Annotated in this window: 54 protein-coding genes and 1 pseudogene (2 of these 55 only partly in view); 35 read left to right on the top strand and 20 right to left on the bottom strand. The window is 64.7% G+C overall.

Features of this window, described 5'->3' with window-relative positions:
• The 5 genes from atpA to M8523_RS13020 form a co-directional block, all read left to right on the top strand.
• On the top strand, positions 1-1,380 hold the 3' portion of the coding sequence (gene atpA / locus M8523_RS13040; RefSeq protein ID WP_282585302.1) for a F0F1 ATP synthase subunit alpha. Its footprint begins 150 nt before the window's first position; the window shows 1,380 of its 1,530 coding nt (coding positions 151-1,530); the start codon falls outside the window, past its left edge; its stop codon occupies positions 1,378-1,380.
• Between the two features lie 32 nt (positions 1,381-1,412).
• A complete protein-coding gene (locus tag M8523_RS13035; RefSeq protein ID WP_282585301.1) occupies positions 1,413-2,288 on the top strand; it encodes a F0F1 ATP synthase subunit gamma in 876 nt (291 codons plus the stop codon).
• 66 nt (positions 2,289-2,354) lie between these two features.
• Positions 2,355-3,788, top strand: coding sequence for a F0F1 ATP synthase subunit beta (gene atpD / locus M8523_RS13030; protein ID WP_282585300.1), 1,434 nt, complete (start codon positions 2,355-2,357; stop codon positions 3,786-3,788).
• A 200-nt stretch (positions 3,789-3,988) separates the two neighbouring features.
• Positions 3,989-4,396, top strand: coding sequence for a F0F1 ATP synthase subunit epsilon (locus tag M8523_RS13025; protein WP_282585299.1), 408 nt, complete (start codon positions 3,989-3,991; stop codon positions 4,394-4,396).
• A gap of 180 nt (positions 4,397-4,576) precedes the next feature.
• Entirely contained in the window at positions 4,577-4,720 is a 144-nt protein-coding gene (locus M8523_RS13020) for a hypothetical protein (RefSeq protein WP_282585298.1), read from the top strand.
• Positions 4,721-4,862: 142 nt separating this feature from the next.
• Here M8523_RS13020 and M8523_RS13015 read toward each other — a convergent pair whose 3' ends face one another.
• Positions 4,863-5,021 carry a YqaE/Pmp3 family membrane protein gene (locus M8523_RS13015; protein ID WP_282585359.1) on the bottom strand — a complete coding sequence of 53 codons (159 nt, stop codon included), beginning with the start codon at positions 5,019-5,021 and terminating at the stop codon, positions 4,863-4,865.
• Positions 5,022-5,295: 274 nt separating this feature from the next.
• Here M8523_RS13015 and M8523_RS13010 point away from each other — a divergent pair, with 274 nt between their 5' ends.
• From M8523_RS13010 to M8523_RS12980, 8 genes are all read left to right on the top strand, one after another.
• On the top strand, positions 5,296-6,000 hold the full coding sequence (locus M8523_RS13010; RefSeq protein ID WP_282585297.1) for a FadR/GntR family transcriptional regulator: 705 nt from the start codon (positions 5,296-5,298) through the stop codon (positions 5,998-6,000).
• On the top strand, positions 5,997-7,160 hold the full coding sequence (locus M8523_RS13005) for an aminotransferase class I/II-fold pyridoxal phosphate-dependent enzyme (RefSeq protein WP_282585296.1): 1,164 nt from the start codon (positions 5,997-5,999) through the stop codon (positions 7,158-7,160). The genes M8523_RS13010 and M8523_RS13005 overlap by 4 nt, the downstream gene beginning before the upstream one ends.
• A gap of 10 nt (positions 7,161-7,170) precedes the next feature.
• Positions 7,171-8,433 carry an ABC transporter substrate-binding protein gene (locus M8523_RS13000; protein ID WP_282585295.1) on the top strand — a complete coding sequence of 421 codons (1,263 nt, stop codon included), beginning with the start codon at positions 7,171-7,173 and terminating at the stop codon, positions 8,431-8,433.
• Positions 8,434-8,584: 151 nt separating this feature from the next.
• Positions 8,585-9,517 carry a carbohydrate ABC transporter permease gene (locus M8523_RS12995; protein ID WP_282585294.1) on the top strand — a complete coding sequence of 311 codons (933 nt, stop codon included), beginning with the start codon at positions 8,585-8,587 and terminating at the stop codon, positions 9,515-9,517.
• On the top strand, positions 9,517-10,344 hold the full coding sequence (locus M8523_RS12990) for a carbohydrate ABC transporter permease (protein WP_282585293.1): 828 nt from the start codon (positions 9,517-9,519) through the stop codon (positions 10,342-10,344). Before M8523_RS12995 ends, M8523_RS12990 begins: the two co-directional genes overlap by 1 nt.
• 6 nt (positions 10,345-10,350) lie before the next feature.
• Complete coding sequence (locus M8523_RS12985; RefSeq protein WP_282585292.1) at positions 10,351-11,418, top strand: ABC transporter ATP-binding protein; 1,068 nt, start codon at positions 10,351-10,353, stop codon at positions 11,416-11,418.
• Between the two features lie 45 nt (positions 11,419-11,463).
• Positions 11,464-11,658, top strand: coding sequence for a BrnT family toxin (locus M8523_RS36735; protein WP_428350443.1), 195 nt, complete (start codon positions 11,464-11,466; stop codon positions 11,656-11,658).
• A 34-nt stretch (positions 11,659-11,692) separates the two neighbouring features.
• Positions 11,693-12,001: a helix-turn-helix domain-containing protein gene (locus tag M8523_RS12980; RefSeq protein ID WP_282585291.1), complete on the top strand. Its 309-nt coding sequence runs from the start codon at positions 11,693-11,695 to the stop codon at positions 11,999-12,001.
• Between the two features lie 107 nt (positions 12,002-12,108).
• On the opposite strand, the gene M8523_RS12975 is transcribed toward M8523_RS12980, so the two are convergent.
• Positions 12,109-12,873 (bottom strand): L,D-transpeptidase family protein, encoded by a 765-nt coding sequence (locus tag M8523_RS12975; protein WP_282585290.1) that lies wholly within the window; start codon positions 12,871-12,873, stop codon positions 12,109-12,111.
• 569 nt (positions 12,874-13,442) lie between these two features.
• Complete coding sequence (locus tag M8523_RS12970) at positions 13,443-14,528, bottom strand: glycosyltransferase family 4 protein (protein ID WP_282585289.1); 1,086 nt, start codon at positions 14,526-14,528, stop codon at positions 13,443-13,445.
• A 501-nt stretch (positions 14,529-15,029) separates the two neighbouring features.
• On the opposite strand from M8523_RS12970, the gene M8523_RS12965 reads away from it, so the two are divergent.
• Complete coding sequence (locus M8523_RS12965; RefSeq protein WP_282585288.1) at positions 15,030-15,422, top strand: VOC family protein; 393 nt, start codon at positions 15,030-15,032, stop codon at positions 15,420-15,422.
• A gap of 94 nt (positions 15,423-15,516) precedes the next feature.
• On the opposite strand, the gene M8523_RS12960 is transcribed toward M8523_RS12965, so the two are convergent.
• On the bottom strand, positions 15,517-16,077 hold the full coding sequence (locus tag M8523_RS12960; protein ID WP_282585287.1) for a TetR/AcrR family transcriptional regulator: 561 nt from the start codon (positions 16,075-16,077) through the stop codon (positions 15,517-15,519).
• A gap of 176 nt (positions 16,078-16,253) precedes the next feature.
• Between M8523_RS12960 and M8523_RS12955 the strand changes: the two genes are divergently transcribed.
• From M8523_RS12955 to M8523_RS12940, 4 genes are all read left to right on the top strand, one after another.
• Positions 16,254-17,735: an HlyD family secretion protein gene (locus M8523_RS12955; protein WP_282585286.1), complete on the top strand. Its 1,482-nt coding sequence runs from the start codon at positions 16,254-16,256 to the stop codon at positions 17,733-17,735.
• Entirely contained in the window at positions 17,732-19,309 is a 1,578-nt protein-coding gene (locus M8523_RS12950) for a DHA2 family efflux MFS transporter permease subunit (RefSeq protein WP_282585285.1), read from the top strand. Before M8523_RS12955 ends, M8523_RS12950 begins: the two co-directional genes overlap by 4 nt.
• Position 19,310: 1 nt before the next feature.
• A complete protein-coding gene (locus M8523_RS12945) occupies positions 19,311-20,924 on the top strand; it encodes an efflux transporter outer membrane subunit (protein WP_282585284.1) in 1,614 nt (537 codons plus the stop codon).
• 81 nt (positions 20,925-21,005) lie between these two features.
• Positions 21,006-21,878, top strand: coding sequence for an MBL fold metallo-hydrolase (locus M8523_RS12940; RefSeq protein WP_282585283.1), 873 nt, complete (start codon positions 21,006-21,008; stop codon positions 21,876-21,878).
• Positions 21,879-22,011: 133 nt separating this feature from the next.
• Here the strand turns inward: M8523_RS12940 and M8523_RS12935 are convergent, their stop codons facing one another.
• Positions 22,012-22,401 (bottom strand): hypothetical protein, encoded by a 390-nt coding sequence (locus M8523_RS12935; protein WP_282585282.1) that lies wholly within the window; start codon positions 22,399-22,401, stop codon positions 22,012-22,014.
• A gap of 221 nt (positions 22,402-22,622) precedes the next feature.
• Between M8523_RS12935 and M8523_RS12930 the strand changes: the two genes are divergently transcribed.
• Both M8523_RS12930 and M8523_RS12925 read left to right on the top strand, forming a co-directional pair.
• Complete coding sequence (locus M8523_RS12930; protein ID WP_282585281.1) at positions 22,623-23,564, top strand: ABC transporter permease; 942 nt, start codon at positions 22,623-22,625, stop codon at positions 23,562-23,564.
• Positions 23,561-24,382 carry an ABC transporter permease gene (locus M8523_RS12925; protein ID WP_282585280.1) on the top strand — a complete coding sequence of 274 codons (822 nt, stop codon included), beginning with the start codon at positions 23,561-23,563 and terminating at the stop codon, positions 24,380-24,382. Before M8523_RS12930 ends, M8523_RS12925 begins: the two co-directional genes overlap by 4 nt.
• Positions 24,383-24,483: 101 nt before the next feature.
• Here M8523_RS12925 and clpB read toward each other — a convergent pair whose 3' ends face one another.
• On the bottom strand, positions 24,484-27,111 hold the full coding sequence (gene clpB / locus M8523_RS12920; protein WP_282585279.1) for an ATP-dependent chaperone ClpB: 2,628 nt from the start codon (positions 27,109-27,111) through the stop codon (positions 24,484-24,486).
• A 300-nt stretch (positions 27,112-27,411) separates the two neighbouring features.
• Here clpB and aroC point away from each other — a divergent pair, with 300 nt between their 5' ends.
• Together aroC and ribB are read left to right on the top strand one after the other, a co-directional pair.
• Positions 27,412-28,500, top strand: a complete 1,089-nt coding sequence (aroC, locus tag M8523_RS12915) for a chorismate synthase (protein WP_282585278.1) — start codon at positions 27,412-27,414, stop codon at positions 28,498-28,500.
• A 72-nt stretch (positions 28,501-28,572) separates the two neighbouring features.
• The gene (gene ribB, locus M8523_RS12910; protein ID WP_282585277.1) at positions 28,573-29,874 is read left to right on the top strand and encodes a 3,4-dihydroxy-2-butanone-4-phosphate synthase; all 1,302 of its coding nucleotides are present in this window, start codon (positions 28,573-28,575) and stop codon (positions 29,872-29,874) included.
• A 15-nt stretch (positions 29,875-29,889) separates the two neighbouring features.
• On the opposite strand, the gene M8523_RS12905 is transcribed toward ribB, so the two are convergent.
• A complete protein-coding gene (locus M8523_RS12905) occupies positions 29,890-30,834 on the bottom strand; it encodes a histone deacetylase family protein (RefSeq protein WP_282585276.1) in 945 nt (314 codons plus the stop codon).
• Between the two features lie 169 nt (positions 30,835-31,003).
• Here M8523_RS12905 and M8523_RS12900 point away from each other — a divergent pair, with 169 nt between their 5' ends.
• Positions 31,004-31,612: a L,D-transpeptidase gene (locus M8523_RS12900; protein ID WP_282585275.1), complete on the top strand. Its 609-nt coding sequence runs from the start codon at positions 31,004-31,006 to the stop codon at positions 31,610-31,612.
• A 7-nt stretch (positions 31,613-31,619) separates the two neighbouring features.
• Here the strand turns inward: M8523_RS12900 and M8523_RS12895 are convergent, their stop codons facing one another.
• Both M8523_RS12895 and M8523_RS12890 read right to left on the bottom strand, forming a co-directional pair.
• Positions 31,620-32,519, bottom strand: a complete 900-nt coding sequence (locus M8523_RS12895) for a metallophosphoesterase (RefSeq protein WP_282585274.1) — start codon at positions 32,517-32,519, stop codon at positions 31,620-31,622.
• A 63-nt stretch (positions 32,520-32,582) separates the two neighbouring features.
• Positions 32,583-32,780, bottom strand: a complete 198-nt coding sequence (locus M8523_RS12890) for a hypothetical protein (RefSeq protein ID WP_282585273.1) — start codon at positions 32,778-32,780, stop codon at positions 32,583-32,585.
• Positions 32,781-32,928: 148 nt separating this feature from the next.
• Between M8523_RS12890 and M8523_RS12885 the strand changes: the two genes are divergently transcribed.
• The 3 genes from M8523_RS12885 (at position 32,929) to M8523_RS12875 (ending at position 36,630) form a co-directional block, all read left to right on the top strand.
• Positions 32,929-33,645, top strand: coding sequence for an HAD family hydrolase (locus tag M8523_RS12885; RefSeq protein ID WP_282585272.1), 717 nt, complete (start codon positions 32,929-32,931; stop codon positions 33,643-33,645).
• Positions 33,646-33,650: 5 nt separating this feature from the next.
• Positions 33,651-34,391: a DUF1499 domain-containing protein gene (locus tag M8523_RS12880; RefSeq protein ID WP_282585271.1), complete on the top strand. Its 741-nt coding sequence runs from the start codon at positions 33,651-33,653 to the stop codon at positions 34,389-34,391.
• 352 nt (positions 34,392-34,743) lie between these two features.
• Entirely contained in the window at positions 34,744-36,630 is a 1,887-nt protein-coding gene (locus tag M8523_RS12875; RefSeq protein ID WP_282585270.1) for a HAMP domain-containing methyl-accepting chemotaxis protein, read from the top strand.
• 138 nt (positions 36,631-36,768) lie between these two features.
• Here the strand turns inward: M8523_RS12875 and M8523_RS12870 are convergent, their stop codons facing one another.
• The 4 genes from M8523_RS12870 to M8523_RS12855 all read right to left on the bottom strand — a co-directional run bounded on the left by M8523_RS12870 (position 36,769) and on the right by M8523_RS12855 (position 43,893).
• Entirely contained in the window at positions 36,769-37,683 is a 915-nt protein-coding gene (locus M8523_RS12870) for an MBL fold metallo-hydrolase (protein ID WP_282585269.1), read from the bottom strand.
• 61 nt (positions 37,684-37,744) lie between these two features.
• A complete protein-coding gene (locus M8523_RS12865) occupies positions 37,745-41,497 on the bottom strand; it encodes an error-prone DNA polymerase (protein WP_282585268.1) in 3,753 nt (1,250 codons plus the stop codon).
• Between the two features lie 9 nt (positions 41,498-41,506).
• Positions 41,507-43,027, bottom strand: coding sequence for a Y-family DNA polymerase (locus M8523_RS12860; protein ID WP_282585267.1), 1,521 nt, complete (start codon positions 43,025-43,027; stop codon positions 41,507-41,509).
• Positions 43,028-43,032: 5 nt separating this feature from the next.
• Positions 43,033-43,893, bottom strand: coding sequence for an ImuA family protein (locus M8523_RS12855; RefSeq protein WP_282585266.1), 861 nt, complete (start codon positions 43,891-43,893; stop codon positions 43,033-43,035).
• Positions 43,894-44,085: 192 nt separating this feature from the next.
• Here M8523_RS12855 and M8523_RS12850 point away from each other — a divergent pair, with 192 nt between their 5' ends.
• Positions 44,086-44,265, top strand: coding sequence for a hypothetical protein (locus tag M8523_RS12850; RefSeq protein WP_282585265.1), 180 nt, complete (start codon positions 44,086-44,088; stop codon positions 44,263-44,265).
• A 93-nt stretch (positions 44,266-44,358) separates the two neighbouring features.
• Entirely contained in the window at positions 44,359-45,828 is a 1,470-nt protein-coding gene (locus tag M8523_RS12845; protein WP_282585264.1) for a mannitol dehydrogenase family protein, read from the top strand.
• A 95-nt stretch (positions 45,829-45,923) separates the two neighbouring features.
• Here M8523_RS12845 and M8523_RS12840 read toward each other — a convergent pair whose 3' ends face one another.
• The 4 genes from M8523_RS12840 to M8523_RS12825 form a co-directional block, all read right to left on the bottom strand.
• Positions 45,924-46,208: a hypothetical protein gene (locus M8523_RS12840; protein WP_282585263.1), complete on the bottom strand. Its 285-nt coding sequence runs from the start codon at positions 46,206-46,208 to the stop codon at positions 45,924-45,926.
• 70 nt (positions 46,209-46,278) lie between these two features.
• Entirely contained in the window at positions 46,279-46,905 is a 627-nt protein-coding gene (locus M8523_RS12835) for a carbonic anhydrase (RefSeq protein ID WP_282585262.1), read from the bottom strand.
• Positions 46,906-47,040: 135 nt separating this feature from the next.
• Positions 47,041-47,292, bottom strand: coding sequence for a hypothetical protein (locus M8523_RS12830; protein ID WP_282585261.1), 252 nt, complete (start codon positions 47,290-47,292; stop codon positions 47,041-47,043).
• Between the two features lie 54 nt (positions 47,293-47,346).
• On the bottom strand, positions 47,347-47,565 hold the full coding sequence (locus M8523_RS12825) for a cold-shock protein (RefSeq protein ID WP_282585358.1): 219 nt from the start codon (positions 47,563-47,565) through the stop codon (positions 47,347-47,349).
• Positions 47,566-47,880: 315 nt separating this feature from the next.
• Between M8523_RS12825 and M8523_RS12820 the strand changes: the two genes are divergently transcribed.
• Positions 47,881-48,294: a hypothetical protein gene (locus M8523_RS12820; RefSeq protein ID WP_282585260.1), complete on the top strand. Its 414-nt coding sequence runs from the start codon at positions 47,881-47,883 to the stop codon at positions 48,292-48,294.
• Positions 48,295-48,826: 532 nt separating this feature from the next.
• Here the strand turns inward: M8523_RS12820 and M8523_RS12815 are convergent.
• Complete coding sequence (locus M8523_RS12815) at positions 48,827-49,519, bottom strand: class I SAM-dependent methyltransferase (protein ID WP_282585259.1); 693 nt, start codon at positions 49,517-49,519, stop codon at positions 48,827-48,829.
• A 94-nt stretch (positions 49,520-49,613) separates the two neighbouring features.
• Positions 49,614-50,015: a hypothetical protein gene (locus tag M8523_RS12810; RefSeq protein ID WP_282585258.1), complete on the bottom strand. Its 402-nt coding sequence runs from the start codon at positions 50,013-50,015 to the stop codon at positions 49,614-49,616.
• A 197-nt stretch (positions 50,016-50,212) separates the two neighbouring features.
• Here M8523_RS12810 and M8523_RS12805 point away from each other — a divergent pair, with 197 nt between their 5' ends.
• Positions 50,213-50,722 (top strand): RNA pyrophosphohydrolase, encoded by a 510-nt coding sequence (locus M8523_RS12805; RefSeq protein WP_282585257.1) that lies wholly within the window; start codon positions 50,213-50,215, stop codon positions 50,720-50,722.
• 75 nt (positions 50,723-50,797) lie between these two features.
• Positions 50,798-51,700: a penicillin-insensitive murein endopeptidase gene (gene mepA / locus M8523_RS12800; protein WP_282585357.1), complete on the top strand. Its 903-nt coding sequence runs from the start codon at positions 50,798-50,800 to the stop codon at positions 51,698-51,700.
• A 16-nt stretch (positions 51,701-51,716) separates the two neighbouring features.
• Here the strand turns inward: mepA and M8523_RS12795 are convergent, their stop codons facing one another.
• Positions 51,717-52,088 carry a thiol-disulfide oxidoreductase DCC family protein gene (locus M8523_RS12795; RefSeq protein WP_282585256.1) on the bottom strand — a complete coding sequence of 124 codons (372 nt, stop codon included), beginning with the start codon at positions 52,086-52,088 and terminating at the stop codon, positions 51,717-51,719.
• 219 nt (positions 52,089-52,307) lie between these two features.
• Here M8523_RS12795 and M8523_RS12790 point away from each other — a divergent pair, with 219 nt between their 5' ends.
• The 4 genes and pseudogenes from M8523_RS12790 to M8523_RS12775 all read left to right on the top strand — a co-directional run.
• Complete coding sequence (locus M8523_RS12790; RefSeq protein WP_282585255.1) at positions 52,308-52,433, top strand: hypothetical protein; 126 nt, start codon at positions 52,308-52,310, stop codon at positions 52,431-52,433.
• A 126-nt stretch (positions 52,434-52,559) separates the two neighbouring features.
• Positions 52,560-54,407, top strand: coding sequence for a 3D-(3,5/4)-trihydroxycyclohexane-1,2-dione acylhydrolase (decyclizing) (iolD, locus tag M8523_RS12785; RefSeq protein ID WP_282585254.1), 1,848 nt, complete (start codon positions 52,560-52,562; stop codon positions 54,405-54,407).
• Positions 54,408-54,513: 106 nt separating this feature from the next.
• A pseudogene (locus M8523_RS12780) lies at positions 54,514-55,425 on the top strand (sugar phosphate isomerase/epimerase family protein).
• Positions 55,426-55,472: 47 nt separating this feature from the next.
• Positions 55,473-56,481, top strand: the 5' portion of a protein-coding gene (locus tag M8523_RS12775; RefSeq protein WP_282585253.1) for a Gfo/Idh/MocA family protein. The gene runs 5 nt beyond the window's last position; 1,009 of the gene's 1,014 nt are visible here — the first part of the coding sequence; it begins with the start codon at positions 55,473-55,475; the stop codon falls past the right edge of the window.

Here is a 56,481-nt window from a genome sequence, read left to right as displayed (position 1 = left end):
GAGATGGTCGAGTTCGAGACGGGTGTGCGCGGCATGGCGCTCAATCTCGAAACCGACAATGTCGGTATCGTGATCTTCGGCACCGACCGCGACATCAAGGAAGGCCAGACGGTCAAGCGCACCGGCGCCATCGTGGACGTGCCGATCGGCAAGGAGTTGCTCGGCCGCGTCGTCGACGCGCTGGGCAACCCGATCGACGGCAAGGGTCCGATCAACGCCACCCGGCGCGCCCGCGTCGACGTCAAGGCGCCCGGCATCATTCCGCGCAAGTCGGTGAACGAGCCGATGTCGACCGGCCTCAAGGCCGTGGATGCGCTGATCCCGGTCGGCCGTGGCCAACGCGAGCTGATCATCGGCGACCGTCAGACAGGCAAGACCGCGATCGCCCTCGACGCGATGCTGAACCAGAAGTCGGTCAACGAAGGCACGGACGAAAGCGCCAAGCTTTATTGCGTCTATGTCGCGATCGGCCAGAAGCGCTCGACGGTTGCTCAGTTCGTGAAGGTGCTCGAAGAGAACGGTGCTCTCGACTACTCGATCATCGTGGCCGCCACGGCATCCGATCCGGCGCCGATGCAGTTCCTGGCGCCCTTCGCGGGTTGCGCCATGGGCGAGTATTTCCGTGACAACGGCATGCACGCGCTGATCACCTACGACGATCTGTCGAAGCAGGCCGTGGCCTATCGCCAGATGTCGCTCCTGCTGCGCCGCCCGCCAGGCCGCGAAGCCTATCCGGGCGACGTGTTCTACCTCCACTCGCGCCTGCTGGAGCGTTCGGCCAAGCTCAACGAAGCCAACGGCAGCGGCTCGCTGACGGCCTTGCCGATCATCGAGACCCAGGCCAATGACGTGTCGGCCTATATCCCGACCAACGTGATCTCGATCACCGACGGTCAGATCTTCCTGGAAACCGACCTGTTCTACCAGGGTATCCGGCCTGCCGTGAACGTGGGTCTTTCGGTGTCGCGCGTCGGCTCCTCGGCGCAGACCAAGGCCATGAAGAAGGTCGCGGGCAAGATCAAGGGCGAGCTCGCGCAGTACCGCGAAATGGCGGCCTTCGCGCAGTTCGGCTCGGATCTCGACGCCACCACGCAGAAGCTGCTCAACCGCGGCTCGCGCCTGACCGAACTCCTGAAGCAGCCGCAGTTCTCGCCGCTGAAGATGGAAGAGCAGGTCTGCGTGATCTATGCGGGCGTCAACGGCTATCTCGATGCCCTGCCGGTCAACCGGGTCCGTGCTTTCGAGGACGGTCTCCTTTCGATCCTGCGGAACCAGCAATCGGGCCTCCTGAACGACATTCGTACCTCCAAGGACCTGTCGGATGCCTCGGCCAGCACGCTGAAGAGCACGGTCGAGAATTACGCAAAGTCCTTCGCCTGAGACCCGGAACCAGATCAAGGACAGGTTAACCCATGCCCTCGTTGAAGGACCTCCGGAACCGGATCTCCTCGGTCAAGGCCACGCAGAAGATCACCAAGGCCATGCAGATGGTCGCGGCTGCGAAATTGCGCCGCGCCCAAATGGCGGCCGAGGCGGCACGTCCCTTCGCCGAGCGGATGGAAAAAGTGCTGGCTAACCTCGCGGCCGGCGTCGGATCCGGTGGCCCGGCTCTGCTGGCCGGCAACGGCAAGGACCAGGTGCATCTTCTGGTCGTCGCCACCGCCGAGCGAGGCCTTTGCGGGGCCTTCAACTCGTCGATCTCGCGTCTCGCCCGTGACCATGCGGTCCGGCTCATGGGGCAGGGCAAGACTGTCAAAATCCTCTGCATCGGCAAGAAGGGCGCAGACATCCTGCGGCGGCAGTTCGGTGGTCAGATCATTGATGTCGTCGACCTTCGTGCCGTGAAGCGGCTTGGCTACGAGCATGCCGATCCGATCGGCAAGCGCATCATCGCAATGTTCGAGGCGGGCGAATTCGACGTCTGTACCCTGTTCTTCTCGCGCTTCCGCTCCGTGATCGCCCAGGTGCCGACGGCGCTGCGGCTGATCCCGGCGGAACTGCCTGCGTCCGACACACCCGCCACCGGCAACGGCGTGATCTATGAATACGAGCCGGACGAAGAGACGATCCTGGCGTCGCTTTTGCCGCAGAACATTTCGATCCAAATCTTCCGGGCGCTCCTCGAAAATGCCGCTTCCGAACAGGGTGCGCGGATGAGCGCCATGGACAGTGCCACCCGCAATGCGGGCGAGATGATCAAGAAGCAGACCATGAAATACAACCGGTCGCGTCAGGCGATGATCACGAAGGAACTCATCGAGATCATCTCGGGCGCAGAGGCGCTCTGACGCCATGTTCGGTTCACTTGAAATCAGTCAGGCGCTCCGCGCCGCAGCCAGTAGGGATTGTGGTTCATGACATTCGCTGAAAGCAACCGTGCCGTCGGCCATGTCACGCAGGTGATTGGCGCCGTGGTCGACGTGAAGTTCGACAGCCACCTGCCCGAAATTTTGAACGCGCTCGAGACGACCAACAACGGCAACCGTTTGGTGCTCGAAGTTGCGCAGCATCTCGGTGAGAATTCCGTCCGCTGCATCGCCATGGACGTCTCCGAGGGCCTGACCCGCGGCCAGAAGGTCACGGACACGGGTGCCCCGATCATGGTGCCGGTGGGCGAGGGCACGCTCGGCCGCATCATCAACGTGATCGGAGAACCGGTGGACGAGGCTGGCCCGGTCCATGCGACCGGCACGCGATCCATCCATCAGCCGGCCCCGAGCTATGCCGAACAGGCGACAGAGGCGCAGATCCTGGAAACGGGCATCAAGGTCGTCGACCTGCTCGCGCCCTACGCCAAGGGCGGCAAGATCGGCCTCTTCGGTGGCGCCGGCGTGGGCAAGACCGTGCTGATCATGGAACTCATCAACAATGTCGCGAAGGCGCACGGCGGTTATTCCGTGTTCGCCGGCGTGGGCGAGCGCACCCGCGAGGGCAACGACCTTTATCACGAGATGATCGAGGGCGGCGTCAACAAGGCCGGCGGTGGCGAGGGGTCGAAATGCGCCCTCGTGTACGGCCAGATGAACGAACCGCCTGGGGCCCGAGCCCGCGTGGCGCTCACCGGCCTGACGGTGGCGGAAGACTTCCGCGACAAGGGGCAGGATGTGCTGTTCTTCGTCGATAACATCTTCCGCTTCACCCAGGCCGGCTCGGAAGTGTCGGCGCTGCTTGGACGTATTCCCTCTGCGGTGGGTTATCAGCCGACGCTCGCGACCGACATGGGTGCGCTGCAGGAGCGGATCACAACCACCAACAAGGGATCGATTACCTCGGTGCAGGCCATCTATGTGCCGGCCGACGACTTGACCGACCCGGCGCCCGCCACCTCATTCGCGCATTTGGATGCGACCACGGTGTTGTCGCGCTCGATCGCGGAGAAGGGCATCTACCCGGCCGTCGATCCGCTCGACTCGACGTCACGCATGTTGTCACCGCTCGTCGTCGGAGAGGAGCACTACAACATCGCTCGTCAGGTGCAGCAGGTGTTGCAGCGCTACAAGGCCCTGCAGGACATCATCGCGATTCTCGGCATGGACGAGCTCTCGGAAGAGGACAAGATCGCGGTTGCCCGCGCCCGCAAGATCGAGCGCTTCCTGAGCCAGCCGTTCCACGTGGCCGAAGTCTTCACCGGCTCGCCCGGCAAGCTCGTCTCGCTCGCCGATACGATCAAGGGCTTCAAGGGGCTCGTCGAGGGCAAGTATGACAACTTGCCGGAAGCGGCTTTCTACATGGTCGGCACCATCGAGGAAGCGCAGGAAAAGGCGCAGAAGCTCGCCCAACAGGCCTAACAGGGTTCAGAGCGGGCGCCCGCCCGGACCACAGGCCCGAACGGCCGGTTGATGCGATGCCGGGTGTCTGGCCAGTCAGTACATCGGTGTCGACGTGCTGTGGCAATGGGTGGGAAGTGCTTTTGGTCATGGTTGGGTCGAACCCGGCCATGATGGTCGACGGAACCGCGTCGACATCTCGATGAAGGATCAGGACTAGCATGGCCGCCCCTTTCCCGTTCGAACTCGTCTCCCCCGAGCGCCTCCTGTTTTCCGGTGAGGTCGAAGAAGTCGTCGTACCGGGTGTCGAGGGCGACCTGACGGTGCTCAAGGACCACGCGCCGCTGATGACGACACTTCGCCCGGGTGTGGTCACGATCGGTGAAGCCGGCGGCAAGCGCACGCGCCTTTTCGTGCGCGGCGGCTTCGCCGATGTAGCGCCGAACGGCCTGACCATCCTGGCCGAATCGGCCATGCCGGTCGAAGAATTCGACGCGGCCAAACTCGAAATCGAGCTCCAGGACGCGAACGAGGTTCTCGCGGCCTCCAAGACTGAGGACAGCCGTCGGATCGCATCGGAGCGTGTCGATCAACTGAAATCCCTGCAGATGACGATGCCGGGCGTCTAACGCTTCGGCTGACACCGGCGACATATCGGGCGTTCGGAGCGATGAGCCTGCATCTCCAGGCCTTTTGAGAAGCCCCGGCTCCTCAAGAATTTAGACATGCATCCCGAAAATATGTGATGTTCTAAGCCGGCCAGCCTCTTTTGAAAGCCGGCAACCGAAAGCGTATCAACTAAGCTGACCGTGAACCTCGCGGCAGCTGCCGCCACCAAGTCGAGGACCGAGGCCATCGCGGCCACGCATCGGGCTGGCATGCACGACCACGACAGCGTGATCGCGATGCTGATGGCCAGTGTGGTCGGCTATGACGGTAGCTACGAGCCGTGATTGGCCGCGCGCCAGAACGCTTTCGACAGCTCCAGCGACACCATGTCTCCAGCTGGCGACAAGAATGGATCCTCGCGGCTTATTGGACCTAGGCCAAGGGCGTGGAGCTTTCCAAAAAACGCCTGCAGGATCCGATCCAGACCTAAGCCGCACTCTCGCGCTGCGTGACCACCAAGGCCCAAATCGTCGCTGGGATCCAGCCGATCAAGGTGATGTGCAGGATGATGCACAAAATGCCTTGAATGATGTGCCCTCGCAGGAACATCGCGAGCCAGGGTGCGATGAAGCAGATGAGGATCATGACCACGGCGATAGATGCTCCTTGGGGTGGATCAGGACAGACTGATCCACGTATGTGGACATAACGTTTGATAGTCCTCACCGTTCCGTGTCTTCGTCGCCGCAGCCCGAACTGCCTAAGGCGTGTCGAAGCGGCGATGGTCACCTGGCGATGAACAAGTTCCATCGACAGGATCCAGCGTCTTGACTTAACCGAGACGTGCGTAGAACATCAGACGTCAGACCAATTCGGGTACAACGTGGCCTCTACCCCCGCCAGAGCCGCCCCAGTCCAGATGCCTCCCGGACTCGCGCCGCTGCCGCGCAGCGATCGTGTGGAGAGCGTGTCCCGGGCGCTGTCGGATTACATCGGTCAGGCCGCACTTCGACCGGGCGATCGCATTCCTGCAGAGCGGGATCTGATGAGGTCGTTGGCGGTCGGCCGCTCCACGGTCCGCGAGGTCATTCGCCAGTTCCAGGCGCTCGGGATCGTCGAAGCGCGCAAAGGCAGCGGCACCTATCTGCGGAGGGTGGCGTCGGCCGATGCCATCCATGTCCCGCTGACCATCGAGCCCGGGGCGTTGCGGGACCGACTGCTGCAGACCTTGGAGGTCCGGCGCGGCTTGGAGGTCGAAGCCAGTGCGATCGCGGCGCGCCACGCCACGGCGAAAGATCTGCGCATCATCGAGGAAAAGCTCGACGCCATGGAACTGGTACATCTGGCCAGGGGCACGGCGGGGCGTGAGGACCTGGCGTTCCATCTCGCCATCTATGACGCCACCGGCAACCCGCTGTTCCGGCAATTGCTGGAGGGGATCCGGGAAGGCTTCGAACACTTTTTCGACAAGCCGTTCGACAGGCCCGATTTCGCGCGCCGCTCGTTCCCCTTCCATCGCGAGCTCTTCGAGGCGATCCACAAGGGGGACGAGAAAAAGGCGCGGCGCAAGACGAAGGCCATCCTGGCGATCGTCGAAGAGGACATCAGGGCCATGGCACGATGACGATCGATCCCGCCGAACGCGCTCGGCTCATCGTCGCGCATGATGGCGCCCACGCCTTCGACGCCGTCGTGCCGCCGATCGTGCAGACCTCGCTGTTCACCTTCCCGAGCATGGCCGACATGGTCGAGACCTATGCGGGCCGGAAGAGCCGGCCGGTCTACTCGCGGGTCGGCAACCCGACCGTAAGCGCCTTCGAGGAAAAGATGGCGGCGCTTGAGCAGACCGATGACGCGATCGGGTTTCCGAGCGGCATGGCCGCGATCTCGGGAGCGATCCTTGCCTTCATCAAGCCTGGCGACCGCATCGTCTGCGTGCGGCATGTCTATCCGGATGCGTATAGGCTCTTCGAAGGCCTGTTGAAGGGCTGGGACGTATCGACCGTCTATGTGGACGGAGGCGACCCCGACGCCATCGCTGCGGTGCTGCCCGGCGCGAAGCTGCTCTACCTCGAAAGCCCCAATAGCTGGATGATGGAGGCACATGACGTCGGGACGCTGGCGGCGCTCGCCCGACGGCACGGCGTGATGACGATGATCGACAATTCCTGGGCGACGCCGGTCTTCCAGCAGCCGGCCACGCTCGGCGTCGACCTCGTGATCCACTCGGCGTCGAAATATATCGGCGGCCACAGCGATGTGGTGGCCGGCGTCGTGGCGGGGCGGCACGAACTCGTCGACCACATCCGCCGCACCATCTGCCCGTATATCGGGGCGAAGCTCGCCCCCTTCGAGGCGTGGCTGCTGTTGCGTGGGCTGCGCACGCTGCCCGAGAGGGTGCGGGCTCACGAGGCCTCGGCGCTCACACTGGCGCGGCATCTGGTTGCGCATCCATTGGTCACGGCCGTGCATCACCCCGGCCTCGCCAATCGCCTGCCGCCCGGCCTTCTCGGAACAACCGGCTTGTTCTCCTTCGAGGCGCATGAAAGCCTCGACATCCCGGTCTTCTGCGATGCGCTGAAGCTCTTCAAGATCGGTGTGAGCTGGGGCGGTCACGAGAGCCTCGTGGTGCCGGCCCTCGTCACGCGCGTTCAGGCCGCGGGTCCAAACTCGGCGGTGGATTTCGGCGTGCCGGAGCGCATGGTGCGCCTCCACGTCGGTTTGGAGGGAACCAACGCCCTCTGGTCGGACCTCACCGCGGCCTTCGAGACCGCCAAACGATAGGGGAAACGCGATGTTGAAACGCCTGCTCGTGACCACCGCCCTGACACTCGTCGGGCTCGCGCCGGCCGCCGCCGACACGACGCTGAAGCTTGTCGAGGTCATCACCAGCCCCGAGCGGACCGAGACCCTGAAGGAGATCGTCGCCGGCTTCGAGAAAGCCAATCCGGGCACCCATGTCGAGATCACCTCGCTGCCCTGGGGTCAAGCCTTCGAGAAATTCGCCACCATGGTGTCGGCCGGCGACACGCCGGACGTCATGGAAATGCCCGACCGGTGGCTCGCCCTCTACGTGGGCTCGAAGCGGCTTGAGAACCTAGAGCCCTATCTGGCCAAGTGGGACAACACCAAGGGCCTGAACGATCGCGCGCTGGAAATGGGCCGCTTCGTCGACAAGACGGCTTACATGCTCCCCTACGGCTTCTATCTGCGCGCCCTGTTCTACAACAAGGTGCTGTTCAAGCAGGCCGGCATCGAGACGCCGCCCAAGACGGTCGACGACTTCGTGGCCGACGCCAAGAAGATCGCGACGATCCCGGGCAAGTCCGGCTATTGCCTTCGCGGCGGCCCCGGCGGCCTGAACGGCTGGATGATGTTCGGCGCCACGATGGCGGGCTCGGACGAGTTCTTCAAACCCGACGGCACCTCGACGATGAGTGAGCCCGATTGGGTCAAGGGCTCGGCCGTGCTGGTGGATCTCTACAAGAGCGGCGCGGCCCCGAAGGACAGCGTCAACTGGGGCTTCAACGAGATCGTCTCGGGCTTCTATTCCGGCACCTGCGCCATGCTGGATCAGGACCCGGATGCCCTGATCGCGATCGCGGAGCGCATGAAGCCGGACGAATTCGGCGTCACCACCATGCCGAAGGGCCCGAGCGGCAAGGCCTACCCCACCATCGGCTATGCGGGCTGGTCGATGTTCGCGGACTCGAAGAACAAGGATCTCTCCTGGAAGCTGATCGCGGCGCTCGACGGGCCGGAAGGCAACATCGCCTGGAACAAGCGCACGGGCGCCTTGCCGATCTATAAGGCGGCCGAGACCGACCCGTTCTACGCGGGCGAGCAGTTCAAGGGTTGGTTCAACGAACTTGCCGACAAGGACGTGCATCCGCTGGTGATGCCGACCTACCTGTCGGGCTTCGCGTATTTCGCCGATTCAATCGCGGTCAAGACGAGCCAGCAGGCGTTGCTCGGCCAGATCACGCCCGAGCAGTTGAACACCCAATGGGCCGATGCGCTGACCAAGGCGAAGAAGAAGGACATGGCGAAGAAGTGAGAGGTCTCGTCTTTCCTTCTCCCACGCGAGCGGGAGAAGGTGCCCCGGAGGGGCGGATGAGGGCGACCTCAGACGCCGAGCCGACCCTCATCCGTCACTGCTTCGCCGCGACACCTTCTCCCGTTCGCACGGGAGAAGGGAGCACTTCTCTATGACCACCCTCGACCTCTCCGCCTCGCCCGCCCCACCTCACGCGCTGCTGCGCCGCATCGTCCTGAAGGCCGAGCCCTATCTCTATTGCTTTCCGGCCCTGTTTCTCATCGCCGCCATCATGCTGGTGCCGCTGATCGTCGGGCTCTCCTATGCGTTCCGCGATCTTGTCCTGCTCGACCCGGCGAGCGGCGATTACATCGGCCTCACGCATTTCGGCGAGATCTGGGCGGATGCGAATTTTTGGAATGCGCTGCAGAACACCGCCATCTGGACGATCGTTTGCGTCGCGCTGCAGTTCGGCCTTGGGCTGACGTTGGCGCTGCTGCTCAACCAGCCCTTCCGGGGCCGTGGCCTGATCCAGGCGCTGGTCTTCCTGCCCTGGGCGGTGCCGAGTTTTCTATCGGGCCTCAACTGGGCCTGGATGTTCAACCCCGTGATCGGACCGTTGCCCTACGTGTTCCAGGCGCTCGGCTTGATGCAAACGCCCGATAACATCCTGTCGAGCCCCGACCATGCGATCTGGGGGCCGATCATCGCCATGGTCTGGTGGGGCATCCCGTTCTTCGCCATCACGCTGCTGGCCGCCCTGCAATCCATCCCGAAGGACATCTACGAGGCCGCCGCCATCGACGGGGCCGGCGCGGTGGAGCGGTTTCGCTCCATCACCCTGCCGTTCCTGGCCCCCACCATGGCCATCACGGTGTTGCTGCGCACCGTGTGGATCGCCAATTCGGCCGACCTGATCGTGGTGATGACGCATGGCGGCCCCGCCGATTCGACCCAGATCCTCGCGAGCTACATCTTCACACAGGCCTTCCAGCGGCTCGATTTCGGCTACGCCTCGGCGCTGGCGGCCGTGATGCTCGTGCTGCTGCTCGCCTATGCGATGGCGCTCGTTGCCGTGCGCCAGACCTTGCTGGCGCGGCACTGATGCGCAATCCCGGCTACTGGATCTTTCATTACGGGCTGCTGGCGCTCTTCGTCGTCTTCGCGCTGTTCCCGCTGTTCTGGCTCTTCAAGGTCTCGATCACCCCGAACGACCTCCTGTACAGCGAAGGGGTCCGGATCTGGCCGTCGCGCATGAGCTTCGACCATTACGGGGCGGTTCTCCGCCATTCGGATTTCCCGCTGTTCTTTCGCAATAGCGTGATCGTCTCCACCTTGACGGCTTTTTTCTCGACGATCTTCGCGGCGGCGGGCGGTTATGCCTTCTCGCGCTTCACCTTCGGCGGCAAGCTGTGGATCGTCGGGCTTCTGCTCGTCACGCAGATGTTCCCACTGGTGATGATCGTCGCCCCGATCTTCCGCCTTCTGGCGCCGCTGGGCCTGACCAACAGCCTGACGGGTCTCGTCATCGTCTACACGGCCTTCAACGTGCCGTTCGCCGTGTTCCTGATGCAGAGCTTCTTCGATGGCATCCCGAAGGAGTTGGAGGAAGCCGCCATGATGGATGGCGCGAGCCGCTTTCAGGCCCTGCTTCAGATCATCTTTCCCCTGACCCTGCCCGGGATCGCCGCGACGCTTGGCTTCGTGTTCACGGCGGCCTGGAGCGAGCTGCTTTTCGCCCTCATGTTGAATTCCTCGACGGCGGCCAGCACCTTTCCGGTCGGATTGCTGGCCTTCGTGTCGAAGTTTTCCGTCGATTTCGGGCAGATGATGGCGGCGGGCGTGCTGGCGCTCATTCCCGTCTGCGTCTTCTTCTTCTTCATCCAGCGCTATCTCGTGCAGGGCCTCACGGCCGGCGCGGTGAAAGGATAAGGGGCCATGGCATCGATCGATATCGCCGCGGTCCGCAAGAGCTATGGCGCGACGCCGGTGCTGCGCGGCATTGATCTGACGATCGCCAACGGCGAATTCGTGGTGCTGGTCGGCCCCTCGGGTTGCGGCAAGTCCACGTTGCTCCGCCTCATCGCCGGACTGGAACTGATCGACAAGGGCGAGATCCGCATCGGCGGCCGGCGTGTCAACGACCTGCCGCCGAAGGACCGCGACCTCGCCATGGTGTTCCAGAGCTACGCGCTCTATCCGCACATGAGCGTGCGCGACAACATGAGCTATGCGCTGCGCCTGCGCAAAACCCCCAAGGAGAAGATCGCGGCCGCGCTGAAGGGCGCCTCGGCCAAGCTCGGCCTCGATGCGCTCATCGAGCGCAAGCCCCGCGCGCTCTCGGGCGGCCAGCGCCAGCGCGTCGCCATGGGCCGCGCCATCGTGCGCGACCCGCAGGCCTTTTTGTTCGACGAGCCCCTGTCCAACCTCGACGCCCGCCTCCGCGAACAGATGCGGTTCGAGATCAAGAAGCTGCACCGCGACCTCGGCGCCACCTCGGTCTATGTCACGCATGACCAGATCGAGGCCATGACCATGGCGGACCGCATCGTGGCGATGAACGAAGGGGTGATCCAGCAGGTGGGATCACCCTCCGACCTCTACGACAATCCGGCGAACCTATTCGTCGCGGGTTTCATCGGCTCGCCGGCCATGAACTTCCTGCAGGCCCGGACGGTCGCCGGACCCGGCGGCATGAGTGTGACTGTGGGGCAGGCCGAGATCGCCAAGGTGCCGCCCGCGACACCAACCGGTCCCGTCGTTCTCGGCCTCCGCCCCGAACGCATCACGCTCACGGCTCCGGGGCAGGGCGCTCAAGCGGCTGTCGATCTGGTTGAGCCGACAGGACTTGGCATGATCGTCCACCTCGACCTCGACGGCCAGCAGTTGAAGACGTTCACTACCGAACGGTTGCCCCTAAAGGCAGGGGAGCGGGTGGGCCTCATGGTGCCGCCCGGAAGCTTTTGCTTGTTTGCGCCGGGTACGGGGGAGCGGTTGGCTGGCTAGATTTAGATGCGATCTTTGAGTATGTACGGGTGACCCGTAGTTTCTATGATGCTGACAGGGACCGAGTTCGAAAACGCCGCACGTAATGCTGATGAGGAAAAGCGTTGGAAGGTTGTCGGATTGATCGACGACCGCCTGTTCACTGTCGTGTTCACGATGCGGGATGGAATATGCAGGCTTATTTCCGCCCGGCGTTCGAATGTAAAAGAAAAGCGGACCTATGGGACGCCTGCGGTTTGATCCGGCCAACCCTCCGCGACTGACGTCGGAGCAGTTGACCGCTCTCGACGCGCTCACGCCCAATCTGATTGAGCAAAACGCCGAAAGCGACCCCGACAATCCTCCGCTGACCAATGCCGAGTTGAAACGGATGCAGACCGCCAGGGCTGTGCGCGCCGTGCGGGCATCGCGCGGCATGACGCAAGCCGCCTTCGCTGAGACCTATGGCATAGCGGTGACCCGCTTGCGCGATTGGGAACAGGGTCGGCATGTACCGGACAGCATGGCCCTGGCCTACCTCGCGACGATTGCTCATGAGCCTGAAGCTGTCGCTCGTGCTTTTGAGAAGGCCCGAGCCGCGTGATCCCGGACTGGCCTCCATTCTCGTATGATCACCTGACTGGCGGGCACGCCGCTGACATCTCTCCTGTCACGCATCCGGCCCGTTGGCGCGTTTCGACCGGAGTGTCCTCACAGCCGCGTACAACTCCCTCCGCCGCTCAAATGTGTCATTGCCGTCTGCGCATCGAACACGTAGCGGCCGTTGCAAGCCGACACGTCCGGCGGCTGCAGGTTGCGGTCGAAGTAGTCGGTCCCTTCCTTGAGGTTTTCCCAGAACGGCGCATTGGCATCCGTGCGCGCGCGGTCGAGATTGTCGGCCGTCATGCGGAACGGCAGGGCCTGGACCTGGAAGCGATCCTGTCCGGCGTGGAACGCCTCGTAGGCGAGGCCGTAGATTTCTTCCATCTGCTCGTTGGTCATGGCGTAGCAGCCGACAGACCGGCAGCCACCGTGCACCATCAGCGAGTCGCCCGTACGGCCATACGAGCGGTCGAAGGCGTTGGGGTAGCCGAGATTAAAGGAGAGATACTCGCGCGAATGCGGGTTCATCTGGCCGGGACCGATTTCGTAGAATCCCTCAGGTGCCTGATGATCGCCTTCGGCCTTCTTGGGTCCGATCGCGCCCGAGAAATGGCAGATGGCATAGCTCTTGAGTAGCCGGAAGGCTCCGCCGCGGTCCTGCTTCCAGACCTCCAGTGTGCTCTCCTGCTTGTAGATGCGGACGAAGATCGGCGCCCCACGGTCCATGTTCATGGACTCCATGAGGGCCAGCGTTTGCGGGTAGACCGTGCCGGTCTTGACCTGCTCCATCTCGGCGGCGCAGCCCGCGACGAGCAGCATGAGCAGCGCCGCCGAGAGCAACTTCGCCCAACCTTTCTTCAGAACATCGATCAATGGCCAACCACCTGCAGAACCGCGGGACCGGCAGGATCTGCCGGGGAAAGGCAGATAAAATGTGACGCAAGGCTTTACCGGACCGTGAACGATGCTCGGGATCGCGTGCAGTCACGGGAATAAGACCAAGCTGCATGAGTTTCGACGGGTCGCCCTGGCCGGATATCGGGTTTTGACCCTTCGCCCCGCTTGCGGCTGCGGCATTCCCACATCTTAGCGAGCTTCCCGGAATTCCCCTCTCCCTTGTGGCAAGCGGTTAGGGGTGAGGGTCGCAATGGGAGAAAGCTTGGCTTCCTGAAGGAAACCGCGCGTTCGTCGCGACCCTCACCCCCCAACCCCTCTCCACAAGGGAGGGGAGAAAACCGCACCAGGCTTTTGACAATGTGTGGATTCGATAGTCGCTTGCGGGGCGAAGGGACACGGCACCCGTCGAGCCTCATGCAGGTCAGTAGACGCTGTCGTCGTCGAGCGAGCATTAAACCTAGCAAGGCATAATGCGGCCTGCCGGTCGCCGGCCACGCGACGCCAGTGGCCGCTTTCAGTTATCGAGGTCGCGCGCGACGCCAAGGTCAGGCCGCGCGGCCTCGGTCCAGGAAGGCGCGGGATTGGGTGCGGTAGAGCGCCATCGTATCGGCCACGAATGCCTCGAGGCCGAAGACTCGCGACCTGTTCTCGGCCGCGACCGCCATGTCGGCCCGGAGCACCTCGTCGGACAGGAGGCGCCCGATCGCCGCAGCGAAAGCCTCGGCATCATGTGGGTCCACGAACAGGGCCGCGTCGCTCCACATCTCGCGCAAGCTCGGAATGTCACCGAGGACGAGGGCACAGCCCGCCTGCGCGGCTTCCAGCACCGACAATCCAAACGGCTCGTAAAGAGCCGCCGAGACATAGATGGGGCGCTCAGCCAGGTTGCGGCGGATCTCCGGTTCCGGCAATGAGCCTAGGTTTTCGAGATATTTGAGATCGATCGATCCCGCCGACGGGGCCTCGGTCGGGCCGGCGGCCCGGAACGGCGCGGTGGTCAGGGCCGCGACGCGGTCGAGGATCGCGATGTTTTTGCCCTCGTCCCACAGCCGGCCTGCGGTGAAGACCGCCTCGACGGGGGCGGAGGCGGAGGTCTCCTCGCGCACCGGGGCACGGCCGTTGTGGATGACCTCGGGCAGATGGTCGAGCCCGTAGGTCGCCTGTGTCGTTTCGGCGAAGGCTCGGCTGGGGGCGACCAGCAGGCCCGCGGCCCGGTAGCCACGGGAAACCGCTTCCTTCTGCCACGCTAATTCCGCCGGAAGCGGCGTTCCTTTCACGGCCTGCCACCACGTCGCCGTGCAGGAATGACAGATGCCGATCACAGGCTGGTCGAATGTCACGTCGGCGGCCAGTGCGGGATGATTGAGATGAACCAGATCAACCGCCTCGCGGCGGGCCAGGGCCGCCAAAGCCTCGCCGGCCCGTGCCAGCTCGCCCGCATCCTTGGCGAGCCATTCGGGCGCGTGGCCGAGATCCGTCACCGTCAGACCGGCTTCGGTGGCCGAGGCATGTCGGGTGGCGTCGAGCGCCGGGCCCAGCACGGCGATATGGACGCCCACGCCTTGTCGCGCGAGTTCACGTCCGAGGTCGAGCGCATAGGTCCAGATGCCGCCGACGGCATCGGCTGTCATCAAAAGCTTGGGGCCGGTGTGGGACATCAGCAAAAGGGGCAGGAGGCCGGTTCGAGGTCACGAAGCGGAACGGGCCGCTCGTCTTGAAGAGCGAGGATATCTGTGAGTTGCGACGCGTAGACTGCGGCGTCGCGCAACACTCTCACGTCGCCGCGTTTTCGGGGTGCAGGGCAGTCGATCGAGCTGGTGCGCGCGAAATCCCGGGAGGGATCATTTGGAGCGACTCTCACGATGACGCCATCACCTCCCGTAGCCAGCCTGATGCTAGGTTAGCCCAGGCTGGCCCGCAAGCCAAGCCGCCCCACCCATCGCATCGCCGAGGGACAGCGCGGGGCGCGGTAAATTGAAGAGCCTCAGGGCAATGTGAGCGTGTCGCACCACGGTAAGCCATGTCACGAGATCGGGAAACCAAGCGGGTATCACTCAGGTTCCTGGTTGGGCTTTTCTCACCTCATCGTTGCGACCCCGAAATGGCCCTCGATCACAAGGAGGAAACGCCTCATGCTCGACCATGTTTCCATCACGGTCTCGGATCTCTCCGAAGCCGAACGTTTCTACGATGCGGTCTTGCTCGCGCTCGGCGTCAGCAAGGTCGGGTCGGACCATGCGGACGCCTGGATCGGCTATGGAGAACGTTGTGATGCCGGGCATCCGGACCGAACCTATCTGTCCATCCGGCTGGGACCGAAGCCCGACGATGCGCCTCGGCGTCATTGGTGCTTCAAGGCCAGCACGCGCCAGGCGGTCGATACGTTCTGGCATGCCGGCCTGGCCAACGGCGGGGCCGACAACGGACCGCCGGGCCTGCGGCCGCAATATCATGGCGCGTATTATGCGGCGTTCCTGTTGGATCCTGACGGCAACAGGATCGAAGCCGTTTGTCACAGGCCGTGAGCGCGGCCTCTCGCGGGCCCAACACGGACCAAAGTGTCGGACAGCCGCGACCCTCGGGAGGGTGGCGAAGCGGACTTTGGGCGGTCGACGCCGATCAACCGTAGTAGTTGAGGAACATCGCCACGGCTTCGTCCACCCTCTCGCGGATCTCGGCGGGAGTGAGAACAGGCGGGTCGTGCAGCGTGAGGTTCACCATATGCAGCGAACCCACCACCGCCGCCAAAAATATGTTGGCCGCAAGCGCCGCGCTCCGGCCATGAAACTCGCCGCGCGCGCGGGCCGCCTCCAAATATTCGGCGAGGCGCTTGCGTGTCCTTTCGGGCCCGGACGCGAAGAAGATGCGTCCGAGATCCGGGTCGCGCGGTGCCTCGGAAATGACGATCCGTAGGAGGCACATCACCTCAGGCCCGCTCATATGGGTGAGAAGGTTCGTGCCGAGATCGCGCAACACCTCGGCCATGGCATGCGGCCGGTCGAAGTCGGCGTCGAGCTTCTCGCGCAGCAGTCTCGCCCGGTTTCCGACCACCTCGGCGAAGAGGTCTCCCTTGCTGCCGAAGTGGCGGTAGAGGGTTTCCTTCGAGGCGCCGGCCTCGGCGGCGACGACCTGCATGGTCGTGGCTCCGAAACCACGCATGAGGAAAACCCGTTCCGCCACGACCACGATCTCGCGTCGCCGGCGTTCACCGCGTGCTACGGGTGAGGCGTCAAATTGTGGACGATCGTCAACGTCTCTTGACACCAACACCCTTAACAATTCATTAACCGAACTGGGCGGTACGGGTAATAGTGTGCCGCCTTCTCGAAGTCGCAGCAAGTCCCGGATGATCCTGCATGGCGAATAATGCCGATCGCGATGACGAGGGGGATGAACCAAACACGCGTCGTGGCCGGCGCGGGCGCGACGTCATCGATCTCGGCAAAGGGGACGACAGAGGGCGGCGCAGCGGTCGCTATCGCGACGATTCCGATGAGGATGATGCCGACGACCGCGCTGAGCCGCGCGCCGATCGGGGTACCCGCAGCGACGACCGTCAACGCCGAGGCGAATCAAGACGGCGGGACAACGATGATCGCGATGACAGCCGCGACCATCGGGACGAGCGAGACGACGATCGGCGTTCCGAGGGAAGGAAGACCGAAGACAGCTCCGCATCGAGCCGCGACACCAAGCATGGCGAGGCGACGTCCGATGCCGACAAAGGATCGGCCGACAAAGGATCGAAGGACAAAGACAAGTCAGGCCAAGATGAGGCCGCGGCCGCGCAGGAGAGCCGGCGCAAGCGCAGACCTCTCATCATCGGTCTGGTCGCCGTGGTGGCCCTGCTGGGGATCTTGGGCGGCGTCTACTATTGGTTTTCCCACCGTTTCAAGGTCGGCACCGACGATGCCTACACGGACGGCAACACGGTCTCGATCGCGCCGCAGGTGTCGGGCTTGGTCGTAGCGCTCGAAGTGAACGACAATCAGTTCGTTCACAAGGGCGACGTGCTGATCCGGATCGATCCGCGCCAATTCAACTACGACCGTGAACAGGCGCAGGGCACGCTCGATTCCAACAATGCGCAGATCGCCAACCAGCAGCTCGGCGTCGAGATCGCGAAGAAGAATTTCCCGGCTAGCCTGCAGTTGGCGAAAGCCAATCTCGAATCGGCGCAAGCCAATCTTCTGCTGCAGAAGTCCAACTACGACCGCCAGAAGAGCCTGCCCAGACAGGCCACGACGCAGCAGGAGGTCGACACCGCGACCTCGAACTACCAGCAGGCCCAGGCCCAGGTCGACCAGGCCGAGGCGCGTGTCGTGCAAGCCGAGCCCGTGCAGCAGAACATCGGCCAGTCGCAGGAGCAGGTGAGCCAGCTGCGCGGCCAGGCCGAACAGGCCAAGGGGCGCCTCGACCAGGCGAACCTCAACGTCGAATGGTCCGTCGTGCGGGCGCCCCAGGATGGCTGGGTGACCCGGCGCAATGTGAACACCGGCAATTATGTGACCTCCGGCACCCAGATCATGTCGCTCGTCACCACGGATGTGTGGGTCACAGCCAATTACAAGGAAACCGAACTCGACGGCATGCGCCCCGGGCAGCAGGTCACGATCTCGGTCGACGCCTATCCGGATCTCGATCTGCGCGGCCATGTCGACTCGATCCAGCACGGATCGGGCTCGAAATTTTCGGCTTTCCCGGCCGAGAACGCGACCGGCAATTTCATCAAGATCGTGCAGCGCGTGCCGGTCAAGATCGTGATCGATAGCGGCCTGAAGCCGGACGAACCGCTGCCGCTCGGCATCAGCGTCGTTCCAACCGTGATGCTGAAGTGAGCAGCGCAGCGGCGGCCGCCTGGACCCCACGCTTCAACCCGTGGCTGATCGCCGTCGTCGTGACGATGGCGGCCTTCATGGAAATTCTCGACACCACCATCGTCAATGTGGCGCTGCCCTATATCGCCGGCACGCTCGCGGCCTCGAACGACGAGGCGAACTACGCGCTGACCTCATATCTCGTGGCGAACGGGATCGTGCTCACGGTGTCGGGCTGGCTCAGCGATACGATCGGACGCAAGCGCTACTTCATCATCTGCATCGCGATGTTCACGGTCACGTCGTTCCTGTGCGGCATTTCACAGAGCCTCGGGCAGATCGTGGTGTTCCGCCTCCTCCAGGGGTTTTTCGGCGGCGGCCTGCAGCCGAGCCAGCAAGCCATCATTCTCGACACGTTTCCCGCAGCCAAGCGCGGCGCCGCCTTCGCGGTCACGGCCATCGCCACCATCGTGGCGCCGGTGCTCGGACCGACACTCGGGGGCTATATCGTTGAACACTCGACATGGCGCTGGATCTTCTTCGTCAACATCCCGGTAGGTATCCTGGCCGTCTTCCTCAACGGGCTCATGGTCGAAGACCCGCCGTGGGAGAAGGAGAAGACCAGCAGGCCCAAAAGGGGCATCGATTATATCGGCTTGTCGCTCATCGTGCTGGGGCTGGGCTCGATGCAGTTCATGATCGATCGCGGCGAGGACGATGGCTGGTTCGGCTCGCCCCTTATCGTCACCTTGGCGATCTTTGCCTTCATCGGCATCTTTGGCGCGATCTGCTGGCTGCTCACCGCCAAGCACCCGATCATCAACCTCGACGTGTTCAAGGACAAGAACTTCACCATGGGCTGCGTGCTGATCGGTGCCATGGGCGGCATCCTTTACGCCAGCGCGGTGCTCATCCCGCAATTCGCGGAGGGAACACTCGGCTATCCGGCCATCAACGCGGGGCTGATCCTGTCGCCGGGCGGCATCGTGGTGATCATCCTGATCCCCATTGTGGGGCGGCTGATGAAATTCATCCAGACGCGCTTCATCGTCATGTTCGGCTTCGCCCTCATGGCATTCGCGCTGATGTATTCGAGTTTTCTCACGCCCTATGTCGATTTCGGCACGCTGGTCTTCATGCGAGCCTTGCAAACAGCGGCGCTCGGATTTCTTTTCGTGCCCATCTCCACCATCGCCTATCTCACCTTGCCGCAACGTTTTCGCAGCGACGGCGCGGCGCTGTTCTCGATGTTTCGCAACGTCTCGGGTTCGGTCGGCATCTCGCTCTCGTCGGCCGCCGTTGTCGAGCGCCGGCAGAGCGACCAAGCTCACCTCTCAGGTTTCATGACGCCCCTGCACCAGGGCTACAACGACTACATCGCCAAGAGCGAACAGACCCTGCGGACACTCGGCCGGGCGGCCGCCGGGGTGCACGACGCCGCCGTGTCGCACACCTACCAGACGTATCAAACCCAGGCCGCGATCCTCGCCTATGGCAATGTGTTCCAATACACGGCCGTCATCGCGGCTCTGGTTGTGCCCCTGTGTTTCTTCATTTCCGCCAAGAAGGCCGAAGGCGGCGGGGGCGGACACTGAGATGATGAAGTCTTTTCGATCCATGCGTTCGTGGCGCGCGTCTACCGCACTTTTGGGACTGGCTATTCTTGGTCCCGCGCTGCCAGGCTGCACCGTCGGCCCGGATTTCGTGGCGCCGTTGCCCCAGATGGCCGAAAGCCGCACCTTCCTGGACACGGGCACGCCCGTGCGTACGCCGCTCCCGGTGCTCAAGGGCACGACTTCGGCGCCCCCCGACGTCGATTGGTGGCGCGTGTTCCGCGACCCGATCCTGACGCGGCTCGAAGCCCGCGTGGCGGATCAGAACCTCGACGTCCGCACGGCGACCTTCCGGCTCGCGGAAAGCCGGGCGCAACTCGGCACCGCGGCGGCGGCGGCCCTGCCGACCGTCAATGGTGTCGCCAATATCTACCGTCAGCAATACAGCCAGAACGGGATCGTCAGTAAGGTCACCGACAGCGGCGCTGTCCCGGCAAGCCTGACGCAGGGCCTCGGAACGCCGTTCGAGAGCTACACGGCCGGGTTCGACGCCTCCTGGGAGCTCGACCTCTGGGGCCGCGTGCGCCGCTCGGTCGAGGCCGCGGGGGCGGAGGTCGATGCCTCGGCCGAGGCGCGCCGCGACACCCTCGTCTCGAACCTCGCCGAGCTTGCGCGCGACTATGTGCAACTGCGCGGCACGCAGGACATGATCCGCATCGCGCGGGCCAACATCAAGGTGAACCAGGAGATCCTGGACGTCGTGCGGACGCGCCAGCAGCGCGGCCTCGTCACGGGCCTGGATACATCGAGCGCCGCCCAGCAGGTGGAAGCGATCCAGGCGCAGCTGCCGCAATTGCAGCAGCAGGAGATCCAGCAGATCAACGCCATCAGCCTGCTGCTGGGCCAGCCGCCGCTCGCTCTGTCTCAGGAGCTGATTGCCGATCGCGCGGTGCCGCCGTCGCCGCCCCGCGTGCCGATCGGCGTCCCGTCCGATCTCCTTCGGCGCCGGCCGGACATCCGGCGCGCGGAAGCCGAGCTTCACGCGGCTGTGGCGCAGATCGGCGTCGCGGTGGCCCAGTTCTTCCCGACCGTGACCATCACCGGGAGCCCTCAGTTCAATGCGCTCGACCCCGGGAACGTCTTCAAGGCGAGCTCGCTCCAGTACATGAATGTGGGGCCGAGCGTGTCGATCCCGATCTTCGAGGGAGGCCGGCTGAAATCCAACCTCGTGCTGCAGGAGGCTCGCCAGCAGGAGGCCGCCGTGACGTATCAAAAGGCCGTGCTCCAGGCCTGGCACGATGTCGTCAACGCGCTGGCCAGCCTCAAGGGCGACCAGGGCCGCAGGGCACTCTTGCAAAGGCAGGTCGCCGATGCCCAGCAGGCGCTCTCACTCGCGCGGTCCCGCTACACCCAGGGCGTCGACAATTTCACGACCGTTCTGCAGAACTCGCAGACGTTGCTGCAGGCGCAGACGAATCTGTCGCAGGCCACCACCGGCATCTCGACCGATCTTGTGGCACTTTACAAGGCGCTCGGGGGAGGCTGGGAAAACGCCTTCCCGGAGGGCGGCAAGTCCCTGCCCCCATTGCAACCGACGGATGCGCTGTTCGTGCCGCAGCTGCCATCCGCCAATCCCCAAGCGCCGTCCGTGAACTAGCGGGCGCAGCGGGGGCTACATGTGTTCGGGCAGGTAGGCCGCACCAATCTCTGTCCCTGCATAATCTTCTTGGAGTCCCCGATGACAGACCAACCCGACGTTCAAGCTCCTTCACTCAACCGCCGCAAGGTTGGCGATTTCGTCGTGACCTATTTGAGCGACGGCTTCCTCGACGGCTCATTCTCCTACCTCCAGGGAATCGACGCCCATGATGCCGCCAGCATGCTCGAAGCCGCTCACCGGCCCCCGCTCCCCCACATTTCTATCGCCAGCTTCGTCGTGCAGGGCGGAGGGCGCACCATCCTGATCGACTCCGGGACCGGCGGGTTTTCCGGCTGGGGCGGGCGTTTCCCGGTCGCTCTCGCGGCGGCCGGGGTCGAACCCGACAGCGTCGACACGATTCTGATCAGTCACGGCCATGTCGACCATGTCGGCGGTCTGACGCTGTATGGGCAACCCTTGTTCAAGAACGCCGATGTCGTGGTCAACGACACCGAGCTTAAGTTCTGGCGCGACGACACGATCATGAATTCGGTTGGCGAGGACGCGAAACCCTTCTTCGTCGCGGCCCGCACGGCCTTCGACGCCTATGAGAGCCGATTGCGGCCGGTGTCGGGCGGCGAGGTCGTGCCCGGCATCTCGCTCGTGCCGCTCCCCGGTCACACGCCGGGACATTCCGGTTTCCACATTTCGTCCGGCAAGGACAACCTGCTGATCTGGACCGACATCGTCCACATGGCCGATATCCAGGTTGCCCGGCCCGAGGTGACGATCGGCTTCGATGTCGATCCCGATCAGGCGCGAGCCACCCGCATGAAGGTGCTGGATCAGGCGGCGAGTGACCGGCTGTTGATCGCCGGCATGCATCTGAACATGCCGGGCTTCATGACGATCGAGCGGCGCGGCAATGGTTATGCCAAGGTGGACATGCCCTGGACGCCGGCCCTGCTGTGACGGGCTTCGACCGCCGCCGCAGTCGCGATGGCGTGGAACATTTCGGAAGACAGTGAGGCCTGCGGCGGCTCGGCTCCTTCCGCCCGGACTTCGGCCGACACGTCAACAGGTCGTCGGCCGTAGGCGGGCTGGTTCAGGGCTTCGGCACCACGACCGGGATACAGTCTTTGGCGGCCACACGAGGCGCGATCCGTCGACGAGCGACAGTATGGTGTCGGCGCGCGTGGCGAGGGGGCGCCGCCACCGCGATTGCCACCGAGGCCGACACTGCCGCCGCGTCCTGCGCGGCCGCCTCGGCCTTGGCTTCTTCAAGGTCCCGCCATCTGAGACCGAGCGGCACGGCGTCATCACCGTGCCAATAGGGGCGGTCCGGGCTCGACCCCGGGCGGTTCACGTCGCCGCCGTAACGATGGAACGAGAAGATCGACCAGCCGCCCTCGTCATCGAACCACTGCGCCCGTGCCGGGACGCTCTGAAGCGCGACAAAAGCCGCGACGGCACCGGAAAGCGCGCTGCGTTTCACCCGTAAATCCTCATGCGGCAATGCCGGTTTGGCCGGCACCCGCACAGTCGCACAAACAAGGTTTCCCAATCGTTGACGGACCGGACAGGCGTGTCCTCGATCCGCCCTGAGACGTTTCAATGCCGTACTTGGATGGACAGAGCCGATCCGCCGACCGATAAAGCGCCGACGCTTTCGCACCCGGAGATCCGCGCCTGTCGCCCGGAACCCAGCCGTCCTCGTTGCCGCGCATTCTCGGGCGTCGGCTGTTGTCCGCGGCCGTGACGCTGTTCGGCGCGTCCCTGGCGGTCTTCGCGGTGCTTGACGTGCTCCCCGGCAATGCCGCCGCGATCCTGCTCGGGACCGCGGCGCGGCCCGACACGATGGCCGCCATGGCCCATCAACTCGGCCTCGACCGCCCCGCTTACCTGCGCTACGGCAGCTGGATTGCGGGAGCTGTCTCGGGCGATCTCGGCTACTCCGCCGCCTATGGCGTGCCGGTGCGCGGGCTCATCCTGGAGCGCCTTGCCGTGACGCTTCCGCTTGCCGCCATCGCGCTCACGCTGGCGGTGTCGATCGGCGTGACGTTGGGGGTTCTCGCGGCCGGCCGGGCGCATCGATGGCCCGACCGGGCTGCCTCCACGGCGGCACAACTCGGCATGGCGGTGCCCGATTTTTGGATCGGCATCATGCTGATCCTCGTTTTCTCAACCACGCTCCGCTGGTTTTCGGCCGGCGGCTTCGGCGGCTGGGACGATCCGGCCGCAGGCGTCCGATCGCTTCTGCTACCGGCGGTCGCGCTGGCGCTGCCGCAGGCGGCGGTGCTGAGCCGCGTCACACGGGCGGCCGTGCTGGAGGTTCTGACGGAGGATTTCATCCGGACCGCTCGGGCCAAGGGCGTGAGCGCAGGGCGCGTCCTGTGGCGTCACGCGCTCCCGGTCGCCATCATGCCGGTGCTGACGATCGTCGGCCTGCAGGTATCGTTCCTGATCGCCGGCGCCGTGCTGGTCGAGACCGTGTTCAACCTGCCCGGCCTGGGGCGGCTCGCCTATCAGGCGCTGGCTCAGCGCGACCTCGTCGTCATGCGGAGCGTCGCGTTCCTGTTCGCGGCCCTGGTGATCGGCGTCAATATGCTGGTCGACCTCGCGCAGCCCTGGCTCGATCCGCGTCTTCGACGCGGATGAGGCGCGTGACCGCGTGGCGCTCGGGCCTGCTGCCCGGCGCCCTGATCACCGGCACCTTCGTCGGGATCGCCATCCTGTCGCGGATCTGGACCCCTGAACCGCCGACCCGCATGCGGATCGCCTTGCGCCTGAAGCCGCCGCTCGCCTCGGGTCTCGCCGGCACGGATGCGCTCGGCCACGACATCGTGTCCCTGCTGATGGCGGGGGCCTGGAACTCGCTGACGATCGCCGGCGCGTCGATTGCGCTCGCCCTGATCGTCGGGGTTCTGCTCGGCACCACGGCCGCCGCGATGCGCGGCTGGCTCGGCCAAACTCTGATGCGCGTCGCCGACCTTCTGTTCGCGTTCCCGGCGCTCGTCTCGGGGCTGATGATCGCGGCCCTGATCGGACCTGGCGCCGGGACGGCCATCCTGGCGATCGCCGTTTTCGCTGTTCCGGTCTTCGCGCGTGTTTCCTATTCCGCTGCCGTGACCGTCTGGGCGCGGGATTTCTGTCTTGCCGCCACCATGGCGGGACAGAGCCGCTTCGGCATCACCCGCGACCATATCCTGCCCAACATTGCCGGCACGCTCGCGGTGCAGGCCGCCGTACAGCTTGGCCTCGCGATCCTGGTCGAGGCAGGCCTGAGTTTCCTCGGCCTGAGCCTGCCGCCGCCAGCCCCGAGTTGGGGCCGGATGCTGAACGAAGCCCAGACCTACCTCGGCCAGGCTCCGTGGATGGCCATCGCGCCAGGTCTGGCAATCGCCCTCGCGGTGCTCGGCTTCAACTTGCTGGGCGACGGGCTGCGGGATCGGCTCGATCCGCGCCGGACGTTTTGAACGCCGCGGGCGCCTCCATCACAGGGCCTCTGAGACGGCAACCTCTTACGGAGGCACCCTCCACCGAGCCTACAAGCGGCTTGATCGATGGTTCGTGCCCCTTAGTTAAGCATCCGCTTCGGCATCGGAACGACCGTCGAGGGCTCTTCTACATCGGCCGCGCCGATCAGCAGACGGGCGTTTCCGGCCGTGACCGTGATCGTCTCGCCATCATGCACCGACCCGGACAGGATCTGCTCGGCCAGCGGGTCCTGCACGGCCTTCTGGATCACCCGTTTCAGCGGACGGGCTCCGTAGGCGGGATCGTAACCCTTCTCGGCCAGCCATTCGCGGGCCTTCGCATCGAGTGCCAGCGTGATCTTGCGATCGGCCAGCAGCTTGTCGAGGCGGCCTAGCTGGATATCGACGATCGCGCCCATGTCCTCCCGCCGCAGCCGGTGGAACAGGATGATCTCGTCGACCCGGTTCAGGAACTCGGGCCGGAAGTGGCTGCGCACCACGCCCATCACCTCGTCCCGCACCTCTTCGACATCCTCGCCATCTTTCTGCAGCGCCAGGAACTCGGAGCCGAGGTTCGAGGTCATGATGATCAGAACGTTGCGGAAATCGACCGTGCGACCTTGGCCGTCCGTCAGCCGCCCGTCGTCGAGCACCTGGAGCAGGACGTTGAAGACGTCGGGATGTGCCTTCTCGATCTCGTCGAACAGCACGACCTGATAGGGCCGTCGACGCACCGCCTCGGTCAAGGCGCCGCCCTCGTCATAGCCCACATAGCCGGGCGGTGCGCCGATGAGGCGCGAGACCGAGTGTTTTTCCATATATTCCGACATGTCGATGCGGACCATCGCGGTCTCGTCGTCGAACAGGAAGCTCGCGAGCGCCTTGGTCAGCTCCGTCTTGCCGACGCCCGTCGGTCCCAGGAACATGAAGGAGCCGATCGGCCGGTTCGGGTCCTGCAATCCGGCGCGGGCGCGCCGCACGGCAGTCGACACCGCATGCACGGCTTCAGGCTGTCCCACAACGCGCTTGCCGATGGCGTCTTCCATCTTGAGGAGCTTGTCCTTCTCGCCCTGCAGCATCTTGTCGACCGGCACGCCAGTCCAGCGCGAGACGATCTGGGCCACGCGGTCGGGTGTGACCGCTTCATCGACGAGCCGGTCCTGTGACGCGCCCTCGACCTCGGCGAGCTTGCGTTCGAGGTCCGGGATGACGCCATAGGTCAGCTCTCCGGCGCGCTGATACTCGCCCTTGCGCTGCGCCTGGACGAGTTCGTTGCGCGCCGCGTCGAGCTGCTCCTTGATCTTGGTCGCCGAGCCCAGCTTGTCCTTTTCAGCCTTCCAGCGGACCGTCAGCGCATCGGATTGCTCCTGCAGGTCGTCCAATTCGCCTTCGAGCCGGAGAAGCCGGTCGCGCGAGGCCTGATCGGTTTCCTTCTTGAGCGCCTCCTGCTCGATCTTGAGCTGGATGATGCGGCGGTCGAGTTCGTCCAGTTCCTCGGGCTTCGAATCGACCTGCATGCGGAGCCGTGAGGCGGCCTCGTCGATCAGGTCGATGGCCTTGTCGGGAAGGAACCGGTCGGCGATGTAGCGGTTCGACAGGGTCGCGGCTGCCACGATCGCGCTATCGGCGATGCGGACGCCGTGATGCAGCTCGTACTTTTCCTTCAGGCCGCGCAGGATCGAGATCGTGTCCTCGACCGTCGGTTCGGAGACGAAGACGGCCTGGAAGCGCCGCGCCAGGGCCGCGTCCTTCTCGACATGCTTGCGGTATTCTTCGAGCGTGGTCGCGCCGATGCAATGCAGTTCACCGCGGGCCAGGGCTGGTTTCAGCAGGTTCGAGGCATCCATGGCCCCGTCGGCCTTGCCGGCACCGACGAGCGTGTGCATCTCGTCGATGAACAGGATGATGTTGCCTTCGGCCGCCGTGACTTCGGCAAGCACACCCTTCAGCCGCTCCTCGAACTCGCCGCGATATTTCGCCCCCGCGATAAGCGAGCCCATATCGAGCGCCATCACCTTCTTGTCGTTCAGGCTTTCCGGAACGTCGCCATTGACGATGCGAAGGGCCAGGCCCTCGACAATGGCGGTCTTGCCGACGCCGGGTTCGCCGATCAGCACGGGGTTGTTCTTGGTACGGCGGGACAGGACCTGGATCGATCGGCGGATCTCCTCGTCACGGCCGATCACAGGATCGAGCTTGCCGGACCGCGCCGCCTCGGTGAGATCGCGGGCGTATTTCTTGAGCGCGTCGTAGCTGTTCTCGGCCGACGCGTTGTCGGCTTTGCGGCCCTTGCGGAGATCCTCGATCGCCGCATTCAACACCTGCGGTGTGACACCCGCGTTGGCGAGCAGCCGGCCGGCGTCCGTGGTCTTGTCCATGGCAAGCGCAAGCAGCAGCCGCTCGACCGTGACGAAGCTGTCCCCGGACTTCTCGGCGATCTGTTCCGCCTGATCGAAGAGCCGTGCCGTCGCGGGGGAAAGATAGACTTGGCCGGCGCCCGAGCCGCCGACCTTGGGCAGCTTGGACAGGGCCAGTTCGGTCGCGACCAGCGCATCGCGCGAGCGGCCGCCGGCCCGGTCGATAAGGCCTGACGCCAGGCCTTCCTTGTCGTCGAGCAGGACTTTGAGCAGATGCTCGGGCGTGAATTGCTGATGCCCTTCACGCAGGGCGAGCGTCTGCGCCGACTGGATGAAGCCTCGCGCTCGCTCGGTGAATTTCTCTGGGTTCATGGTCTTCCTCCAAAAGCCGTTCGCGTCCCGAAGCGACGCAAACTTGCGATAGTGGTCCGGTGCCGCAGGGCCACCGATCGAGCCAGAGATGGGGTGGGGGCCGAGATTGCGGAAGAGGGGGAAGGCGGCCGATGATGCCTTTTTGCAACATCGATCGAGTCTGTCCGACCGGAGGTCAGCCGTTCGTTGGACCGCTCCGCTTCCCACCTCTCGGGCAGCCCGCTATAGCGTTGCCCGGAAAGGCCGCATCTTGCTGATGACCCGTGTTCGGCGTCGGCCTGCTTCGAACCAAGCGATCCCATGTCCCACAACAGCTTCGGCCATTTGTTCCGTGTCACGACCTTCGGCGAAAGCCATGGGCCGGCACTCGGCTGCGTGGTGGATGGTTGCCCGCCGGGTCTGGCGCTCGATGCGGATGACATTCAGGGGTTTCTCGATCGCCGCCGGCCCGGCCAATCCCGCTTCACCACGCAGCGCCAGGAACCGGATCGGGTGAAGATCCTGTCAGGCGTCTTCGCCGACGGGCCTGACGCGCCGCAACTCACCACCGGCACACCGATCGCGCTGATGATCGAGAATGTCGACCAGCGTTCCAAGGACTACGGAGACATCAAGGACAAGTACCGCCCGGGTCACGCGGACTTCACCTATGAGGCCAAATACGGCATCCGCGATTACCGCGGCGGCGGCCGTTCCTCCGCCCGCGAGACGGCGGCGCGTGTCGCGGCTGGCGGCGTCGCCCGCAAGGTGATCCCCGGCGTGAGCGTGCGTGGCGCGCTCGTGCAGGTCGGACCGCACCGCATTGACCGGAGCCGCTGGGACTGGGCCCAGGTCGATCAGAACCCGTTCTTCTGCCCCGACCCGGAGGCCGCGGTGCTCTGGGCCGATTATCTCGACGGCATTCGGAAGGCGGGCTCTTCGGTCGGTGCCGTGATCGAGGTGGTGGCGGAGGGTGTACCGGCCGGCTGGGGAGCGCCGGTCTACGGCAAGCTCGACGCCGACCTCGCGGCGGCGCTGATGAGCATCAATGCGGTGAAGGGCGTCGAGATCGGCGACGGCTTCGCGGTCGCCGAACTGACCGGCGAAGCCAATGCCGACGAGATGCGGCAGGGCAACGCCGGACCGCGCTTCCTGGCAAACCACGCCGGCGGCATCCTGGGCGGCATCTCGTCCGGGCAACCCGTGGTGGCGCGCTTCGCCGTCAAGCCGACCTCGTCCATCCTGACGCCGCGGCAGACGGTCGACCGCAGTGGCGCCGAAACGGACCTCCTCACCAAGGGGCGTCACGATCCCTGCGTCGGCATTCGTGCCGTGCCGGTGGGTGAAGCCATGGTGGCTTGCGTTCTGGCCGATCACTTTCTGCGCCATCGGGGACAAACAGGGCGGTAAACGATTTAGTTTTGCTAAATTTCCTCCGTTATTCAGCTTGGCTAAACTCAGGCGCCCGGCTAAGCTCTGCGCATGAAACTGAGTGACTGGCTGAAAGCCGGCAAGGTCAAGCGGGGTGACTTTGCACGACGCATCGGCGTTACACCGGGTGCTGTGACCCAGATCTGCAACGGTCCCAACGCCTGGATGTCGCGCGACACCGCGGAAGCAATCCTGCGTGCCACCGGCGGTGCGGTCACGCCCAACGACCTCCTCGACGCCCCCTCGACCTGGACTTTTCCGATGAACAACCACCAATCCGTGACTGAGGCCATCGACGCCATGGCGCGCGGGCAGATCGTGGTCGTAACCGATGATGACGATCGCGAGAACGAGGGCGATCTCGTCTGTGCCGCCGGCCATTGCACGGTCGAGATGATGGCCTTCATCATCCGCAACTGCTGTGGCATCGTTTGTACCCCGATGACCGCCGATGAGGCCCGGCGGCTCAATCTTGCCCCGATGGTGGCGGCCAACGATGCGCCGCTTGGCACGGCTTTCACGGTGTCGGTCGATGTGCGGCACGGCCTCACGACCGGGATCTCGGCGGAGCAGCGCTCCAATACCGTGCGGGCGCTCGCCAATGGAAATATGGGGGCGAGCGACTTCGTCCGCCCCGGCCATGTCTTCCCTCTGATCGCGCGCGAGGGCGGCGTGCTGATGCGCTCCGGACACACGGAGGCGGCGGTCGATTTGTGCCGTCTTGCGGGTCTGCCCCCGGTTGCCGTCATCTGCGAACTCGCCAACGATGACGGCACCGTCATGGTGGGCGAGCAGATCGAAGGGTTTGCGCGCAAGCACGACCTCAAACGGATCTCGGTCGCCGACCTCATCGCCTACCGGCAGTCGCGCGAAAAACTGATCGAGCGCGTCGCCACATTTCCGGTGAAGACCGCGATCGGCCAGGTGACCGGCTATGCGTTCCGCACGCCCTTCGATCCCGTGCAGCATTTCGCCTTCGTGCACGGCCGGATCGGCGACGGCCGTGATGTCCCAACCCGGTTGCATCGCGTCGACATCCTCAACGACGTCTTCGGCGATCGCTCGGCCATCAATGGCGCACTTGCGCGCTTCAAGCAGGAGGGCCGTGGCATCCTGGTCTATTTGCGTGACGGTGCCGCGGGCGTGCCGGTCGCCGCGCTGCCGGGCCAAGCCATCGACTCAGACTCTGCCAGGACATCGGAATGGCGTGAGGTGGGCGTGGGAGCCCAGATCCTGCGCGACCTCGGAGTGTCTTCGATCAAATTGCTGTCGTCGAGCGAGCGGGTCTATGTCGGCTTGTCGGGCTTCGGCATCGAGATCGCGTCGACTGAGTCGCTCGACCCGCCGGCCTGACCGCTGCTGCTGGCGTCAGGTGCCGGTTGAGCCGCCCATGAGCTCTGTCACATGTGCCGCGACCGAGGCCGAGAGGCCCTCGAGATCGTAGCCGCCCTCCAGGACCGACACCAGTCGCCCGCCTGAATGACGTTCGGCGAGATCCAGGAAGCGGCGCGTGACCCAGGCGAAATCCGCCTCCACCAAAGCCAGCGAGGCGAGGGGGTCGCGCCGATGGGCATCGAAGCCGGCGGACAGGATGATCAGACCGGGTGCGAAGGCTTCGACATTCGGCACGATCGCATCGTCGACCGCCGCGCGGAACAGGCGACCGTCCGCACCGGAGGGCAGCGGCACGTTGACGATGGTGCCATGCTGGCCCCGTTCACTCGCAGCCCCCGTGCCGGGGAAGAGCGGCATCTGATGTGTCGAGCAATACAGGACATTCGGGTCGTTCCAGAAAATGTCCTGCGTTCCATTGCCGTGATGGACATCGAAATCGATGATGGCGACCCGGTCGATCCCATGCGCAGCGCCGGCATGGCGCGCCGCGATGGCCACATTATTGAGAAAGCAGAAGCCCATGGCGCGCATGCGCTCGGCATGATGGCCGGGCGGCCGCGTCGCCACGAAGGCATTGGCGCACTCTCGTCTGACAACGGCATCGACCGCCGCCACGGCGCCTCCCGCGGCACGGCTGACCGCCGGCCAGGTGCCGTCGTTCATCACCGTATCGCCGTCGATCCGCACGAAGGTCCCGGCCGGCGGCCGATGATCCAGCAGCATGTCGAGATAGGCGGCGGGGTGCGCGCGCTCCACGGCCTCCCGGCTGACCTCCGGCGCCTCCCTGCGCACCAGCGCGGCGAATTGCGGTGCGTCCAGCCGGCGCATGATGGCCCGGATGCGGTCAGGACGCTCAGGGTGTCCTTCGCCCATCTCATGAAGATAGACATCGGGGTGGCTGAAGAGAAGCGTGGTCATAGCCCACCATGCTCAAGCTTAGCCATGTCGCTGTCGCATCTTGGTCACGCCCCTTGGCAATGTGCAGCGTTGTCGTGATGAGATGTCACGGCATTTTGATTTCATCCGTTACATGGGTCATCTTCCACGCCGGAACATGGCCTGGATGAAATTAGGCGGGACGGAAACGATGATTCGCAGGGCAGGGTCGATCGCGGTCGCGGCATTGATGCTGGCCGGTTGCGAATATTCCTCGACCCCGGATCCGACGCTGTCGGCGCGCGATGCCGAATACATCTCCATGGTGCCAGCAGCGGCCAGCAGCGGCCTCAATTACGAACGCTATCAGGTCGACGACGTGACGGGCCAGCCGCCCGGTACGGTCGTGGTCGACACGCATGACAGCCTTCTTTACTTCGTTCTGCCGAACAAGAAGGCCATCCGGTACGGCGTGTCCACCGGCAAGGAAGCCTATGGCTGGACCGGGAAGGCCACGATCAAGCGCATGGCCGAATGGCCGAGCTGGATGCCGCCGGCCGACATGCTGAAGCGGTGGCCGCATCTGAAGCCCGTGGTCGATATGGGAGGGCTCAAGGGTGGCCCGGAGAACCCGCTCGGGGCCCGGGCCCTCTACCTCTATGACGAAACCGGCAAGGACACGCTCTACCGTATCCATGGCACCAATGAGCCGGAAACGATCGGCCACGGAGCATCCTCCGGCTGTATCCGCATGCGCAACATCGACGTCATCGATCTGTACAACCGCGTGAAAGTCGGCGCGACCGTGATCGTGCTGTAACTTCGGATCACACCGTCAGGGCGTTCGTGCCGAGCTCGATCAAGAGGAGCTCGGGCGGTACGCCGATCCGGATCGGAAATCCGGATTCGCCCAAGCCTCCGGACACGATCAGGTGGCGGCCGCGTTCGACGACATGCCCGTAGCGGTAACGCCGCGTCGGCGTCAGGGGCGCCCCGATGATTGGCAGGTTGATCTGACCGCCGTGGGTATGCCCGCAGAGCGTCAGGGTCACGCGGCGGGGAACGAGAGGAAAGATGAAGGGCTCGTGAGCCAATAGGATGATGGGCGCCTCGCCGGCAATCTGGGCCAGCGTGCCGTGGAGGTCATCCGCGCCCCGTGTGCCCCCGCGCGCCAAGCGATGGGCCATCTGGTCGGCCAATCCGGCGATCCAGAACACGGTTCCATCCTTGCTGATGGGTAGAACCGCATTCTCAAGCAGAGTGATGTTGCGGTCCCGGAGGGTCTTGCGGATCTCGGCCGGGCCCCCCGCCAGGCCGGGAATGGGTCCGTGCCACCAATCGTGGTTGCCCAGGATGGCGACGGTCCCGAGAGGCGGCCGCAGGAACTTCAGCGCCTCGCCCCAGGCGCCCGGCATGACCGGACCCGTCACGAAGCGGTGTCCGGCATAGAAGTCGCCCAGCAGCAGGACGAGATCAGGCTCCAGGGCATTGACCTGTTCGACGATGCCATGCACCCGCTCGGCGGACATCCAGGGCTCGCAGGCATGAATGTCGGCGATCACGCCGAGGCGCAGCGAAAGGTTTTCAGGCCAGCCGTCCGGCTGCAAGGTGTAGCGTCGCACGGCAGGCGTCATCGCGGGCTCGATCGCCACGCCATAGCCCGCCAAACCCGCGAGGCCGGCCGCAAAACCGCCGGTGCCGAGCAAAAACTGACGCCGGTCGATCATCGGACCGGGTGTCGCGAGGAATGATCAAACGACCGCGTCTGTCCTGTGGCGGCCGGCCGGAGCTCAGGCTGCGATGTCGCGGCCGGGATGTGGGCGGCTCGCCGCCGCCTGGGCGGCTGGCACAATGTTGTCGGGCTGCGTGGTGAAGCGGAGTGCCGCGGCGACGGCCGAGATGCCGATTTCGCGGTAGAGCTTGGCCTGCAGGTCACGCGCGTGCTCGATCTTGCGCGATTGCGGGTCGCGCGGTTGTCCTGGCGTCATGGTAAACCTTCTCGATGGCGAAAACCGGACGACGCGCCGGCTTGGTGAATGATGTGTCAACACTGATCGGTGCGTTTTAAAAAAGGGCTAAGCAGGTCGGCCGAAGGGCGTCTCAATCCGGGGCGTATGAGGCAGGGATGATCGGGGCATGCGGATGGGTCTGGCCGGCATACTGTTCGACAAGGACGGCACGTTCGTCGATTTTGACGCGACCTGGGGCGCGGCCACCTATGATGTGATGCGGCTGATGAGCGGCGACGATGGGGCCGCCCTCGACCGGATCGCCGCCGCGATGCATTACGATCTCGGGACCCGCCGCTTCCGCCCCACGTCGCCCCTCATCGCGGGCGCCACGAAGGATTATGCGCATCTCTGGGCCGAAGCGCTCCGCCGCCGGCACGATCCGGCCCTGATCGAGGAAATGAACCGCCGTTTCGCCGACGAAACCCTGCGCGCCCTGACGCCGATCGGCCGCCCGAGCGACGTGATGGCGGCCCTGCAGAGGCGCGGTTTGCGGCTTGGGCTCGCCACCAACGATTCGGAAGCGAGCGGGCGCGCCCAGGTGGCGGCCCTTGGGCTCGACGCCCACATGGAATTTCTGGCAGGCTATGACAGCGGCCATGGCGCCAAGCCCGACCCCGGCATGGTGCTGGCCTTCGCGGCCTATCTCGGCGTCCCGCCGGAAAGTATCGCCATGGTGGGCGATTCCCGTCACGACATGACGGCGGCCCGCGCGGCCGGCGCAGTGGCGGTCGCGGTGCTGACCGGACCGGCGACCCGCGAGGACCTTTTGTCGGAGGCCGACCACGTTCTCGACGGGATCGAAGACCTGCCGGCGCTGGTCGACATGCTCGCCCGGACCTGAGTGCCATGCGCCCGATCCCGCGCTTCGACACGCCAGCGCGCGGAACGAGAGTCACGCGGCGTCTGGCGGTGCTCGGCTCCGTTCTGGCGGCCGTAGCGGTCGTCTGGGCCCATCATCCGCTGAGTACCCCCATCGAGGTGCTGGCGATCCTCGCCACCGGCCTGGTCTGCGCGGTCTTTGCCGTGTCGAGCGGCATCAAGGCCTTGGGCCGCATCTGGCGCACGGGGGAAAGCGGTGTCGGGTCGGTCCTGTTCGGTCTTCTTCTGGCGGTCTTGACCCTTGCCTATCCTGGATATCTGGCCGCTGTCGCGGTTGGGCATCCCTTAAGCGCCTTGGCGACGACCGACGGTACGACGCCGCTTCGCTTCTCCCGATCCGCCAGAGCCTTCGCGCTCCGCGGCTGGCTCGGCCCCCAGAGACCCGAGGTCTTCGAGAAGCCCGTGGTGCTCGATCTCGAACCCACCGAGACCTATGCGGCCCTGAGCAAGCTTCTCGCCGAGCTGCACTGGCGTATAGCGGATTCCGTTCCGCCGGGAGGCCGGCTGGGGCTCGGCCATATCGACGCCGTGACGTATTCGCCGATATTGCATCTGCCGCAGGACCTCGCGATCCGTATCAGCCCGCTCGCTGGTCAGACGCGCGTCGACATTCTCTCGGCTGCGCGGCTCGGCTTCTACGATTTCGGAGAAAGCCAAGCCACTATTCGCCAGCTTGCGACCGCCTTGGAGGCCGCGGACGACGAGTGACGCGCGGTGGCGATCTCCGTTGAGCTCGGCCTCCGAACCGTAGTTAACTGCCTGAAAAAATAACCGAGCAAGCCTGAGCGATTGGCAACGAGACGCCACATCATCCGGCCTCTACTTATGCAGGCTCGTATAGGTTTGAATAAAACCGGCTGTCTCCTTCCGCACAGCTTCAGACCGATCTTTCTCGCTGCTCCTGTGTAAGCACCCGATTTGTTCACCACCATGTGAAGTCCAAGGTGGAAACATAGGAATGTTAAATGGTGGTCCGGCATCCTTGATCGTCTTTTACGGTGACGAGGAATTGCTCGTGCTCAGCATAAAAAATCGGTCAATAGCAGCGAAAATCGGTCTCGTGGTCTTCGGTTTTTCCCTGCTTTGCGTCGGTCTGGTCGGCATCGCCGCGTCCGGTATTCGCGCAAATGACGTTTTCGTCCAGGACGTCCTGACCAATCAGACACAAGCCCTTTATCTTGCTGCGGCGGCGCACGAAAAATCGTCGCACATGCACCAGCGCGCCTTCGAAGTCCTCGTTGAGACAGATACCATCCGATGGGGTGAGCTCCAGAAGGCTTTCATCGCAGCGGCCGATGATCTGGAGAAGACGCTAGTCGAGATGAAGCCGGTTTTGGATGACACCGACTTCACGCTGTATGATCAACTGAAGCCGCTCACGGATCGCTACCGATCTGCGGAATTAAAGAGTTACACGTTCCAAACGGCAGGAAATCGGTCCGCAGCCGAGGATCAACTGCAGGGAGAAACGAGTGACGTCTTCGTCAAACTCGACGGGATTGTGCAAGATCTGCAATCGAAACAATTGCGCGACATGCATACGGCAGGCACCGACGTCCAAAACTTGTCGCAAAACACGCTGGTCAGAATGGTGGTCGTGGGACTGATCGGACTTGCCTTCACGATCATCGGGGCTCTTCTTCTCGTTCGCTGGCAAATCACGCGGCCGATCGGCTCCATGACCGAGGCCATGCGACGACTCGCATCGGGCGACACGACCGTTGCAATTCCGGCGGTCGGTCAGAAAGACGAGATTGGCGCAATGGCGGGCGCCGTGCAAACCTTCAAAGATGCCGCGATTGAAAAACTCCGTCTTGAAGCCGAGGCTGTCGAGGCGAGGCGCATCGCGACCGACGAGCGGGCTCGAAACGAGGCTGCTCGCGCCAAGGCTGCCGAGCAGCAGTCGGCGGTGGTCGACGGCATCGCCACAGGTCTCGAGAAATTGGCCGATGGTGATCTCGTGTTCCGGCTCCAGCATCGGTTTGCGGACGAGTACGAGAAGCTGCGAGCGGACTTCAACGGCGCCATGGACAAGCTGCAGGACACAATGAAAGTTGTGGCAGCCAATACGGCCGCGATCAGATCGGGCTCAACCGAGATCGCGACCGCGGCGGATGATCTGTCGAAGCGGACGGAACAGCAGGCCGCCTCTCTCGAAGAAACCGCCGCGGCCCTCGATGAAATCACCGCAACAGTGAAGAAGACGTCCGACGGTGCAAATCACGCCCGGCAGGTTGTCTCGACCGCCAAAGCCGATGCAGAGCATTCCGGCGAGGTCGTTGGCCAAGCCGTTCAGGCCATGACGGCGATCGAGAAGTCATCACAGCAGGTGAGCCAGATTATTGGTGTCATCGACGAGATCGCTTTCCAGACCAATCTGCTGGCCCTCAACGCGGGTGTCGAGGCGGCACGTGCCGGTGAGGCGGGTCGCGGTTTTGCGGTGGTCGCCTCGGAAGTGCGGGCCTTGGCCCAGCGCTCAGCCGAAGCCGCCAAGGAAATCAAGGCGCTGATTTCGACGTCGACCGAGCAGGTAGGGCGCGGCGTCAGCCTCGTCGGTGAGACCGGGAAGTTGCTTGAACGTATCGTTTCACAAGTGACCGAGATCAACGCCAACGTGTCCGAGATCGCGTCCTCGGCCCAGGAACAGGCGACCGGTCTCGATCAGGTCAACACGGCCGTCAACCAGATGGACCAGGTCACGCAGCAGAACGCCGCCATGGTCGAGCAGTCGACCGCTGCCAGCCACAGCCTCTCCCAGGAGGCGGAAGAATTGGCTCGACGGATTGGCCAGTTCCAACTCGGCTACGAGGCGGAGCAAAGGAATACCCGCCGGGCTCCCGCCAAACCGCCCCGCGCGGCCCATGTGGCTCTGAAGACGGCGGGTCGCGGAGGTGCGGCACGGAAACCCGAGACGAGTGTCGATGAAGCGAGCTGGCAAGAATTCTGAGAGGAATGGTTTCCGATGGCCGCGGTAGCGCTCATGGACCGCTCTGCTTGTCTCTGCGCCGATGGAGATTGATGGGCGCATCCGTTGTCCAGACTATCGTGGGTAGCGGAAGCCCCTCTCAGGTGGGCGAGGTAGGCCTCACGGCAATGGCCTGAATTGCGCGTCGAGCGTGAATCCGTCCCCGGCTTCCACCAGGCCGCGCTCGCCGAGGTCGATGAGATGGCCCAGGACCGACAAGGCGGCGGCGCCTTTCAGGGAAGGTGCCAGATGCTCGTAGATGTTGCGCACGATGGCGTCGATCGTGCGGTCGCCGGACGCGAGCCGCTGCAGGATGGCCTGTTCGCGCTGGCGCCGGTGCGCCGCGAGGGCGCGCACGAAACGCTGCGGGTTCTTTACCGGTCCGCCATGGCCGGGCCAATAGAGCGTGTCGCTCCGGTCTTGCAGCTTGGCCAGCGAGGCCAGATAGGCTCGCATCGACCCGTCCGGCGGAGCCACCACGGTGGTGGACCATGCCATGACGTGATCGCCTGAAAACAGGGTGCCCTCCGGTTCCAACGCGAAGGCGAGGTGATTGGCGGCGTGACCGGGGGTGGCGAGTGTCGTGAGACGATAGCCGGGCGCCTCGACCGCATCGCCTTCGTTGAGCACCGTATCGGGCGTGTAGGTGAGATCGTGGCTCGCGTCCATGGTCCGGGCCGCCCCGAGCGGCGGCAGGGAGGCGTGGTAGGGGGCGCAGCCGAGGATCGGCGCGCCTGTCGCGGCTTTCAGGGCGGCGGCGCCGGGCGCGTGATCCTTGTGGCTGTGCGTCACGAGGATCTGCGCAACCCGCGCGGTGCCGATCGCCTTCATCAGAGCGTCGCTGTGCCGGGGGTCGGCTGGCCCCGGATCGATCACGGTGACGTCCTGGTCGCCCACCAGATAGGTGCAGGTGCCCGTAAACGTGAAGGGCCCGCCATTGTTGGCGATCACGCGCCGGACCAGCGGCGACATGCGCACAACCTGGTCGGGCTTGGCGTCGAGCGCGCGGTCGAAGGGGATATCGTCGGACGCCATGGATGGTCTCCGGTGCCAAGTGTCCATGGCAAGCAAGTAGCGCGCCTGAATAAGCGGTGCGTCAATGGAAGTTTCGGCCTTTCGGCAACGCGTCATGTAAGTGCGGTCCGGTCTCCGGCGCGGACTTCGGCCTGCGGGTGTCGGTCGCAAGCGGAAAACCGATCTTCGCAGCGAGTTCGGCGCCGAGCCCGCGCTTTTTCCCTTCGAAGGTCTGCGGCCGCTTCACCTCGTCGGCCCGGGCGAGGTCCTCGATCTCGGCGCCGCGCCGCGACAGTTGCGTGAGCATGGCGGTCAGATCCTCGAAGCGCTCGGCCACCACATGGGTGACACCGCTTTCGTGCTGCAGAAGACCGGTGACGGCCAGAAACCGCGCCGCGATCACGGCCGCCCGGTTCACTTCGAACACCTTGGGCCAGACGATGATGTTGGCCACGCCCGTCTCGTCTTCGATCGTCAGAAAGATCGTGCCGCTGGCCGACCCGGGCCGCTGCCGCACCAGCACGAGCCCGGCCACGGTGACGCGCCGGCCGTTGCGGGCCGGACCGAGCTCGACATTCGGCACGATGCGCCGCGCTGCCAGCTCGGATCGTACGAAACGGACCGGATGCGCCTTCAACGACAGCGAGATATGGCGGTAGTCTTCCACCACATGCTCGCCGAGCGCCATCGGGGGCAGGGCGGCGTCGGGCTCATGCGGGACGGACGAGGCGGACGCGAACAGCGGCAGGTCGTCCTTGTCGCCGGCGCGGTTCAAGCCGCGCACGGCCCAGAGCGCATCACGCCGGTCGAGGCCGATCGACCGGAAGGCATCGGCCTCGGCGAGATCTTCGAGCGTGGCGAGCGTCAGCTCCGCTCGCAGCCAGAGATCGCGAATGGAATCGTAACCCTGGCCGCGCCGGGCCACGAGCCGGTCCATGTCGGCCTGGCCGAGGCCCTTGACCTGGCGAAAGCCGAGGCGGAGCGCCTTGTCGCCGAGAATGTCGTCGCGCATGGTGGCGTGACGTGGATGCAGGCATGCCTTTCCTTCCCCTGCGTGAGCGGGAGAAGGTGGCCTTTCGAAGTGAGGTCGGGTGAGGGGAAACGCGGCGCCAGGAGTTCCCTCATCCGTCTCGGCTTCGCCGTGCCGCCTTCTCCCGTTCGCCTGGGAGAAGGGATCCTCTAAACTGTGGTCCCAGGTCGAGGCATTGATGTCGACGGGCTGCACCGGCACGCCATGGTCGCGGGCGTCGCGGATGATTTGGGCGGGGGCGTAAAACCCCATGGGCTGCGCATTGAGCAGCGCGCAGGCGAAGACGTCCGGGTAGCGGCACTTGAGCCAGGCCGAGGTATAGACGAGCAGCGCGAAGGACGCCGCATGGCTCTCGGGAAAGCCATAGGTGCCGAAGCCTTCGATCTGCTTGAAGCAGCGTTCCGCGAAATCGGCCGGATAGCCTTTCGCCACCATGCCGTTGACCATCTTATCCCGGAACGTGCCGATGGTTCCGACCTTCTTGAAGGTCGCCATGGCGCGACGGAGCTGATCCGCCTCGTCAGGCGTGAAACCGGCCGCCACGATGGCGATCTTCATGGCGTGTTCCTGGAACAGCGGCACGCCCAGCGTCCGTTGCAGCACCTCGCGCAATTCATCCGAAGGGTAGATGACAGGCTCCAGTCCCTGCCGGCGGCGCAGGTAGGGATGCACCATGTCACCCTGGATCGGCCCCGGGCGCACGATGGCGACCTCGATCACGAGATCGTAGAATTCCCGCGGCTTGAGGCGCGGCAGCATCGTCATCTGAGCCCGGCTCTCGATCTGGAACACGCCGATCGTGTCGGCCCGGCAGATCATGTCGTAGACACAGGATTCGACCTGATCCCGTTTCAGCACGTCGTCGAGGGTCAGCGTCTGGCCGTAATGCTGTTCCAGGAGGTCGAAGCCCTTCTTGAGGCAAGTCAGCATCCCGAGCGCCAACACGTCGATCTTGATCATGCCGAGCGCGTCGAGGTCGTCCTTGTCCCATTCGACGACGGTGCGGTCGTCCATGGCGGCATTGCTGATCGGCACCACCTCGTCGAGCCGCGTGCGCGTGATCACGAAGCCGCCCGTATGTTGGGACAGATGGCGCGGGAAGCCGGCGAGCTCATCGGCCAGCGTCAGCATCAGCTTGAGACGATGCTCGTCCGGGTCGAGCCCGATGCGCCGCGCTTCCTTGGGATCGATGCCGCTCGACCAATAGCCCCAGACGGTGCCGCTGAGCGCCGACACCGTGTCGTCGGACAGGCCGAAAGCCTTGCCGACATCGCGCAGGGCGGAGCGCGTCCGGTAAGTGATCACGGTGGCGACCAGCCCGGCATGGGCGCGGCCGTAATGTTCGTAGATATATTGCATCACGGCTTCACGCCGCTCGTGCTCGAAATCGACGTCGATATCGGGCGGCTCGTTGCGGTTCTTCGAGATGAAGCGCTCGAACAGCATGGCGTGATGCACGGGGTCGATTTCCGTGATGCCGAGGCAGTAGCAGAGCGTCGAATTCGCGGCCGAGCCGCGTCCCTGGCACAGAATGCCTTCGCGACGGGCGAACTGGACGACATCGTAGACGGTCAGGAAATAGGCCGCATAGTCGAGCTCGGCGACGAGTGCGAGCTCGTGGTTCAACTGCCGTTGCACCTCGTCCGGGACACCTGTGGGGTAGCGCCAGCGCGTACCGGCTTCGGCAAAGGCCCGGAGGGCCTCCTGTTCGGTGTCGTAGCCGGCCCGCAGCTCGTCGGGATAATTGTACTTGAGTTCATCGAGCGAAAACCGGATGCCTTCGAGGAACCGCAAGGTTTCAGGCACGGCTTCCGGCGCTTCGGTGAACAGGCGCGCCATCTCCGGGCCGGACTTCAGATGCCGCTCGGCATTGGCTTCGAGCCGCCGCCCGGCCCGATCGATCGGAATGCCCGTCCGGATACAGACCAGGACATCGGCGAGTTGGCGCCGTTCGGGCGCGTGCATCAGCACGTCGTTCGTGGCGAGCAGCGGGAGGCCTGTGGCACGGGCCAGCGCCCGCCGCGCCGCGAGCCCAGCCCGCATGGCAGGCCCATAGGTCATGGTGGCCGCGATCCAGACACGGCCCGGCGCGGCACAGGCGAGGCGGCGCAGGAGGGAGGCCTGATCGGGCTGTGGGGGAGGGTTGTCGTTGGCGGGGGGGAGCGGCGGGGTGAAGTGAAGGGAGGCCCAGTGCTTCCCTTCTCCCGTTCCACGGGAGAAGGTGGCCCGGCAAAGCCGGATCGGATGAGGGGGATCCGGGTCGCTGAGTTTCCCCTCATCCGACCCTTGCTGACGCAAGGGCCACTTTCTCCCGTTTGCGGGAGAAGGGGAGTCTTTGGGCGACCCCGTTCGATCCCTGTTTCCCTCCTCTCCCACGGGCGGAGCCGGGTGAAGCACCGTCTCCTCGTCCGTGGCGCTCGACCGGTCCATCACGATCAACTGCAGTCCTTCGATCCAATCGAGGAGATCGGCGAGGGTGAGCACGCAGGCCCCCTTTTCGGCCCGGCGATTGCCGATCGTCAGCAGCCGCGTCAGGCGGCCATAGGCATCGCGATCGACCGGGTAGGCCAGGATGTCGGGCGTGCCGTCGGCGAAGACGAGGCGGGCACCGGCCACGAGCCGCACCGGATGGTCCATGGGCTTGCGGGCCTGGATGTAGGCCCGCACCACACCGGCCAGCGAATTGCGGTCCGCGATGCCCAGGGCCGGCAACGCGAAGCCGCTCGCCATGGCGACGAGTTCCTCCGGATGCGAAGCCCCGCGCAGGAACGAGAAATTGGTGGTCGTGCCGAATTCCACGAACATGGGCCACGTTCACCCGAACAGCCCATGCAGAAACCAGCGCGGGCGGGCGGCTTCGATGCCGTACAAACCCTCCCGGAACAGCCAGAAGCGGTGCCCGGCGACATCTTCGGCCTGGAAATAATCACGCGTCGGGGCGGCCGTCGTCCACCAGGGGGCCGCAATGCGTTCCGGCCCTTCGACGGCGGCGATCAGATGCAGGGTGCGGCGCCAGCGGAAATAGAGAGGTGGTCCGTCCGGCACGCCGGCCGTGGCATCGATCGGCTCGGGCCGGTCGAACATTTTCAAGGGACGCAGCCGACCGGGCTCGTCGGGCATGGACGGGCCTGTGCTGAGGCGATGCGCCGGCCAGGCGATCGCGGCCTCTTCCGGCCGGTGATGGTCGGCGTTGCGCAGACGCACCACACGGGTTGCGCCGAGCCGCGCGCCCAGGCGATCGATCAGCAGCGCCAAGTCGGCTTCCGCGGCCTGCTCGGCCGCCGCCGCAAGTTCGGCCTGCGCGCTCGTCAGAGGTTCGGCAACGCTGGCTCCGAGCCGGATCACGTCGAAGCCGTAGCCGGTGTCGAGCCCCTCCTCGCCGAGACTTTCGAGCTTCTCATGAAAGAGCCGCACCAGGGCGACGGGGTCGCGCAACGGACGGCTCGTTCCCAAGGCGAGCCGCTTCACCACCCCGTCCACCCGGAAGAACACCGCCTCGACCCGCCGGGCGCCCTGCGCCTGCCGTTCGAGTTGCGCCGCGAGATGACGCGCGAGCGACAGAAGCGAAGCCTCGATGGCCTCCACCGTGGCGATCGGATGAGCGAAGCGGCGCTCGGCCAGGAACAGAGGCACCGGGGTCGAGGGTGTGAGCGGGCTCTTGTGCAGGCCGATGAGCCCGTCGAGCCGCTCGAGGAGCGTCGCCCCGAAGCGGGCCGCGAGCGGCGCGCGGGGACGGGTCAGGAGGTCGCCGATCTCCCGCAGTCCCGCTTGCGCCAGGGCCTGCAGAACCGGGGAGGGCAGCCTGAGGGCAGCCAAAGGCAGGCTGCGGCTCAGCGCCGTTATGGCGGCCCGACCCGGCGGGGCGATCCGGATGGTGCCGAAGCGCGCGAGCGCCCAGGCGGCTTCGATCGTGTCACCGATCGCGGCCCGCCCGGCGAAACCGCGTGCCGCCAGATCCGCGGTCAGCGTGTCGAGGAGCGCCGCTTCGCCGCCGAAGAGATGCGTCACGCCCGTGATGTCGAGCAGCACGCCGTCGGGTGGGTCGAGCGCCGTGATGGGCGTGAAGCGGAGCCCCCAATCGCCGATGGCCCGCAAGGCCTTCGCCTCCTGGTCCGGGTCAGCCGTCACCGTTGCGAGCGCCGGGCAGATCGCGCGGGCATCGGCGAGCGTCATGCCGGGCCGGATCGCGGCCGCGGCGGCGGCCGTATCGACCGCGGCGATGCGTTGCGCGCCCTTGAGGGGCTCGATCGTCGCGAGCGGTCCCTCCGGCGCGCCGTGCCGTCGGAGACGATCGGTCGGCAGCGTCGGCAGCCAAAGGCTGAGCAGGCGGGCCATGGCCTTCAGGCCGCGTCGCCGCGCGGCGACGCCTCGGTGCGGTGACGACCACTCAGGCGCGAGAGGTCATTGGGCCGGCTGAAACGACGGCCCGAGCGGTCCCAGGACAGGTGATGGATCTGGTCGCGGTCGAAGCCGAAGCGGCTGTCCGGGTCGCCGCGCCATTTCACGAGCCGCACCGCGAAACCCGCGGGTCCGGGAATGGGCGTTGCGGCACCGGCCGAAGGGAGGCGCTCGCTCGGCGCGGCCGCGACCGCAAAGCGCGTCTCCGCGCCGCTCGACACCTCGTGCTGGCGCAGCCCGACATGCACCACCAGATTCGTGGCGCCCCGGCGCCGGGCCGCGAGGAGAAGCCGACGCGACACGGCGAGATCGTAGGACCGGGCACGCCACAATTCCGTCAGGACCACGGGAGCGCCGGCCCGCAATGCCTCCTCGGTGGCCCAGAGCGTCGTGGCCGTGTCCTTGGTCTTGACCAGGATCAGCTTGTCGGCCTCGATCCCGTGCGCCGCGAGGCCGGGCCGGTAGGGAAGACCGATTTCCCAGGCGGTCCTGTCGTCGAGAATCCAGACCAGGGTCCGGCCGCGCGCCACGAGGCCTGCCAGCGCAACCGCAAAGCCGGAGGCCGCGGCCTCGTCCCGCGCCGTCTCGGCCACGACCTCATGCAGGCTGCCGGGCCTGAGACCGCCGCCCAGGATGCCGTCGAGCGGGGCCGCCCCGAGCGGCACGCGCTGCGTCGTGTGACCCCCCTGGAGGCTTTGCACCTCAGCGTCGCCCCCCGACGCCGTTCCCCGCGTCAGACTAAAGCCCTCGATCCGCCGCATGGCGTTGCGGAGACTGCACAGATCCGGATAGGGTGATGGCATCGTGGCAGTCCGTTGTTCATGATTTGTTCTTAATAGATTCCGAGTCATGAACGAAGAGTCAAGGCGGCTTCGCGGCCTCCGTGTTTCAGTTCACGTCGGACTGACCCGCAGGTGCTCTATCGGACACTCGACTGTCGCATCACGACGATCGCGTTCCATATCGGTGCCGAACCCAGCCATCGGGATAGATGCGTGACCGACAAAAGCTCGCCCAACCGCGCCAATATCGCCGCCTTGATCGCGGTCGTGATCCTGGCTGCGCTTCTGCTTTGGGTCGCGCAGTCCATCATGGCGCATAACAAGCTGCAGAATTGCCTGGATTCCGGGCGCCGCGATTGCCTGCCGGTCGATGCCGGCGCTCGCGCCCCCTGATGTGCAATGCGCAATTGCTCAAGGGGTGAAGTTTTGACTGGCTCGCGCCTCCGCTTTGGCTAAGATCGGCCAAAACATCAGGGAGGCCCGTGCATGTCCGACACATCCCCATCCATGCAGGCGCTACGGGCGCCGCAAGCCTATGACCGCACCAAGGTGACGGCCGGCATCGCGCATCTGAGCGTCGGCAATTTTCATCGCGCCCATCAGGCCGTCTATGTGGACCAGTGCCTGGCGCTGCCCGGGCAGGAGGGGTGGGGCATCCTGGGCATCGGGCTCATGGATGTCGAGAGCGAGCGCGCCAAGGCCAAGGCCCTGCAGAGCCAGAAGGGGCTCTATTCGCTCACGGTCTATCCCCCCGAGGGCGCGTCGAGCGTGTCGGTGATCGGCTCGATCGTCGACTACATGCATGCGCCCGATGATCCAGAAGCCGTGCTGACACGCATGAGCGACCCCGCCATCAAGATCGTCACCCTGACCGTGACGGAGGGGGGCTACAACACGGATGAGAAAGGCCGCTTCAAGCTGGAAGAGCCCCATGTGGCGAAGGACCTGCAAAACGCCGTCCCGAGCACCTCGTTCGGCTATATTACGGAAGCGCTTCGGCGTCGGCGCGACAGCGGAGCCGGACCCTTCACGGTCATGTCCTGCGACAATCTGCGCCATAACGGCCATGTGATGAAAACCGCGCTCCTGTCCTTCGCGCGTGCCAAGGATGCGGCGCTGGCGGAATGGATCGAGACGAACGTCACCTTTCCGTCCTGCATGGTCGACCGCATCACCCCGGCTGTGGGGCCCGCCGATGCGGCGCGGCTCAACACGGAGAGCGGCCTCGACGACAAGGCGCCGGTGTTTGCCGAAGACTTCATCCAGTGGGTGATCGAGGACAAATTCTGCGCCGGACGCCCGGCCTGGGAGAAGGTGGGCGCGCAATTCACCGATGACGTCGACCCGTTCGAGCAGGTCAAGCTCCGCATGCTGAACGCGTCGCATTCCATGCTGGCCTTTCCGGGCACGCTGATCGGCCACCGCATCGTGCATCTCGCGATGCGCGACCCGAATGTCAGCGCGCTCCTCGACCAGTTCCTGCAGCGCGACGCAGGGCCGTTCCTCAATGCGCCCCCCGGCATGTCGACCGACCAGTATGGCGACATGCTGCTCCGCCGCTACCGCAACCCGGCGATCGGCGACCAGCTCCTGCGCATCGCCTCGGACGGCGCCGCGAAACTCCCGGTCTTCGTGCAGGACACGGCGCGGGCGCTCGTGCGCGACGGGAAGGACCACCGCCGGGTTGCCTTTCTGCTCGCCGCCTTCACCGAATATCTGAAGGGCGTCGACGACAAGGGCGTGAGTTTCCCGGTGGTCGAGCCGAATGTGACGCCCGCGGATTTCACGCTGGTCAAGGATCCCGATCCGGCCAAGGGGATCCATCTCAGCGTCTTCAAGGGCTGGGGTGTCGAGACGTCGCCGGCTTTCGTGAAGGACTATGCGCGGCTGCGGACGCAGATCCAGACGGAGGGTGCGGGCAAGACGCTCGCTGCATTGCTGAAGGAGATCGGCTGAGGCTCAAGCCTCACCGGCCGACGACGGCGTCCTTCTCCCGCTCCATCGGCAAGATTCGGTCGGTGGAGCCGTCCGCGCAGCCTCGAACTGCTTCGCTACCTGCGCCGCCAGATGGCCCCATCGCTCCACAAGATGCGCGTCCCATCGTCCGAGAGAACGCCCGTCTTGTTGAAGCAATAAACGGATCGGTCCGTCAGCAGCCGGCCGTAATAGATGCCGCCCAATTCGCTCATGCAATGCGCATCCTGGCCGATGATCTCCACACTCGGCGGCGCATCGGTCAAACGGCACCCGGACGCGCAGAGATAATCTCCGGCGATGGGCGGCTGGCTGCCCGAATTCGCCGCAAGTGCTGGCACGACCGGCGCCGCCAGTATCATCGAAACCACCAGGTGTCTGCGACTGACGATCATCGTTCGTTATCCGGCCTGCACACCAGACGCGACATCGTTACTCGAAAAAATCGACGTGCCCGTCATCGAGGTCATAACGGGCCCCGATGATTTTCAGCTTCCCGTCGCGCTGCGGCTGGAGGAGCATCTGCTCGGTCGTGCGAAGGCGCTCGACGACCCGGTGCACATTGGCCCTGACGGAACGATCGAGCAGATCTGCCCCACCCTCGCGCCGCGCCCGGAGGACGGCTGGAATGATGGGCTCGATCATCTGGCCGATGCTGCCCGGGTAGACGGTGTCGTTCTCGACGACATTGAGCGCGGCATGAACCGCGCCGCAACGCTCGTGACCCAGCACCAGGACAAGCGGCGCGCCCAGAACCGCGACGCCATATTCGATGCTGCCCATCGCGGCCAGATCCACGACGTTGCCCGCATTGCGGACGATGAACAGATCTCCGAGACCACGCCCAAAGAGAAGTTCGGGCGACACGCGACTGTCCGAACAGCCGACAAGGACGCAGAAGGGGCGCTGCTCGTGCGCCAAGGACGTTCGAAGCTCGCGCCCCGTCATGTGGGACTGGATGGGGTTCCCTTCGACGAAGCGCTTGTTGCCTTCCTTGAGCAGGGCGAGCGCTTGGTCCGGGGTCATCTGCGGAGACGACAACGTAGCCGGTGTCACCATCTGAACGTGCTCCTTCGAGTGTGACCCTCATTATAGAGCCGCGCGCTTCGCTCGATAGAGACGACGGAAATTTAGCGGGCTACTTCACGGCGGGCGGGCGCGGAATCGCTCGAAGCCTTGTGGTCCGGGCCGGACCTATGTTCGCGACGGGGGGCGGTCGTCATCGATCAGGCCGTGCTCGATCGCATAGCCGCGCGCCGCCGCGAAGGCGGCCCAGATGAACAGATCGGCCTTGTCCTCCGGCATTTTGGGCGACCCTTCCACCATGTCGGCCCGAAGTTGAAGCGCATGCGACCGGAGCTCGTCCAGGCTGAAAACGACCCAGTGGCCCGTATCGTTCTCGACCTGAAAGCCGCCGTCGTGCAGGGGCTTGATGTGGAGGCTCATGAGGCGGTCCGTGCAGATGTTGGAGCTGGAAGGCCTATCGATGCCAATTTACAGCTACCCCCTGACTTCGATCCGATCCGCGGTCGTCTTTCCGCTCCGTTGATCAACGGCCACCTCAAAACTCACGTTCTCGCCCTCGCGCAAATCTTCAAGTCCTGCCCTTTGCACAGCGCTGATGTGCACGAACATATCCGGGCCGCCGTCATCGGGAGCGATAAATCCATAGCCCTTGATGGCACTGAACCATTTGACTGTCCCGACGGCCTTGACCACGTCGTCCTCGGACGGGGGCGTAGGCCTCTCTTGGGCCTGCGCCGGCCCCTTCTTGGCGGCGGATTGCTGAGTGATCTCCTCGTCTGCCAAAGCCTCGATGGCCGCGAGGCTGTTCTCGATGTCGGCAATGCGCCGGAGAGCTCCCGAGCTCGGCAGCACCTCGGCCTCGGCCGCCTGCATCAGCAAGGCGCGCTGTTCCTCAATCATACGGTCACGCAGGATTTTGAGCTTATCATCAGTGGTCATGGTCTTGCTCATGTTCAGTGCGGTACATAGACCTCGTCCGAGGGTTAGCGGCCAAAATATCTTTGGTGCATGCGGTTCAATCCCGACTGCATCCTTCTTTTTTTAAGCAAAATCAATGCTGCAAATGCCGGAGACAATTCGGATCATGTCTCCTTCGATGCACCAACCCGCCGCCTTGATCTGGCAGATCTGCCGCCGACACCCGAAGTTGCCGCCGTCTGTCCTTCCTTACGCAGGCTGAGCTTGCCGCTCCGCTTCGGCGCGCGCCTGCTCAAGCAAGTCAATCAGTGTATCGAGGCCCGCCTGCTCCGCCTGCTCTATCATGTTGCCGAGCTGAGCGGCCATGACCCTCGCTGCAACCGATTGTCGATTGGCTTCGACATAGGGCTCTCTTCCGCGGCGCGGGACGGAGCGTTCAAAAACGTGGGGTCGACGCATCGTATGGCTCCACCCAACGCCGTCGTCGAGTGGCGTGGCAAGTGAACGTGAGGACCTGCTCTCTGTCGACGATCGCTCACTTATGCGCCGGTCCGCTCTCTCGAACCAGGAAGAAACTATCGCGCCTCCAGGAGCACAGATGCGGTCGTTGCTCGCCTGCCTCTGGAACCTTACGCGAAACAGATTTTTCAAATCTTGTTACTCTTAGAACAGCCAGCAGCATTGGGTTTGTGACAGAAGGAAATCAACGGTGGCTTGATCGGCGCAAGGCTCTCATCGTCAGCGCTCTCGGCCGAAGGCCGGGGCGAGGCCAAACTTGTTTGTATACAAATAAACGCAAAAAGCCCCGACAGGGGCTAGACATTCTTGCGCTTCACGACTAACATTTGACTGCGACTTTGGTCGCATGCCCTTCTTGGGCGTTTCCTCCCTAGACTTGGGCCGCCTTCGGGCGGCTCTTTTTTGTCCAGTGGCAGCGTTAAAGCATAGCAGACTGCCATGTGCAAGGCAGATATGCATGAGCCGGTGAAACTTAATGTGGACGCCGACCCAATCTTACGGGGTGGGTTCGATCACCTCACGCCAGCAGGTCCTGCCGCGTCACGCGGAAGATACTGGCACCCGTGAAGGTGCGCCAATGATGCTGCGGAATATTGGCTTCCACGAGTTGATCTTCCGCGAACCGCTCCGTGAGGTCGTACCGCTCGGGAATGCGGACCACCATGCCGAGCGTCTCTTGCAGATGGTCGCGTCCGAACCGGCGCACGTGAAGCGAAGGGCCGAAATGCGCGAGCTTTGTCGCCCTGTCACCCGCAATCAGCTCATCCGTAAATGCGCCCGGCAGGATCGGCACGCTGAACAGCATGACACCTTCGGGCTTGAGCGCCCGCATGAGGCGCGTGAGAACAACTGAGTAATTGCACTCGATGTGTTCCAGCACATGGTTGTGCACGATGAGGTCGAGGCTGCCCACGTCGAGTGAGCCGATGTCGCGACAGAGATCGAAGCGCTCGACCGATGTGTGCGGATAGAGCCCGGGATCGATGTCCACCGCGCGATAGCCCGTGCCGGCTGTTTCGCGCAGCAACCGCGACAAGCCCCGTTCGGGGGCGAAATGCAAAATCCGGGCGCCCTGCGTCGGGCGGTCCTGCCCGTTGAGGTAGAGGGCCGCCACCCGCGTGCGTTCGAGTGAGCCGCAGGTGCTGCAACGGACATTCGGCCGCTTCGGCATGTCCACAAAGGCCGTGCCGCCGCAGATGTTGCATCGCATGATGTGTGCTCCGCCGCGAAAGGTCCGGCGGCCGCACGTGTTCCACAAGAGCGCACCGGGCCGCAAGAGCGGCGTCGGGTGCGCCAGCCGGAGCCTAATCCTCGTAGGAGAAGAAGTCCGGATGCGTCCGCCGCCACGTCGCCACCCGCTCCTGGTGCTTGCCGATCATGATGCCGAAACGAATGCAAGCGTGGCGGTTGCCGTGATCGCAAGCATCTTTCAGGTCGAAGGCCTGGTCGTCGTAGGGCGACGCTACGACAGTGCGCACCATGGGACGCGGCCGTTCGACCTCGACGATGGTCGGCGGCGGGGCCGGCTGCACGTAGACGGGCGCTGGCTGCGCCTGCGCGCGGTTGCTGAGGACGGTCCCAAGAACCGCCCCACCGAGCGCCCCGGCCGCCACGCCGCCCAGAATGGCCGCCGTGTTGTCCCGCGCCTCCGCGGCGCTGCCTGACACCAGGGCGGCCAACATCACGCCTACCCACACCTTCTTCATGGTCCGTCCTCCGTGTTGCGGACCGCACGCGCCTGCCGCAATTCGCGAATCATGCTTGCGGATTGGTTAAGTTTCTTTGAAGGAACGGCACGAACGCTTGGCGTGCGTCGCCTGCGGGGGCGGGCGCTGACAAAGTTTGCGCTTGGGGGCCGGCGGCATTGCGTAGACAATGCCGGCAAATATGACCGGATTTCTCGATGCATCAACATACCTATCGTCCCTGCGTCGGCATCGCGCTGTTCAACCGGCGGGGCCGCGTCTTCATCGGGCGTCGACGGAGCAAGCGTGTGCTCGATCCCGCGCTTGCCGGCCACGAATGGCAGATGCCACAAGGCGGGATCGATCCCGGCGAGGAGCCCCATGCCGCCGCCTTGCGCGAACTCAGAGAAGAAACGAACGTATCCTCTGTGTCATTGCTGGCTGAGGCGCCCAACTGGCTGACCTATGACCTGCCGGTCGACCTTTCGAAGCGCAGCTGGAAGGGACGCTACAAGGGGCAGACCCAGAAATGGTTCGCGTTTCGATTCGAGGGTGATGAGTCCGAGATCGACATCCACACGCCCGGCGGCGGCCATAAACCCGAATTTGATGCTTGGCGCTGGGAGAGCCTCGACCGGCTCCCGGTCCTGATCATCCCGTTCAAACGGGAGGTCTACGAGACCGTGGTGGCGGGCTTTCGCCATTTTGCCGACATTGCGGCCGATTAGCGAAACCTGACGTGCGCCGGCCCGTGAAGCCGATGCCACGAGTGCGAGGTCTCCGTGCGGTTCATTGAAGCATTGATGGTCGCGGGCTTGGTCATCGGATCCGCGATGGCCGCGTCGGCCCAGGACAGGGGCACGCTGGAGGTGAGGCCGCTGCCGCCGCTCGCCAATCCCAGCGACCCCAAGCTGGCCGCCAAACAATTGTTCGGCCGTGCGACAGAGCCGGCCAATCTCCAGCCGAGTTCTATCGGCTTCTATGCGCACGGCTGTCTCGCTGGCGCCGAGCCGTTGCCGATGGATGGCGACGCCTGGCAAGTGATGCGCCCGTCACGCAACCGCAATTGGGGCAATCCTGCGCTGATCGGCTTTCTCGAACGTTTCGCCAGGGCGGTTCCGCCCGCGACGGGATGGCCGGGAATCCTCGTCGGCGATATGTCGCAGCCGCGCGGCGGCCCCATGCTGAACGGACATGCCTCGCACCAGGTCGGGCTCGATGCGGATGTGTGGCTGGCTCCTATGCCGGACCACGCACTGTCCCGGAGCGAGCGCGAGTTCATGTCGTCCGTCAATGTGGTGAGGTCCGACCGGCTCGACATCGATCCGGGCAAATGGACGCCGGCCCATATGGCGCTGATCGAAACGGCGGCCGAGCAGCCGGAGGTCGAGCGCATCTTCGTCAATCCGGCCATCAAGAAGGCGATCTGCCGTGACGCGCGGGGCGACCGCTCCTGGCTCACCAAGGTGCGCCCGATGTATGGGCACGACTACCATTTCCACATCCGGATCAAATGCCCGAACGGTGAGGCGAGCTGCGAGTCCCAGGCGCCCGTGCCGCCCGGCGAAGGCTGCGATGCCTCGCTCGCGGCGTGGTTCCGGCCGAATGTGCTGCATCCCCGACCCAACCCGAATGCCCGGCCGGCGCCGCCCCTGACGATGGCAAGGCTGCCCAGTGCATGCCGGCAGGTCCTCACGGCCCCTTGAAGATGCACAAGCGTTCTCATCCCGGCGTGATGGCGCGGGCCTTCAACAGCGCCATGGACGGGGGGCGCAAGCGGAGAAACCTCAAATAGAGCGCTTCGAGAACACGCAGCACGAAGGGGCTTCGGGCCGCGAGTCCCAGCGGGCGTAACAAGGGGAGGGCCCGCCACATCGCCGCAAAAGCGGGCGCTCCCGACAGGATCGGGCCCTCGCCCTCGCGGGCATGCAGACGCTCCAGAAGGGCCCGGCGGTCGATCGGACAGCTTGCGCTTTCTTGGTCCCCGACATTCACGAAATCGACCGCCCCGCGGCGATTCAAACGTTTCATGACGGCGATCTCGCGCGCGCAGAGCGGGCAGGAGCCATCGTACCAGACCGTCACGTGTTTCATCCCGCCAATATGGGACGGTTTAAGGGCGGCGACATCCCCGCGGCAGCCCAAGTTTTCGAAGACGGCGCGAGAAGGAGTTTCTTTATGGCAAGGGGATCTCAGATCATGCAGTCTGCCATTAGGTCTCCAATCGTAGAATTTTCATTGCAGATTGACCTGTCAATAGAACTCGTGTTCTACTACTTGCGCAACGTTGGATGTTCGAAGGAATCACGCTTCATGCGCATGCGCGCCGGAGCTTCGGTCATTTCTCCTGGGCTTGGACCGAATAGGCTGAGCACATTGTCGATGCGGGAGGCCGAGCACGAGGCGGTCAGCCTGTTTCACGTCCGCGCCATGAGCTGAGATCTCGCGAACGTGACAGGCGGCGGCTCTGTATCCTCCAGGCCGAGCAATGCCGTGGCTGGATATTCGGCATGGTGGTCCAGTCGTTCAGGGCGCGAAAAATCAAGAGGAAACGGGACGAACGGGATGGCGACGATCAGATTGACGGCCGCTCAGGCCATGGTGCGGTATCTTGGAGCTCAGATCACGGAGGTCGATGGCGACCGTGTGCCGCTGTTTGCCGGCATGTGGGCCATTTTCGGTCACGGCAACGTCTCAGGGATGGGCGAGGCGCTGCATGCCGCGCGTGACGTGTTTCCAACCTTTCGCGCACACAACGAGCAAGCCATGGCGCATAGCGCCATCGCTTACGCGAAGGCGATGCGCCGCCGCCGCATGATGGCCTGTACGACCTCGATCGGGCCAGGGGCCACGAACCTCGTTACGGCCTGCGCGCTGGCGCACGTCAATCGCTTGCCGGTGCTGCTGTTGCCCGGCGACGTCTTCGCCCATCGCCGCCCGGACCCGGTGCTGCAGCAGGTCGAAGATTTCAACGACGGCACGGTCTCGGCCAATGATTGCTTCCGGCCCGTCTCCCGCTATTTCGACCGGATCACTCGACCCGAACAGATCATGCCGGCGCTCGAACGTGCCCTCGCGGTGCTGACCGACCCGGCCGAGTGCGGCCCGGCCACGCTCGGCTTCTGCCAGGATGTGCAGGCCGAGGCCTACGACTATCCCGAAAGCTTCTTCGAAACGCGCCTCCGCCGCATTCGTCGGCCGCAGCCGGACGAGGTCGAACTGACCGAGGCGATCAACGTTCTCCGCGCCGCCAAGAGGCCGGTCATCGTGGCGGGCGGCGGGGTGCTCTATGCCTCGGCGGAGACGCAACTCGCGGCCTTCGCCGAACGGCATGGCATTCCGGTCGTGGAAACCCAGGCCGGCAAATCGTCCCTGCCCGACAGCCACAGCCACGCCATGGGGGCGGTGGGCGTCACCGGCACGGGCGCTTCGAATGCGCTTGCGGCCGAGGCCGACGTGCTGCTCGCGGTCGGCACCCGCCTCGCGGATTTCACCACCGGTTCTGCGGCGCTGCTGGGCGGTCGCGCGGCCAAGATCGTGATGCTCAACGTACAGCCCTTCGACGCCGGCAAATATGGCGCGCTGCCGCTCGTCGCCGATGCCGCCGCCGGTCTGGAGAAACTGACGGTCGGACTCGGCGCCTATTGCGCGCCCGCTGCCTGGACCGAGCGGATGAGCGCCGAGAAGGCACGTTGGAAGGAAACGGCCGCAACCTATACGGCGCCGACCAATGCCGCATTGCCGACCGATGCCCAGGTGATCGGTGCCGTGCAGCGCGCGGGTCGTTCCTCCGACGTGGTGGTCTGCGCGGCCGGGGGCCTGCCGGGCGAATTGCACAAGCTATGGAAGGCCGGGGACGCGCTCGGCTACCATCTGGAATATGGCTATTCCTGCATGGGCTACGAGATTGCCGGTGGCCTTGGCGTGAAGATGGCGTTGCCCAATCGAGAAGTGATCGTGATGGTGGGGGACGGCTCCTACCTGATGCTGAATTCCGAGATCGCCACCTCGGTGATGCTCGGGCTCAAGCTGACCATCGTGCTGCTCGACAATGGCGGCTATGGGTGCATCAACCGCCTGCAACAGGAATGCGGCGGCGCGCCGTTCAACAATCTGCTGGTCGACACGCACCACGTCACCCTGCCGAAGATCGACTTCGTGGCACATGCCCGCAGCCTCGGGGCGGAGGCCCAGAAAGTGGCGAGCGTGAGCGAACTCGAAGCCGCGTTTGAGAAGTCGCGCGCCGCGACGGTCACGCAGGTGATCCTGATCGACACCGATCCCGGTCCGTCGACGGATGCGGGCGGCTTCTGGTGGGATGTGGCGGTGCCGGAAGTGTCGGTGCGGCCGCAAGTGCAGGACGCCCATGCGGGTTACGAGACCAAGCGCAAGAAGCAGCGCGCGGTGAACTGAAGGTCGTTTATCGAGGTCGCGCCTCGGGTTCGTCATGCCGGCCTATTGAGCCGCACGTCGAAGCCGCATCGGCCGCAATCATACAAGAAAACGCTGAGGAACGCCCATGAGAATCGCGCTCGATCCCTACATGCATCGGCATGTGCCGCTGCTCGAACTGCCGCGCTTCGTGAAGAAACTCGGTTACGATTGGATCGAACTGTCGCCTCGGGCCGACTTCCTCGACTGGTGGGTCAACCCGCGCGTCTACCCCGAGCGTTTGCGGGACTTCAAGCGAGCCTTGCGCGAGGCCGATGTGAAGATCGCCTAGCTGCTGCCGATGTACCGCTGGGCGAGCCCCCATCCGGTCGAGCGGCTCGCCGCCATGCGGTATTGGAAGAACGCCATCAACGTCGCGGTCGAGATGGAAGTCGACACGATGAATTCCGAATTCGGCCGCGGCCCGTCGCCCGCGGTGGGCTCCCTGCAATCCTGCTGCGCCGGTGGCACGACGGAGAGCTGCGAGGCGGCCTTCTGGGACTCGATGGACGAACTCGTGCCGATCTTCGAGCGGGAAGGCATCCAGCTCAATATCGAGCCGCATCCGGAAGATTTCGTCGAGACGCTGCAGCCGGCCGTCGACATGATCCGCTCGATCAATTCCAAGAACGTGCGCTTCCTCTACTGTACCCCGCACACGTTCTACTTCGGTGACGACGTGGCCAAGATGGTGGCGGAAGCCGGTCCCGTGCTGGCCCATATCCACGTGGCCGATACGTTCAACCACAAGGCCTCGTCGGGCCTGCGCTACATCGTCAACCCGCCCGGCAGCCAGGCGCGCGTTCACCAGCACCTGAACATCGGTCAGGGGGAGGTGCCCTGGGACATCTTCTTCGAAAGTCTCGCCAAGACCGGCTTCGACGGCATCGTGACCTCCTGCGTCTTCGCCTGGGAAGAAAAGGCGGAGGAGTCGTCACGCTTTATGCGGGCCGAAATCCAGCGCTACGTCGACAAATACTTCGCGAAGGCGACGACCTGATCGTCCCGGATGACCTCGTTCGAACCCCCACTGAAGGCAGCATTGTCATGACACTCAATGTCGGCGTGATCGGCACCGGCGCAATCGGCCAGGATCACATCAAACGCCTCGCGCACAAGCTCACCGGCGCGGCCGTCGTGGCCGTGAACGATATCAACCGCGACAGCGCTCAGGCGACCGCCGCGACGATCGGCGGCGATGTGGCCGTCCACGGCAGCGGGCAGGCGCTGATCGACGATCCAAAGGTCGATGCCGTCGTCGTGACCTCCTGGGGACCGAGCCACGAGGAATTCGTGCTGGCTTCCATCGCGGCCGGCAAGCCCGTCTTCTGCGAAAAGCCGCTCGCCACCACGGCTGCGGCAGCCCTTCGCATCGTCGAGGCCGAGATCGCCAGCGGTCGCCACCTTGTTCAAGTGGGTTTCATGCGCCGCTACGATCGTGGCTACCGCATGCTGAAGGAGACCCTGAAGGCCGGCACCATCGGCGAAGCCCTGATGGTCCATTGCGCCCATCGCAATCCCAGCGTGCCGGACTTCTACAAGGGCGACATGGCGATCACCGATTCCTTCGTGCACGAGATCGACGTGCTGCGCTGGCTGATCGACGACGATTACGTCTCGACCCAGGTCATCATCCCACGACGCACCCGCCGCTCGCGGCCCGACCTCGACGATCCTCACATCATCCTTCTCGAAACCCGGTCCGGCATCCGCATCGACGTCGAGGTCTTCGTCAACTGTGCCTATGGCTATGACATCCAATGCGAAGTCGTCGGTGAGGACGGCATCGCCCGCCTGCCGGAGCCGATGAGCATTCAGCTGCGCAAGGAGGAGCGCCTCGGCAACGCGATCCTGAACGATTGGAAATTGCGCTTCATCGAGGCCTACGATGTCGAATTGCAAGAATGGATCGACACGACGAAGCGCGGTGAGGTGCATGGTCCCTCGGCCTGGGACGGTTACTTCACGGCCGTCACGTCCGACGCCTGCGTGGAAGCCAAGCGTTCCGGCAAGCTCGTCCCGATCAGCGTTCGCGACCGGCCGAGCTTTTATGCGC

The organism is Lichenifustis flavocetrariae, assembly GCF_026130545.1.
GTDB classification, from domain to species: Bacteria; Pseudomonadota; Alphaproteobacteria; order Rhizobiales; family Beijerinckiaceae; genus Lichenihabitans; species Lichenihabitans flavocetrariae.
The sequence above is the reverse complement of the archived record's forward strand: the minus strand, read 5'-3'. Positions and strand labels throughout refer to the sequence as shown.

Coding starts and splice junctions, on each gene's coding strand:
- M8523_RS12810 (WP_282585258.1), bottom strand. CDS start 50,015: ATGAAGAAGGTGTGGGTAGGCGTGATGTTGGCCGCCCTGGTGTCAGGC.
- M8523_RS12965 (WP_282585288.1), top strand. CDS start 15,030: ATGCTCGACCATGTTTCCATCACGGTCTCGGATCTCTCCGAAGCCGAA.
- M8523_RS12840 (WP_282585263.1), bottom strand. CDS start 46,208: ATGATACTGGCGGCGCCGGTCGTGCCAGCACTTGCGGCGAATTCGGGC.
- M8523_RS12860 (WP_282585267.1), bottom strand. CDS start 43,027: ATGGCCCGCCTGCTCAGCCTTTGGCTGCCGACGCTGCCGACCGATCGT.
- M8523_RS12795 (WP_282585256.1), bottom strand. CDS start 52,088: ATGAAACACGTGACGGTCTGGTACGATGGCTCCTGCCCGCTCTGCGCG.
- iolD (WP_282585254.1), top strand. CDS start 52,560: ATGGCGACGATCAGATTGACGGCCGCTCAGGCCATGGTGCGGTATCTT.
- M8523_RS12790 (WP_282585255.1), top strand. CDS start 52,308: ATGCGCATGCGCGCCGGAGCTTCGGTCATTTCTCCTGGGCTTGGACCG.
- M8523_RS12885 (WP_282585272.1), top strand. CDS start 32,929: ATGCGGATGGGTCTGGCCGGCATACTGTTCGACAAGGACGGCACGTTC.
- M8523_RS36735 (WP_428350443.1), top strand. CDS start 11,464: ATGATGCTGACAGGGACCGAGTTCGAAAACGCCGCACGTAATGCTGAT.
- M8523_RS12865 (WP_282585268.1), bottom strand. CDS start 41,497: ATGTTCGTGGAATTCGGCACGACCACCAATTTCTCGTTCCTGCGCGGG.
- M8523_RS12900 (WP_282585275.1), top strand. CDS start 31,004: ATGATTCGCAGGGCAGGGTCGATCGCGGTCGCGGCATTGATGCTGGCC.
- M8523_RS13010 (WP_282585297.1), top strand. CDS start 5,296: ATGCCTCCCGGACTCGCGCCGCTGCCGCGCAGCGATCGTGTGGAGAGC.
- M8523_RS12895 (WP_282585274.1), bottom strand. CDS start 32,519: ATGATCGACCGGCGTCAGTTTTTGCTCGGCACCGGCGGTTTTGCGGCC.
- M8523_RS13000 (WP_282585295.1), top strand. CDS start 7,171: ATGTTGAAACGCCTGCTCGTGACCACCGCCCTGACACTCGTCGGGCTC.
- mepA (WP_282585357.1), top strand. CDS start 50,798: ATGGTCGCGGGCTTGGTCATCGGATCCGCGATGGCCGCGTCGGCCCAG.
- M8523_RS12805 (WP_282585257.1), top strand. CDS start 50,213: ATGCATCAACATACCTATCGTCCCTGCGTCGGCATCGCGCTGTTCAAC.
- M8523_RS12870 (WP_282585269.1), bottom strand. CDS start 37,683: ATGGCGTCCGACGATATCCCCTTCGACCGCGCGCTCGACGCCAAGCCC.
- M8523_RS13005 (WP_282585296.1), top strand. CDS start 5,997: ATGACGATCGATCCCGCCGAACGCGCTCGGCTCATCGTCGCGCATGAT.
- M8523_RS12905 (WP_282585276.1), bottom strand. CDS start 30,834: ATGACCACGCTTCTCTTCAGCCACCCCGATGTCTATCTTCATGAGATG.
- M8523_RS12880 (WP_282585271.1), top strand. CDS start 33,651: ATGCGCCCGATCCCGCGCTTCGACACGCCAGCGCGCGGAACGAGAGTC.
- atpD (WP_282585300.1), top strand. CDS start 2,355: ATGACATTCGCTGAAAGCAACCGTGCCGTCGGCCATGTCACGCAGGTG.
- M8523_RS12955 (WP_282585286.1), top strand. CDS start 16,254: ATGGCGAATAATGCCGATCGCGATGACGAGGGGGATGAACCAAACACG.
- M8523_RS12990 (WP_282585293.1), top strand. CDS start 9,517: ATGCGCAATCCCGGCTACTGGATCTTTCATTACGGGCTGCTGGCGCTC.
- M8523_RS12845 (WP_282585264.1), top strand. CDS start 44,359: ATGTCCGACACATCCCCATCCATGCAGGCGCTACGGGCGCCGCAAGCC.
- M8523_RS12855 (WP_282585266.1), bottom strand. CDS start 43,893: ATGCCATCACCCTATCCGGATCTGTGCAGTCTCCGCAACGCCATGCGG.
- M8523_RS13025 (WP_282585299.1), top strand. CDS start 3,989: ATGGCCGCCCCTTTCCCGTTCGAACTCGTCTCCCCCGAGCGCCTCCTG.
- M8523_RS12820 (WP_282585260.1), top strand. CDS start 47,881: ATGCGGTTCAATCCCGACTGCATCCTTCTTTTTTTAAGCAAAATCAAT.
- clpB (WP_282585279.1), bottom strand. CDS start 27,111: ATGAACCCAGAGAAATTCACCGAGCGAGCGCGAGGCTTCATCCAGTCG.
- ribB (WP_282585277.1), top strand. CDS start 28,573: ATGAAACTGAGTGACTGGCTGAAAGCCGGCAAGGTCAAGCGGGGTGAC.
- M8523_RS12815 (WP_282585259.1), bottom strand. CDS start 49,519: ATGCGATGCAACATCTGCGGCGGCACGGCCTTTGTGGACATGCCGAAG.
- M8523_RS12995 (WP_282585294.1), top strand. CDS start 8,585: ATGACCACCCTCGACCTCTCCGCCTCGCCCGCCCCACCTCACGCGCTG.
- M8523_RS12985 (WP_282585292.1), top strand. CDS start 10,351: ATGGCATCGATCGATATCGCCGCGGTCCGCAAGAGCTATGGCGCGACG.
- M8523_RS13035 (WP_282585301.1), top strand. CDS start 1,413: ATGCCCTCGTTGAAGGACCTCCGGAACCGGATCTCCTCGGTCAAGGCC.
- M8523_RS12925 (WP_282585280.1), top strand. CDS start 23,561: ATGAGGCGCGTGACCGCGTGGCGCTCGGGCCTGCTGCCCGGCGCCCTG.
- M8523_RS12830 (WP_282585261.1), bottom strand. CDS start 47,292: ATGAGCCTCCACATCAAGCCCCTGCACGACGGCGGCTTTCAGGTCGAG.
- M8523_RS12970 (WP_282585289.1), bottom strand. CDS start 14,528: ATGACAGCCGATGCCGTCGGCGGCATCTGGACCTATGCGCTCGACCTC.
- M8523_RS12945 (WP_282585284.1), top strand. CDS start 19,311: ATGATGAAGTCTTTTCGATCCATGCGTTCGTGGCGCGCGTCTACCGCA.
- aroC (WP_282585278.1), top strand. CDS start 27,412: ATGTCCCACAACAGCTTCGGCCATTTGTTCCGTGTCACGACCTTCGGC.
- M8523_RS12835 (WP_282585262.1), bottom strand. CDS start 46,905: ATGGTGACACCGGCTACGTTGTCGTCTCCGCAGATGACCCCGGACCAA.
- M8523_RS12940 (WP_282585283.1), top strand. CDS start 21,006: ATGACAGACCAACCCGACGTTCAAGCTCCTTCACTCAACCGCCGCAAG.
- M8523_RS13015 (WP_282585359.1), bottom strand. CDS start 5,021: ATGATCCTCATCTGCTTCATCGCACCCTGGCTCGCGATGTTCCTGCGA.
- M8523_RS12890 (WP_282585273.1), bottom strand. CDS start 32,780: ATGACGCCAGGACAACCGCGCGACCCGCAATCGCGCAAGATCGAGCAC.